This is a genomic window from Bacillus sp. AFS037270 (genome assembly GCF_002585305.1).
In genome coordinates this window covers 1-57,671 of record NZ_NUNF01000029.1, presented here as the reverse complement: position 1 = coordinate 57,671, position 57,671 = coordinate 1, and the positions used below count along the sequence as shown (strand labels likewise).

Genomic DNA, 57,671 nt, shown 5'->3' with positions numbered 1-57,671 from the left:
TTTCCTTTTTTTATGGTTAAATCCCTTATGAGTAGGAAAAAATCATCATTTGAAAGGAATTAAGCTGTAAAAATTTCTTTTTTTAAGCAAAAAAGATTAATATAAAAGGGAAGGCATTAGCAATTATCAAATTGTCAGGGTCCTTTCAATTTAGATGATTGAACTTTTACTAGCTATTATCGTATAGTATTAGTAGTTAGTCCTAATTAAAGTTGTACAAGGAGTGTTACTCAATGTTAAAAGTACAAGAAATTCGCGAATTGATTAAACTGGTTGATCAATCCAGTATCGATGAATTTGTATATGAAATTGACGGATCAAAAATCCAAATGAAGAAAAATAGTCAAACGACCATTGTTTCTCAGCCAGCTTCAGTACCACAGGCAGCTAACGCAGCAGTGCAATCTGTTCCTGCTGCACAGCCAGTACCAACTGCTCATGTCCAAGAAGCAGCACCAGAACCAGTGAAAGCAACAGTAAACGAACCAGCAGCAGTGCAATCCAATTTACACAAAATCACTTCGCCAATGGTTGGAACCTTCTATGCTTCACCAACTCCAGATGCTGACAATTATGTGAAAGCAGGAGACCGGGTATCAAAGGATTCAATCGTTTGTATCGTTGAAGCGATGAAATTATTTAATGAAATTGAGGCAGAAGTAGACGGAGAAATCGTTGAAATACTGGTTAAAAATGGCCAATTAGTTGAATATGGACAACCGTTATTTCTAGTCAAGCCAGAATAAGGAGCGATAACAGGATGATAAAGAAACTGTTAATTGCAAATAGAGGAGAAATTGCCGTCAGGATTATTCGTGCCTGTCGGGAAATGGGGATTGAATCGGTTGCCGTTTTCTCAGAGGCCGACCGTGATGCCCTGCATGTTCAACTCGCAGATGAAGCCTATTGCATAGGACCAACATCATCAAAAGACAGTTATTTAAACGTTACAAATATAATTAGTGTTGCAAGATTGACTTCGTGTGATGCCATTCACCCGGGATATGGGTTTCTTGCTGAAAATGCAGACTTTGCAGAGCTCTGTCGAGAATGTAATATTACCTTTGTAGGACCAAGCCCAGAAGCGATTACGAAGATGGGCACGAAGGACATTGCCAGGGAAACCATGCGTGAAGCAGGAGTACCAATTGTTCCAGGTTCTACAGGGATTATTAATGATATTGATGAAGCACTTGAGCTTGTTAAACAAATCGATTACCCTGTCATCATTAAGGCAACAGCAGGCGGGGGCGGTAAAGGGATCCGTGTCGCCAAAAATGAGCAGGAATTAATAAAAGGAATTAATATCACTCAGCAGGAAGCGTTGACGGCCTTCGGGAATTCTGGTGTGTACATAGAAAAGTATATTGAGGATTTCCGTCACGTTGAAATACAAGTACTAGGTGATAAACATGGAAATACGATTCACTTAGGTGAAAGAGATTGTTCTATTCAGCGCCGGCTTCAAAAGCTGTTGGAAGAATCGCCATCACCGGCTTTAGATGGTGAGATTCGTGAAGAAATGGGAACTGCAGCTGTAAAAGCGGCAAAAGCAGTTGATTATTCGGGTGCTGGCACGGTAGAATTTATATATGATTACCGCAATCGCAAGTTTTATTTTATGGAAATGAACACAAGAATTCAGGTCGAGCATCCTGTGACAGAAATGGTCACTGGAACTGATCTGATTAAAGAACAAATCCGAGTTGCAAACGGAGAAAAACTAACCCTTAAACAACAGGATGTTACTTTTACAGGCTGGGCCATTGAGTGCCGGATTAATGCAGAAAATCCAGAAAAGAACTTTCTTCCTTCAGCAGGAAAAATTAAGATGTATTTACCACCAGGCGGGTTAGGAGTTCGTATTGATTCAGCAGCGTATCCAGGATATACCATTCCGCCTTACTACGATTCCATGATTGCAAAGGTCATTGCTTATGGCAGCACCAGAGAAGAAGCGATCTCAAGAATGAAGCGGGCATTAAGCGAGTTTGTTGTGGAAGGTATCCATACAACAATACCGTTCCATTTAAAATTGTTAGAGCATGAGAAATTTGTGGAAGGCAATTTTAATACAAAATTTCTGGAATTGCATGATGTGATGAAGTCTGTCTAATATCTGGAGGTGTTTAAAATGAGCGAATTTAGTGTCTTGGAAATGGATCAAGGAAACAATGGACATGGTAAAATTGAAATAGCCCCTGAGGTTATTGAAGTGATTGCCGGAATCGCTGCATCCGAGGTGGAAGGTGTCTCCGGGATGCGCGGCAATTTTGCAACAGGTGTTGTAGAGCGTCTTGGGAAAAAGAATCACGGTAAAGGTGTTAAGGTAGAGCTTACTGAAACAGGAATTAAAGTGGATGTATATTGCTTAATGAAGTTCGGTACGTCCATCCCAGCAGTTGCAGGTAAGGTTCAGGATAATATTCGGCAAGCCTTGTTGAATATGACTGCCTTAGATGCAGAAGAAGTAAACATTCACGTAGTGGGGATTGCATTTGAAACCCAAAAGAATGAACAGGAAATTGACACTGAACTTTAAGTTTTTTAGAACCAAAGGTATCGAATCCTTTGGTTCTTCTATTTTCACCCTGAGTTTATGAATAACCATTATGGATACAAATTATTACGTATCACTAAAATACTGGCTGCTCTTTTATAAAATAATTAGACATACCGTGCGATTCCATTTTAGTTATGCTATTATCTTTTTATGTGCAAGCTAGGTTTAAGTGCTTAGTGCCAGTTCATAAACAAAATTTAAAAAGAAGAAGTTAATATATGACTAAAGGAGTTAACGGTAGAATGAAAAGAAGAACAGCTAGGGAAAAGGCGTTACAAGCACTTTTTCAAATTGATGTTAGTAACACCGAACCATCATTAGCAATTGAACATGTCTTGGAAGACGAGCCGAGTGATGACTATCTAAAACGGTTAGTTCTAGGTGTCGTCGAACAGAAGGCTGAAATCGATAACCTTATTATCGGAAACCTTGAAAAGTGGACTTTAGACCGATTGGCTATTGTTGATCGAAACTTATTAAGAATGGCTGCATTTGAATTGAAATTTTGTCAGGAAATTCCCGGCAATGTTATATTAGATGAAGCGATAGAAATTGCAAAAATATACGGTGATGACCAATCAAGTAAGTTTATTAATGGTGTTTTATCTAAGATAAAAGATACACTTCATAACAATTAATCGAATAATTTATAGGGACAACGGGAGGAAAAATCATGACAGCACAGATTATTAATGGTAAAGAAATAGCTGCAAAAAAAAGGCTAGAAATTGCTGAAGAGGTTGTTAACCTGAAAAATCGTGGCGTTACACCAGGCTTAGCGGTAATTCTGGTGGGCAATAATCATGCATCTAGGACATATGTGACCAACAAAGAAAAGGCCTGTAAAGAACTAGGCATGAATTCATTATTAATTGAAATGCCAGAAGAAGTCTCCGAAGAGGAACTATTAGCTAAAATTGCTGAATTAAATGAAACGCCGGACATTCACGGTATATTAGTACAGCTGCCGCTGCCGAAGCATATTGATGAAAAGAAAGTAATTGAATCCATCTCTCCGTTAAAGGATGTCGATGGTTTCCATCCAATCAATATTGGTAGAATGATGACCGGGCAGAATGCCTTTTTACCTTGTACACCTTATGGAATTATGGTGTTACTGGAGGAAACTGGTATTTCTATTCCAGGGAAGCATGTAGTCGTAGTGGGTAGAAGTAATATTGTTGGTAAGCCAGTTGGTCAATTATTCTTAAATCAAGATGCCACTGTTACCTATTGTCATTCTAAAACAAAAGATTTGCCGTTACATACAAACCAAGCGGATATTCTTGTCGCTGCAGTAGGAATACCGAACTTTATTAAGGCGGAGCATGTTAAGGATGGCGCCGTTGTTATTGATGTAGGTATCAACCGTAATGAAGCTGGAAAACTTTGTGGCGATGTGGCGTTTGAAGAGGTTGCAGAAAAGGCAGGGTTTATTACCCCAGTTCCAAAAGGTGTCGGTCCAATGACCATCACCATGCTTATGTACAATACTGTGAAATCTGCTGCTGAAAGTCTTGTCCGAAATTAAGTAAATGATGTCCTTATCTTATACATTTAGGAGCGATTTGTTTTTTACAGACAAAAAATCTCGCTAAATGTATAATAGATAAGGACAGTTTTATTCTTTCGTCAAAAGGAGCTGCACATGCAGGAACAAAGATATTTATCTGTGAATGCTTTAACAAAATATATCAAGCGGAAATTTGATGCTGATCCCCATTTACGTGAGGTCCATGTAAGAGGCGAAATTTCAAATTTTAAACAGCATTCGAGCGGACATATGTATTTTACATTAAAGGATGAGAAAGCCCGAATTCTTGCCGTGATGTTTGCCGGACAATCTCGATTTATGAAATTTTTACCTGAAAACGGTATGAAAGTGATTGTTAAGGGTGAAGTCAGTGTCTATGAACCAAGCGGCCAATATCAAATATATATTAGAGAAATGCAGCCTGATGGCATTGGAGAATTATTTCTAGCATATGAACAACTTAAACAAAGATTAGAAGCCGAAGGGTTATTTGCTCCTGAAACCAAAAAAAACATTCCTCTATATCCAAGAACGGTTGGTGTGATTACTTCCCCTACAGGAGCCGCCATACGGGATGTAATTACCACAATTAAAAGACGTTATCCCATTGCTAATATACTTGTGTTTCCTGCTCTGGTTCAAGGAGAGAACGCTGCCCCTTCAATCGTTAAGGCCATCGAAAAAGCCAACAGCATGGAGGAAATTGATGTCTTAATTGTTGGACGGGGAGGAGGTTCTATTGAGGAGTTATGGGCCTTTAATGAAGAAATGACAGCCCGTGCTATTTTTTCATCCAAGATTCCGATTATTTCAGCTGTAGGTCATGAAACAGACTTTACGATTGCTGATTTTGTTGCTGATATGCGGGCTCCTACACCAACCGGTGCAGCAGAATTAGCTGTTCCGCATATTGAAGAGCTGATGGATCGAATTTTGCAGCGGCAAACTCGTCTAATCCGGGTCATGAGCGGAAGGTTTAATTTTGAAAAAGAACGGTTAAATCGTGTTCAAAAATCATATGCATTTCGCTATCCGCACCGGCTTTATGAGCAAAAGCTTGAGCAGGTGGATCGGTTAACAGAACGGCTGGTACGTGGAACCTCTCGATTAACAGGAGTAAAAAATGACCAGTATGAGATTTTGTCAAAACGATTGCAGCGTAGACATCCAAACGAAGGACTGCAGGAGGCTAAAAGACGTTTTGACAGAACACAAAAGGATCTAAATCGAGCAGTATCGCAAATTTATGTAAAAAAACAGACAGAGTTTGATCGGATTGTTTCTACACTTCAGGCATTAAGCCCACTTAAAATAATGGAGCGGGGATATAGTTTAGCCTATACAGAGGATAACCGTCTCGTTAAAAGTGTCAATCAGGTAAAAGCGAATGAGCAAGTTCAAATTCAATTAACAGATGGAAGCCTTTTCTGTAAAGTGGAAACAATAAAGGAGAGAGAAAATAGTGACAAATGATAAAACTTTAACCTTTGAAGAGGCCATGACAAAGCTTGAGGAAATTGTTGAGAAGCTTGAAGAAGGCGATGTTCCATTAGAAGAAGCGATAACTTTCTACAAGGAAGGTATGGAACTTTCAAAACTATGTCATGATAAATTAAAAACTGTGGAGGAACAGCTTACGCAAATTATTACGGAGGACGGACGTACTGAGCGTTTTTCTATTACAGAGGAGGATTAGGCTTGGAAACCAGGGTACTAGACGCATTTAGAAAAGAATATCAACAACTGCTAAATCGGGAACTTCGAGCGCTGGTAGAAAAACTGGATGCCCCTTCTGTAATAAAGGATTCCATGATTTATTCTCTAGAAGCAGGCGGTAAAAGAATTCGCCCCTTATTGTTGTTCGCAACCTTAGATGCTTTTGGAATTGATCCTAAAAAGGGCATTCCGGCTGCAGCTGCAATCGAAATGATTCATACCTATTCTTTAATTCATGACGACCTGCCCAGTATGGATAATGATGATTTGAGAAGAGGGAAACCAACCAATCATAAGGTATTTGGAGATGCGATTGCTATACTCGCTGGGGATGCTTTATTAACCTATAGTTTTGAAGTAATAAACATGCTTTCCGATGATTTTGCTCCACCCACAGTAAAAACGGGGTTGGTAATAGAAATGGCAAAAGCAGCCGGCGCTGAAGGAATGGTGGGTGGACAAGTAGCTGACATGGAAGGGGAGAACAAAGTTCTATCCCTTGAAGAACTTGAGTATATACATATTCACAAAACAGGTAAGCTGCTCAAATTCAGTGTGGTTGCAGGAGCCATCATGGCTCGTGCAAATGAAAGCTTATTACGAAACCTATCGTCTTTTGCTCATCACCTTGGACTTGCTTTCCAAATACAGGATGATATTCTAGATTTGGTAGGCAACCAACAAATAATTGGAAAGCCTGTTGGCAGTGATACCGTTAACCATAAAAGCACCTATCCACAATTATTATCCTTGGAAGGGGCAAGAGCCGCCCTTCAGAAACAGATTATGCTGTCCAAAGAATACTTAAAAAAGACAGATTTAAATACTATTTTTCTTAACGAAATAACGGATTTAGTTGCATCAAGGGATCACTAGCGTGCTTTTAGGCTGAGTATTAGTATGTTCTAATTGTTCTCATTGTAGAGAAGTTGTTAATTGCCGTTATCACTTAGTGTGTTAGCGGCTATTTTTTCAGATGAGATAGAAATACTAGGAATAATATATGTAGAACGAAAAAGAATGAAAGTGAGTGGTCCAGAAATGGATTTATTATCAATCAAGGACCCATCCTTCTTAAAAAGGATGTCGAATCAGGAGCTTGAGGCTCTTAGTCAAGAAATTCGCGAGTTTTTAATTCAAAAATTATCTGTAACCGGAGGGCATATCGGACCAAATTTAGGTGTGGTGGAACTAACGCTCGCTTTGCATAGATGTTTTGATAGTCCAAAGGATAAAATTATTTGGGATGTTGGTCACCAATCCTATGTTCATAAAATTTTAACTGGCAGGGCAAGTGAATTTGACACGTTAAGACAATTTAAGGGATTATGCGGATTTCCGAAACGGGTAGAAAGTGAGCACGATGTTTGGGAGACGGGACACAGCTCCACTTCTCTTTCAGCTGCTATGGGTATGGCGATTGCAAGGGATCTAAAAAAAGAAAATTCCTTTGTAGTCCCTGTAATTGGCGACGGTGCCTTGACGGGAGGAATGGCGCTTGAGGCCCTAAATCATATTGGACATGAGAAAAAAGATATGATTGTAGTCCTCAATGACAATGAAATGTCGATTGCTCCCAATGTCGGCGCACTCCATAATATATTGGGCCAATTACGGACGGCTGGAAAATATCAATGGGTAAAAGATGAACTTGAAGTACTGTTAAAGAAAATCCCCGCTGTTGGCGGAAAACTCGCTGCAACGGCTGAAAGAGTAAAGGATAGCCTGAAGTATTTAGTGGTTTCCGGCATGTTCTTTGAAGAGCTGGGCTTTACTTATTTAGGACCGATTGATGGTCATAATTTTGATACTTTATTTGAAAGCCTTCAATCAGCAAAAAAGACCGACGGACCTGTGATTCTCCATGTTATTACAAAAAAAGGGAAGGGGTTTAGACCGGCTGAAAGTGACAAGATCGGTACTTGGCATGGAACCGGACCATATAAAATGGATACGGGAGATTTTGTCAAACCTACAAAAAAACAACCGCCTGCATGGAGCAGTGTTGTCAGCGAAACCGTCCGTAAGCTCGCCAGAAGTGACGAGCGAATTGTCGCAATTACCCCAGCAATGCCTGTGGGTTCGAAGCTAGAAGGTTTTGCCAGCGAGTTCCCTGACCGAATGTTCGATGTGGGGATTGCCGAGCAGCACGCTGCAACTGTTGCAGCAGGACTAGCCACTCAACATATGAAGCCATTTTTGGCCATTTATTCAACCTTTTTACAACGAGCCTATGACCAAGTGCTGCATGATATTTGTAGGCAAAATTTAAATGTTTTTATTGGAATTGACCGTGCAGGTTTAGTTGGTGCCGATGGTGAAACACATCAAGGAGTATTTGATATAGCTTTTTTAAGGCATCTCCCCAATATGGTTTTAATGATGCCTAAGGACGAAAATGAAGGTCAGCATATGGTTTATACCGCATTAAATTATAATGATGGACCGATTGCGATGAGATTTCCACGGGGTAATGGATTAGGGGTAGAGATGGATGAAGACTTCCAGAACATTCCGATTGGCACTTGGGAGACGATAAAAGAAGGAACAGATGCCGCGATTTTAACCTTTGGTACCACCATTCCAATGGCTATGGAGGCAGCACAAAGTCTTGAAAAAGAAGGATTATCCATTAGGGTTGTTAATGCTAGGTTTATAAAGCCGCTTGATGAAATGATGCTAACGGAACTTCTTGATAAGCATATTCCTATCCTGACCATTGAGGAGGCTGTTTTGCAAGGTGGATTTGGCAGTGCAATCCTTGAATATGCGGGGTCCCATGGATATCACGATGCACTTATAGACAGAATAGGGATTCCAGATCGATTTATTGAACATGGAGATGTGGATTCCTTACTTGAGGAAATCGGTTTAACAACAGAAGAAGCAGTAAAGAGGACTTCTATTTTAGCGCAGGCTAGAAAAAAACAACAAAGGGCATAAATATGAAAAACAAAGAACGTTTAGATGTTTTATTAGTTGAAAGAGGACTTATTGAGACGCGGGAAAAGGCCAAAAGAGCGATTATGGCAGGTTTAGTTTATACAAATGAGGAACGACTAGATAAACCTGGTGAGAAGGTTAAAGTAGATATACCCTTAAATATAAAGGGGAACGTACTTCCATATGTGAGTCGTGGTGGCTTAAAATTGGAAAAGGCATTAAAGGTCTTTGATGTGAATGTCGAAAATAAGATTTTATTGGATATTGGTTCTTCCACTGGTGGGTTTACAGATTGTGCATTGCAAAATGGTGCAAAGATGTCCTATGCCCTCGATGTTGGTTATAATCAGCTTGCATGGAAACTGCGGCAGGATGAACGTGTAATAGTAATGGAAAGAACCAATTTCCGATATGTCACACCAGCAGATTTAAGTCGTGAAATGCCAAACTTTGCCACTATCGATGTGTCGTTCATTTCATTAACGTTGATTTTACCAGTTTTAAAAACATTATTAATTCCTGGCAGTGATATTATTGCTTTGGTTAAGCCGCAATTTGAGGCTGGACGAGAGCAAGTCGGTAAAAAAGGAATTGTGCGGGATGAAAAAGTACATTTACAGGTTATTGAAAAAATTATTAACTTTTCCATCAAGGAAGGCTATGTTGTTAAAAACTTATCCTACTCCCCTATTACAGGAGGAGACGGAAATATTGAATTTTTACTTCACCTAAGATGGGAAAATGAACAAGAAGTGGGGATTAATCAACTGCAAATTCAGCCTGCTGAAATTGTCGAGCAATCCCATAAGGAATTTCACACAAAACAGGATGAAGGGTAGGCAAATAGCCTATCCTTTTGCATGTGAATGTATTTTTATGAGAAAAAAATGTACATTCCTTTGGAAATGGGCTAACATATTGGTAGATAGGACATAACTGATGTTCTTTTATTACGAGGTGAAAAAATGAATAAAGGTCAACGCCATATTAAAATAAGAGAAATTATTGCCAGCAACGATATTGAGACGCAGGATGAATTAGTAGATGAATTAAAGAGCGCAGGATATAACGTAACGCAGGCAACCGTCTCTAGGGATATTAAAGAATTGCACTTGGTTAAAGTACCATTAACAGATGGCCGCTATAAATACAGCTTGCCAGCAGATCAACGCTTTAACCCTTTACAAAAATTAAAACGATCGCTTATTGATGCATTTGTCAGAATTGATTCCGCGGGTCATTTACTCGTCATGAAATGCCTGCCTGGTAACGCTATGGCAATAGGTGCATTAATTGACAATCTTGACTGGGATGAAATACTGGGAACAATTTGTGGTGATGATACCATGTTAATAATTTGTCGAACACCGGAAGACACCGAGGTCATTACAAACCGGTTCCTTGACATGCTTTAAATGGGGGGAGAGTACCTTGTTAGCAGAATTATCAATAAAAAATTTCGCCATTATTGAGGACTTGTCAATCTCGTTTGAAAAAGGGTTAACCGTTCTAACAGGTGAAACAGGTGCTGGTAAATCCATTATTATCGATGCCATCCATTTATTAGTGGGTGGCAGAGGGTCGGCTGAATTTGTCCGTCATGGTGAAGAAAAAGCCATTATTGAAGGGTTATTCCAAATAGATGATCCTAACCACCCAGTTAAGTCAAAAGCGTTTGAATTTGGGATTGAGATTGAAGAGGGGATGGTCATATTACGGCGTGATATTGCCCGAACTGGGAAAAGTGTTTGCCGAATCAATGGAAAACTCGTGACCATTTCAGTTCTTAGAGAAATAGGTGCAACACTTGTAGATATTCATGGACAGCATGAACATCAAGAGCTTATGGATGAAACAAGACACCTGACATTACTTGATCAATTCGGGGCAGAGGCAATTTATCCTGCTCAGAATGAATATTCACAGGTATTTCGCCGCTTTGAGCAGACATTACATAAACTTAAATCTTTGAGCGAGAATGACCAGCAGACGGCACATCGGCTGGACCTAATTCAATTTCAATTAGATGAAATCCAAAAGGCAGATTTAAAACCAAATGAAGATGAAGAATTGTCTGAGGAAAAAAGAAGATTAGGGAACTTCGAAAGGGTATTTGAAGCCATCCAAACTGGCTATAACGCTCTAAAGGGAGAACAAAAGGGACTAGATTGGATTGGGCTGGTCATGGGCTCACTTGAAGAGGCTGCTGCACTTGATTCAACCTATAAAGATTTATCTGATTCAGTTTCAAATAGTTTTTACCAATTAGAAGATGCCGCACATACATTAAGAAATGAATTAGACGGACTAGAATATGACCCGCAGAGATTAAACGAAATTGAAGGTCGTTTAAACGAAATTAATCAGCTTAAACGGAAATACGGAAAAACCATTACAGAAATATTAGAATATGCTGCCAAGATTGAAGAAGAAATTGAAACATTGCAAAACAAAGAAACGCATATTGGAGAACTCGAAAAGGAATTAACGTCTATCAAAAAAGACTTGGTCCTTGAAGCACAACAATTAACAGAACTCCGCCATAAATGGGCAAATAAGCTGACAAAATTAATTCATAAAGAATTAAAAGAACTGTATATGGAGAAAACTATTTTTGAAATAAGATTTGAATCCGAACAGCATCATTTTGCTAAAAATGGTGTCGATCATATAGAGTTTTATATTTCAACCAATCCTGGCGAACCCTTAAAGCCATTGTCAAAGGTGGCATCGGGTGGAGAATTGTCACGAATTATGCTGGCATTAAAAAGTATTTTCTCTAGACATCAAGGGGTAACATCCATTATTTTTGATGAAGTGGATACCGGTGTCAGCGGTAGAGTCGCCCAATCGATTGCCGAAAAGATATATAAGGTCGCAGCGGGTTCTCAAGTTCTCTGTATTTCGCACTTACCGCAAGTGGCAGCAATGGCAGATACTCACTTGTTTATTGCAAAAATTATAAAGGGCGGACGTACAAAGACATCTGTTACACCATTAAAGACAGAAGAGAAAATAAAAGAAATAGGTCGAATGATTTCTGGTACGGAAATAACCGATTTAACGAAGAAACATGCAGAAGAATTATTGCAATTAGCTGGTAAAAATAAGATAAAATGAAAAGCTATCCAAATTGGGTAGCTTTTTTATGTTGAACGAAGTTATAAATGATTGTCAAGGAGGCAAAATTATAGATGTAGCCATTTTTATAAGTGCAATGAAAAGAAGCGAGGAGAGTGAAGGATTTGAAGTTAGAAATAATTAGAAAGATTATTGGTGGAATTCTCCTTGTTTCATTAATTAGCCTTATTTTTTTTCAGCCCTTACAGCAATACCTTTCAATACCAAAGTCAATAACTGTTTTTGAAGGACAAGATTACACGTTCCAAAAGGCTGCACCGGTAACAGCCACCATAGCTTCTCACAATTCAAATATCACACTTAATCAGGAAAAAAAGTCGGTATCTGTTAAAGCAAATGAACACGGCAAGAACGAAATGCTTCTAGAGTATGCAGGGATCCCGATTAAAAAGGTTGATGTACGTGTCTTAAAAGATTTCCGTGTCTTACCCGGAGGTCAATCAATTGGTGTAAAATTAAATACAGTTGGTGTGTTAGTGGTTGGTCACCATTTAATTAACACAGCAAATGGAAAAAAATCTCCAGGTGAAATTGCAGGAATTAAAGTTGGAGATATCATAACAGAAATCAATGGCAGTAAAATTGAGAAAATGACAGACGTAGCCCCTTTTGTTCAATCGGCAGGACAAGATGGTAAACCCCTCGATTTAGTAATAAGCCGAGAAAGTGGAAAATTCACCACCAAACTAACTCCTTTGAAAGATAAAGGAGAGAACACTTATAAGCTTGGCCTATATATCAGAGATTCTGCTGCTGGTATTGGAACCATGACCTTTGTTCACCCGCAATCTAAAAAATATGGTGCCCTTGGACATGTAATTTCAGACATGGATACAAAAAAACCAATCGTCGTTGAAGATGGTCAAATTGTCCGTTCTACTGTAACATCGATAGAAAAAGGAAGTAATGGAGACCCAGGTGAAAAGCTTGCTCGTTTTTCTTCCGATCATGAAATTGTTGGTAACATTCAAAAGAACAGCCCGTTTGGAATTTTCGGGGAATTAAACCGTGAATTAAAAAATGGTATATTGGATAAACCACTTCCGATTGCCCTATCTGATCAGGTGAAAGAAGGACCTGCAAAAATTTTAACAGTGGTTGATAGTGATCAAGTAGAAGAATTTGATATCGAAATTGTTAGTACAATCCCGCAAAAGTTTCCGGCAACAAAAGGCATGGTTATAAAAGTAACCGATCCAAAGCTGCTTGAAAAGACAGGAGGAATTGTACAAGGAATGAGTGGCAGTCCGATTATTCAAAACGGTAAGCTTGTCGGAGCTGTAACACATGTCTTCGTCAATGATCCTACATCCGGCTATGGAGTCCATATTGAGTGGATGCTAAATGAAGCTGGAATTAATATATATGAAACACCGAAAGAAAAAGCAAGTTGAATTCCAAGCAAAATAGGTGTAATGACCTATTTTGCTTCTTTTTTGTATAAAGATAATTCGACAAAAGACAGTAATAAATTGGAAATGATGCGATTTAAGTCGAAAAAGGAAGTAAAACAAAGAAAAGATAAGATTTTATCACTATTTTAACAAATATTTAAAAAAGGAAAGGAATTTTTGTTGCATTGTCGAATTTCTAATTTAGAATAGAAATAAGAGAATAAAGCGATTTGAATGTTCGATTGAAAATAGAGACTCGATTTGAATGAGGAGGAACAGGATTTGAAAAAGATAAAGGTATTTGTTGTTGATGATAATAGAGAGTTAGTAGGATTATTAGAGGACTATATTTCCTCCCAAGAAGATATGGAAGTTGTCGGTATAGCACATAACGGTCAAGAATGTTTAGATATGCTTGCTTCCGTAGACCCAGATGTTCTTGTGCTGGATATCATTATGCCGCATCTTGACGGATTAGCTGTTCTTGAGCGTTTACGTGATGTAAAAAAAGGAACGATTCCAAATGTTATTATGCTAACTGCATTTGGTCAAGAGGATGTTACCAAAAAGGCGGTTGAACTTGGCGCTTCCTACTTTATCTTAAAACCTTTTGATATGGAAAACCTCGGCAGCCACATTCGTCAAGTTAGCGGTAATACCAATACTTTTACAAGAAAGGCTCCTAGTGTAAGCTATCGGTCTCAGTCTGAACAAAAGCCAAAAAATCTTGACGCAAGCATCACTAGTATTATCCATGAAATAGGAGTTCCAGCACATATTAAGGGATATTTATATTTGCGTGAAGCCATTTCAATGGTTTACAACGATATCGAACTTCTAGGTTCCATCACCAAAGTACTATATCCGGATATCGCTAAAAAGTATAATACAACAGCAAGCCGTGTAGAGCGGGCCATTCGTCATGCAATTGAAGTGGCTTGGAGCCGGGGGAATATTGACTCCATTTCCTCCCTATTCGGTTATACAGTCAGTATGACGAAAGCAAAGCCTACTAATAGTGAATTTATTGCCATGGTAGCAGATAAATTACGCCTTGAACATAAGGCTTCTTGAAAAAATCACTAAAGCAGCTGAGGCCTTCATTCCAGTGAATGAAGGCCTTTGTTATTTTTTTACCCGGATTAATTTTTTTCCTTCTTTTCTAATTCCATGAGTTTTTGTAATAGAATATGTTGAGGTAAATGCATAAGCTATTCTAACGGTATTTTTAATTCTTGGGATAGCTTTAGGGCAGTTTCTGTTGATAATTGTAAAGGTTTCATGTATATTCCTCCATTTAATATTGGGAAGTGAAAATATGACACAAATATTTGCACATCGCGGATATTCCGCTTCATTTGCTGAAAATACCATGGGCGCTTTTATAGAAGCTGAAAAAGCTGGTGCCGATGGATTAGAGCTTGATGTTCAGTTAACGAAGGATGGTGAAATAGTCGTGATCCATGATGAAAAAGTGGATCGAACAACCACCGGAAGCGGGTTTGTTAAGGATTTCTTATATAAAGAAATTAGAAAATTAAATGCGAACAAAAAAGGGTTAAGAAAAGAACTGATCCCATCCTTAACGGAAGTATTGGAATGGCTACAAACCAACAAATTAATCTGTAATATTGAGTTGAAAAATGGACTCATTCCCTATGATGGAATGGAAGAAAAAGTAGTTCAATTGGTTAGAAACTATGGGCTGAGTGATCGGATTATTATATCGTCCTTTAATCATTATAGTATAGTTTACAGCTACAGGATTGCACCAGAGATTGAAACAGCACCACTGTTTATTGAAGGAATTTATATGCCTTGGATTTATTCGCAATCCATACGGGCAAAAGGGATTCATCCTAAACACTCTGCTATGTCTGATAATATACTTATTAATACCATGGATAATGGTATTGCAGTACGCCCCTATACAGTGAACAAAGATATAGATATGAACCGTTTTTTTAATATTAACTGTACAGCTATTATAACAGATGATCCCGTTAAGGCTCTTCGGATTAGAAAACAATATGATAACAAGTTGTAACGAACCGATCTACTAATTGAAAAGGAGAGTGCTGTTCAATAGAACGGCCTCTCCTTTTAAGTTAATCTACGAACGAATCATCATTTCTTAAACTTAGGCTGGACTTTATTGCGCTTACGATCACGGTGAAAAATAAATCCGGCTACAAATCCAAGACCCCCGATAAAAAAAATCAATCCTGTTAAGAATTGCAATAATAAATTTGGGAATGGCGTTTGCAGAATTCCGAATGTCATATCACGCATTAATTTAATTCCTAAAGCCGCTAATGCACCTGGAATGACTAAAATGATGAGAGCGATAATACGTATCATAAATAAATCCTTCCAATTACTAGATAATTTTCTGACTTCTATATCATTATATCTCAACAAAATATTTTTTTATAGTTGAAAATTGTCAAGGTGAGTCTTTTAGTTATAATATTAGTAATGAAGAGAATTGCAGAGATTTTTCTTTGGTGAATGCAAAAAATTTCCTAATACCAAAAGGGGTAAAATAAATGCAGAACATTATGATTGTTGGAGCTGGTAAAGGTGGAACGGCAATCTTAGAAATTTTAAAAGAATCCGAAGTGCTTAACGTTCAAGTCGTTATCGATCGAAATGAAAATGCACCCGGGATTATCCTCGCACGCAAAGAGGGAATTAATACAGGGACAAGCTGGCAGACGTATTTAAATGAGAGTATTGATATCGTTATTGAAGTGACAGGAAATGATGAAGTTTTTCATGAAATTCGAAATGCCAAAAATAAGCAAACGGTATTAATTCCCGGGAGTGTTGCCTTCTTGGTATCAAAGCTTATGGAAGAAAAGGAAGAACTTGTGGCTAAGCTCCAAAATGATTCATATAAGCAGGAACTAATTTTTAACGCTGCCAATGATGGTATGGTGGTTATCGACAATAAAGGACAAGTGATCCTTTTTAATAAAAGAGCCGAAGAAATCATGGGTGTTAACAAAGAGCAGGCAATTGGTAAGGATGTTCTAGAAGTTATCCCGACGAGCAGGCTTTTATTAATTTTGAAAACAAGAAGAGTGGAATCTAATCAGGAAATGGAATTAGGTAATGGACGAAAAATTATAACGACCCGTATTCCGATTATTGAAGAAAATGGAACATTGATGGGGGCATTTGCTGTTTTTAAGGATATAACAGAAGTGGTTAATTTAGCAGAGGAAATCACTAATTTAAAGGAAATCCAAACCATGCTCCAGGCCATTATTCATTCGAGTGATGATGCTATCTCTGTTGTTGATGAGAATGGACGAGGAATCCTTATTAATCCAGCTTACACCAGACTAACTGGCCTTACCAAAGATCAAGTTATTGGAAAGCCCGCAAATGCTGACATTTCTGAAGGTGAAAGTATGCATATGAAGGTATTACAAACAAGAAGGGCTGTACGTGGTGTCCCAATGAGGGTAGGCCCCAATAAAAAAGAGGTAATTGTCAATGTAGCCCCGATTATTGTAGAAGGGAAATTAAAAGGCAGTGTCGGTGTTATCCATGATATGTCAGAGATGAAATCGTTAAGCAGAGAATTGAATCGGGCTAGACAAATCATCCGGACTCTTGAAGCAAAATATACATTCGAGGATATTATCGGCATATCCGAGGAAATGGTAATTGCCATTGAACAGGCAAAGCTGGGGGCAAAAACTCCTGCAACTGTACTGCTCCGAGGGGAATCGGGAACAGGGAAAGAGTTGTTTGCCCATGCCATACATAATGCGAGTGATCGAAAATACAATAAATTTATTCGTGTAAATTGTGCCGCAATTTCTGAATCGTTATTAGAGAGTGAATTATTTGGCTATGAGGAAGGTGCCTTTTCAGGAGCACTAAGGGGAGGAAAACGCGGTCTTTTTGAGGAAGCAAACAACGGCAGTATCTTTCTTGACGAGATAGGGGAATTATCTGCCAATACCCAGGCAAAGCTCTTAAGAGTACTGCAGGAAAGTGAAATTATCCGTGTGGGTGGTACAAAGCCTATCAACATAAACGTCCGAATCATTGCTGCAACAAATGTAAATCTGGAAAAGGGTATTGCTAAAGGTTCGTTTAGGGAAGACTTATATTATCGATTAAACCGCATGCCAATTCAGATTCCACCGCTCAGGAGGCGTAAAGAGGAGATCCCTGTTTTATGCAGCAGACTGATTAATAAAATTAATCGGGATTATGGAAGAAATGTCGAAGGAGTAACGAAAGAAGCACTAGCTCAAATAATGGAATATGACTGGCCGGGAAATGTGAGAGAATTAGAAAATATCCTTGGCAGGGCGATTATTTTTATGAATTATAACGATACCTTAATCGATATTAACCATCTTCCGGAATTAAGAAATAAAACGATAAGAATAGAATCTTCTGGATTGTCATCCGCTGAACCGCTAAATTTAAAAAAGACCTTGCCTGAAATGGTGGAGGAATACGAAGCAAGGATTATCCAGGAAACTCTTTCACGTTTGAACGGAAATAAAACAATGACAGCTAAAACATTAGGTTTATCGGTAAGGAACCTTTATTATAAACTAGATAAATACAATCTTGAAAAAAATAGCACGCAATAATTTTCACAGTCTGAAATTTATTGCAGTGTTCTGATGAAGAAAATAAAACGTTTACATAAATGCGGTATGGCATAAAACTTGCATATTTTAAAGTGGATTTGAGGAAGAGAAGAAAGGGTTGATGATAGCTTGTTGCTAGACTCACTGATAAACCAAGCAACACGCAATGGCTATAATACGGTTGCTGTAGCTGCTGCAGACACGGCAGAAGTCATTGAGGCCGTACTTGATGCGTTAAATCGAAATCTTGCTGAATTTATACTTTATGGTGATCAAGAAAAAATCATTTCACTGATTAAATTGCAAAAGCAGGAGCTATTGAATAATCATAAATTAAAAATTGTTCATTCAGATTCTGTGGTCAGTGCCGCAGAATCCGCGGTTCAAGCTGTTTCCAACAAACAAGCAAATGTATTAATGAAAGGAAATATTCCATCCAATATCTTTTTAAAGGCGGTTTTAAATAAGGAATATGGACTCAGAACCGGGAATGTTTTATCACATACAGCTTTCTTTGAAGTCCCTGGTTTTAGTCAACTACTCTTAATTACAGATGCAGCTATGAACATTGCTCCTAACTTAGAACAAAAAGTACAAATTATAAAAAATACGGTTGCACTTGCCAAATCAGTCGGGATCGAAATGCCGAAAGTAGCGGTAATTGCTGCTGTTGAAGCAGTTAATCCCGATATGCAGGCAACCCTTGATGCCGCTGCATTAACAGTGATGAATAGACGGGGGCAAATTTCCGGTTGCATTGTTGATGGGCCGCTTGGCCTTGACAATGCCATTTCTGAATTAGCTGCTGAACACAAAGGGATTATCAGCGACGTAGCAGGTAATGCAGATATTTTATTAGTACCCACTATCGAGGTTGGGAATGTGTTATATAAATCATTAATTTATTTTGCTAAGGCAAAGGTAGGCGCTGTCCTTGCGGGAGCAAGCGCTCCAATTGTGCTTACATCAAGAGCTGATTCAGCAGAAAGCAAGTTGTATTCACTAGCGTTAGCGTTATGTTGTGTAAATAAATAGATTTTTACCCATTTGAGGAGGAAATTTCATGGAAATCTTCAAGTATTTAGAGAAATATGATTATGAGCAATTAGTTTTTTGTCAAGATAAGCAATCAGGTCTAAAAGCTATTATTGCTATTCATGATACAACACTTGGTCCGGCATTGGGTGGTACCCGCATGTGGACATATGCCTCCGAGGAAGCAGCGATTGAAGATGCTCTTCGTCTAGCCAAGGGGATGACCTATAAAAATGCAGCTGCAGGCTTAAATCTCGGAGGTGGAAAAACCGTTATCATTGGCGATCCTCGCAAAGATAAAAGTGAGGAATTATTCAGAGCTTTCGGCCGTTACGTCCAAGGTTTAAATGGCCGGTACATTACAGCGGAAGATGTGGGTACAACTGTGGCGGATATGGATTTAATCCACGAGGAGACAGATTTTGTTACAGGTATTTCTCCGGCATTTGGATCATCTGGTAATCCATCACCGGTCACTGCTTTTGGTGTATATCGCGGCATGAAAGCAGCGGCAAAGGAAGCTTTTGGTACGGATTCACTTGAAGGAAGAGTGGTTGCAGTGCAGGGAGTTGGCAATGTAGCTTATACACTTTGCGAATATCTGCATAAAGAAGGGGCGCAGCTTATTGTAACGGACATTAACAAAGAAGCAGTTAATCGTGCGGTTCAAGCATTTGGTGCTCGTGCAGTTGATCCGGATGATATTTATGGAGCTGAGTGTGACATTTATGCTCCTTGTGCCTTAGGGGCAACGATTAATGATGACACAATCCCTCAATTAAAGGCTAAAGTAATTGCGGGTTCTGCTAATAATCAATTAAAGGACGCTCGTCATGGTGATATCATTCATGAAATGGGTATTGTCTATGCCCCGGATTATGTAATAAACGCTGGCGGCGTTATCAATGTGGCGGATGAGCTTTATGGATATAATCAAGAACGTGCAATGAAAAAGGTTGAACAGCTTTATACAACGATTGAAAAGGTCATTGAAATTTCTAAGCGGGATGGCATCCCAACTTATGTTGCTGCTGATAGAATGGCCGAAGAAAGAATCGCACGAATTCGTAATTCTAGAAGCCAATTTTTACAAAATGGCCATCATATCTTAAGTCATCGGATTTCAAGATAATACAAGGACCATACTAGGAACATGATGTTAAGGCAAAGCGCTGAATTGGATTCAGCGCATTTGCCTTTAGATAGATGTTTTAAAGTGGAGGTTACGACGTTGCCAGATTATAAAGATCGGATACTTACCATTAACCCAGGATCAACATCCACTAAAATTGGTGTTTTTGATAACGAAGTTTCTATTTTTGAAAAATCAATCCGTCATGATGTAGAAACCATTAATACTTTTTCAAATATTATTGACCAATATCAATTTAGAAAAACTGTAATTTTGGAAACACTGGATAATGAAGGAATTAATATATCAAAATTATCAGCTGTTTGCGGACGTGGCGGCTTACTTCGTCCTATTGAAGGCGGAACATACGAGGTCAATGATTTAATGTTAAAGGATTTAAGATCTGGCTATGCCGGGCAGCATGCATCTAATTTAGGTGGGATTATAGCCTATGAAATTGCTTCAGGTTTAAATATCCCTGCCTTCATTGTCGATCCAGTTGTTGTTGATGAACTCGCCCCAATTGCTAGGATCTCCGGTTTTTCCTTAATTGAAAGAAAAAGTATCTTTCACGCCTTAAATCAAAAGGCAGTTGCTAGGAGAGTAGCAAAGGAACTGGGAAAGGAATACAGTGAATTAAATTTGATTGTTGCCCATATGGGCGGTGGCATTACCGTCGGTGTCCATCAACAAGGAAGAGTTGTTGATGTAAACAATGGTTTACACGGTGATGGACCTTTTAGTCCTGAACGGGCTGGGACGGTGCCTGCAGGGGATTTAATTGCCCTTTGTTTTTCAGGCGAATATTATCGGGAAGAAATGATGAAGAAACTTGTAGGGCATGGTGGACTTGTTGGATACCTTGGAACAAACGATGCAGTAACGGTAGAAAAGAGAATTGCTGCAGGCGACAAAGTGGCAGAGCTAATCTATGAGGCAATGGCCTATCAGGTAGCAAAGGAGATAGGGGCTTGCAGTGCGGTTGTTTCTGGCAAGGTAGATGCGATTATTTTAACAGGCGGACTCAGCTTTGCAAATGGATTTGTGAAATCAATTAGCGATCGGGTCAATTGGATTGCTGATGTAATTGTTCAACCAGGGGAAAATGAACTTCAAGCCTTGGCAGAAGGGGCACTTCGGGTTTTAAGCGGTGAAGAAGAAGTGAAGGTATATCCAGGGAATTTTTCTACTGCAAAAATTTAACGAGTATGGGGAGGAAACATAATTGGCACAAGAATATGATTTGGTCATTCTTGGAGGTGGAACAGGCGGCTATGTGGCAGCTATTCGCGCTTCTCAGCTTGGCTTAAAAACGGCCATTGTTGAAAAAGGAAAATTGGGAGGTACCTGCCTCCATAAGGGCTGCATCCCAAGCAAGGCCTTATTAAGAAGTGCAGAGGTATTTGCGACAACAAAACGCGGTGAGGATTTTGGTGTTATCACGAGCGATGTTTCATTAGATTTTGGAAAAGTTCAAGCTAGAAAAAATAAGATTATTGACCAGTTACATAAGGGCGTCCAACATCTAATGAAACAGGGGAAGATTGATGTCTATGAAGGGATTGGCCGAATCCTTGGACCATCGATTTTTTCACCGATGCCAGGTACTATTTCAGTTGAAATGAACAACGGAACGGAAAACGAAATGCTGATTCCAAAAAATGTGATTGTTGCCACTGGTTCAAGACCAAGAACGCTTCCAGGCTTGGAAATCGATGGTCAGTTGGTAATATCATCTGATGAAGCATTACAGCTTGAAGTCTTGCCAAAATCAATCATTATTGTTGGAGGCGGTGTTATCGGAATAGAATGGGCTTCCATGCTTTCTGATTTTGGAATAAATGTAACAGTTATTGAGTTTGCTGACCGCATCATTCCAACAGAGGATAAAGATATTTCTAAAGAAATGCAGCGGGTCATGAAAAAGAGGGGGATAAACCTTGTTACCAGTGCTAAGGTGCTGCCTGAAACAATTGTTAAAGATCAAGAGGTTAGTATTTCAGCAGAGGTTAAAGGCGTTCTTAAACAGTTTAAGGCTGAAAAACTCTTAGTCTCAGTTGGTCGCCAAGCAAATTTAGAGGGAATAGGACTTGAAAATACCGATATCCAAGCTGAAAATGGCTTTATCGTGACCAATGAATTTTATCAAACGAAAGAGTCCCATATTTATGCGATAGGTGACGTTATAGGCGGTTTACAACTTGCACATGTTGCCTCGCACGAGGGAATTATTGCAGTTGAGCATATAGCAGGAGAAAAACCATTGCCAATGAATTATAACTTAGTATCTAGGTGCATCTATAGTAACCCGGAGGTCTCCAGTGTAGGAATAACTGAGGAGCAGGCAAAAGAAAAAGGCCATAAATTGAAAATAGGTAAGTTTTCCTTCCGGGCAATCGGGAAAGCTCTTGTTTTCGGTGATTCAGATGGCTTTGTAAAAATTGTTGCAGATTCCGAGACTGATGATATTCTAGGGGTGCATATGATTGGTCCACATGTAACTGACATGATCACAGAGGCGGGGCTGGCCATGGTATTAGATGCAACACCGTGGGAAATTGCCCATACCATTCATCCACATCCAACTTTGACAGAAGCCATTGGGGAAGCAGCTTTGGCAGTGGATGGGAAGGCCATTCATTCATAATAAATGTAAAGTATTAGTGTTGATAATTTGTTAGTGTCTATCGAACAATCGGGAGGTAAGAAATAAATGGCAGAGAAGCGTCATGTAGTTTTAGGATTAAGCGACCAAAAGGTATTGGAAATGTATGAGACGATGCTTTTGGCCCGACGCATTGATGAGCGGATGTGGTTATTGAACCGTGCTGGAAAAATTCCATTTGTTATTTCATGTCAAGGCCAAGAAGCAGCACAGGTGGGAGCGGCTTTTGCTCTGGACCGGGAGAAGGATTATGTACTTCCCTATTACCGAGACATGGGGGTTGTGTTAACCTTCGGGATGACACCAACAGAATTGATGCTTTCCGGTTTTGCTAAAGCGGAGGATCCGAACTCAGGGAGCCGGCAAATGCCTGGGCATTTTGGGCAAAAGAAAAATAGAATCGTAACAGGTTCGTCACCTGTTACCACACAAGTTCCCCACGCTGTAGGAATTGCTCTTGCGGGAAAAATGGAGAAAAAAGATCTAGTAACATTTGTTACTTTTGGAGAAGGTTCTTCTAACCAAGGGGATTTCCATGAGGGAGCAAACTTTGCAGGTGTGCATAAACTTCCGGTTATATTCATGTGCGAAAATAATAAATATGCTATTTCAGTCCCAATTGAAAAACAATTAGCATGTGAAAAGGTGTCAGATCGTGCGATTGGATATGGGATGCCAGGTGTAACCGTTGATGGTAATGATCCTCTGGAAGTGTATAAGGCTGTAAAAGAGGCTGCTGACCGGGGCCGCCGTGGCGAAGGTCCAACCCTTGTTGAAACAGTTTCTTACCGGCTTACTCCACATTCTTCGGATGATGACGATCGTTCGTACCGCGCACCGGATGAAGTGGCAAAAGCAAAAACAAAGGATCCGTTAATGACGTTTGGAGCCTATTTGAAGGAAACAAATGTCTTAAATGATGACCTGGAAAAAGAAATGAATGATCGTGTGATGAAACTGGTGAATGAGGCGACAGAATATGCAGAAAATGCTCCTTATTCTGCACCAGAAGATGCATTGAAATATGTTTATGCGGAAACGGAAGAGTAAGGGGGACGTAAAATGGCGATTATTTCATATATTGATTCAATCACAATGGCGATGCGTGAAGAAATGGAACGCGATTCCAAGGTGTTTATCCTTGGTGAAGATGTAGGGGTGAAAGGCGGAGTATTTAAAGCAACCCAGGGCTTATACGAACAATTTGGCGAGGAACGGGTCATTGATACACCACTTGCAGAGTCAGCTATCGCAGGAGTAGGAATCGGGGCAGCGATGTACGGGATGCGCCCAATTGCAGAAATGCAATTTGCTGATTTTATTATGCCTGCTGTAAACCAAATTATTTCTGAAGCTGCAAAAATTCGCTATCGTTCTAATAATGATTGGAACTGTCCAATTGTTATACGTGCCCCTTACGGCGGAGGAGTACATGGAGCACTCTATCATTCTCAATCAGTCGAAGCGGTTTTTGCTAATCAGCCAGGTTTGAAAATCGTAATGCCTTCCACACCATACGATGCGAAAGGACTATTAAAAGCCGCTATTCGCGACAATGACCCGGTTCTCTTTTTCGAGCACAAACGGGCATATCGTTTAATCAAGGGTGAAGTCCCAGCAAATGATTATACGCTGCCAATCGGCAAAGCGGATATAAAACGCGAAGGCGAAGATATTACAGTTATTACTTATGGTCTATGTGTTCATTTTGCCCTTCAAGCGGCAGAAAAATTAGCCCAGGATGGAATTTCTGTTCATATCCTTGATTTACGAACTGTCTATCCGCTTGATAAAGAGGCGATTATTGAGGCAGCTTCTAAAACCGGCAAGGTCCTGCTAATAACAGAGGACAATAAGGAAGGAAGCATAATAAGTGAAGTTTCAGCCATTATAGCGGAACATTGCTTATTTGAATTAGATGCTCCTATTATGCGGCTCGCAGGACCAGATGTCCCGGCCATGCCTTATTCCCCTACGATGGAGAAATTCTTTATGGTTAATCCGGACAAAGTCGAAAAGGCAATGCGCGAGCTTGCAGAATATTAAGGAGGTATGGAACTAGTGGCAACTGAACAAATTAAAATGCCTCAATTAGGGGAAAGTGTAACCGAAGGTACTATTAGCAAGTGGTTAGTAACTGTAGGTGATAGGGTAAATAAATACGACCCGCTGGCCGAGGTCATGACCGATAAAGTAAATGCAGAAGTCCCGTCCTCCTTTACTGGTGTGATTAAAGAACTGATTGCTGAAGAAGGAGAGACACTAGCCGTAGGGGAGATTATTTGTACAATTGAAGTGGAGGATAGCAGTACGCAGGACCCTTCTCTGGCGGTAAAGCCAAATACGGAAGAAACAAGTAGGACAGAATCTGCACCTGCAGCGGGTCAAGAAAATAAAGCACGCTATTCACCTGCTGTTTTAAAAATTTCTCAAGAACATGGCATTGATTTAACGAAAGTGTCTGGTACCGGTGCGGGAGGAAGGATTACTAGAAAGGATCTATTGAAATTAATTGAATCTGGTAATATTCCAACTGCCGACCAGAAGGTTGATACCATAAATGGATCAGGACAAAGGCCAGAGGTCAAACAAGATGCAGCACAAGCTTTCACTAGTCAGCCCGCAGCGCTTTCGTCCCCGGCGGCTCAACAGGCAGCAGTTCCTATGACAACTGGAGACATAGAAATCCCTTTAACTGGAGTGCGTAAAGCGATCGCAGCTAATATGCTTCGCAGCAAACATGAGGCACCACATGCCTGGACCATGATTGAAGTGGATGCAACTAATCTTGTGGAATATCGTAATGGTTTAAAAGACGAATTTAAGAAGAAAGAGGGTTTCAATTTAACTTTCTTCGCCTTTTTTGTGAAAGCTGTTGCCCAAGCCTTGAAAGAATTCCCACAAATTAATTCGATGTGGGCAGGGGATAAAATTATTCAAAAGAAAGACATCAATATTTCTATTGCTGTAGCCACTGAGGATGCTCTTTACGTTCCAGTCATTAAAAATGCAGATGAAAAGACCATAAAGGGAATTGCCCGAGAAATCTCAGAACTTGCAGTTAAAGTGAGAACAGGCAAACTAAAATCAGAGGATATGCAAGGCGGTACATTCACGGTAAACAACACGGGTTCCTTTGGTTCCGTTCAATCAATGGGAATCATTAACTACCCACAAGCAGCAATACTTCAAGTGGAGTCAATCGTTAAACGGCCTGTTGTTATAAACAACAACATGATTGCTGTCCGTGATATGGTGAATCTATGTATGTCACTGGACCACAGGGTATTGGATGGACTAGTTTGCGGCCGTTTCTTACAACGAGTGAAAGAAATTCTTGAAAATACATCAAAAGCAACCACAACTATTTATTAGCAATTAATTACCGCTGCCTGTACGGGCAGCGGTTTTTATTATTAAAGTTATTAAAGACAAGATGAAGAAATTGATTAACCTACTTTTTACAGTGGTTTTCATTGCTTGAAATCTATTTGTACCATAAAATAGAAATAAGTAGAATTAATTGAATTTTACTGCAATTCGGAAGAAAGGGGAGATGGAGTTGGAAAATATAAAAAATCAATCTTTTTTACAGAAAACAATTGATGACTGGCAGGCTAAAGCAGAAGCCTCTCTAAAAGGGAAAAAGATTGAATCCTTACATCGGCATACATATGAAAACATTTTTTTGAAACCGCTTTATATCCGAAAAGATGAGCATCCAGTTCCTAATTATTCAGGAGGCTCTGATTACCGACGAGGGATTTATCCGCTTGGATATTTGACAAATACGTGGAAGGTAGCACAGCAGTTATCTTACCAAACACCTGGAGAATTGAAAGAGAAACTTCATGAAGCCCAAGAAAATGGGCAAACTGCTATTTCCTTTAGGGTATCGGAAGAATTAATGGAAACAAATGACAGTCTTACGAGTGTGTTGGCAGGCCTCTATCATCAATATCCATTAGCGCTTAATACAAAAGGATGGCATTCAGCGATTCTAAATGTATTAGCAAAAATGGCAGAGGACGAAAATATGACTGATAAAATTACAGGTTATTTGGGTTCAGACCCGATTGCCCTATTTGCCGAGGAAGGGGCTGTTTCACGGGAGTTTATCGAGGAATGGAAGAAAGCTATAAATAAGTTTAGTCAAAGGTTTCCACACCTTAACACCATACTCATTGATATAACCCCTTATCATAATGGCGGAGCAAATGCCGTTCAAGAGCTGGGAATTGCCATTGCGGAAGGGGTACATTATCTTGATATCCTTCAGGATGGTGAAATGGACCTTAATTTAATTTTTAAAAAAATTGTCTTCCAATTCTCTATTGGAAGTAACTTCTTCATGGAAATTGCTAAACTTCGGGCAGCGCGGATACTTTGGAATCGTATAACTGAACTTTACAGTGCCAAAGATGAAGCTCGGGGGATGGTCATTTCTGCCGAAACCTCTACGTTTACAAAATCCTTACATGACCCCTATGTCAATCTTCTGCGGGCTGGCAATGAAACATTTGCGGCCGTCATCGGAGGGGTTCAATATTTACACGTTACTCCTTTTGATAGTCTTACAGTTACCACACCATTTTCAGAAAGAATCGCCAGAAATATCCAACTGCTCTTGAAACAAGAGGCACATCTAGAAAAAGTCATTGACCCAGCTGGCGGCTCTTGGTATGTGGAAGAGTTAACGAGTCAGCTCGCTGAAAAAGCTTGGGAATTCTTCCGGCAAATTGAGGGCCAGGGCGGTATATTAAATGTTTTAAAATCAAATTGGCTCCAGCAGGAAATAGAAGCAACTTATCTAAAAAGGAATTTAGATATTCAAACTAGGCAGCAAAGCATGATTGGAACAAATGTTTATGCCGATATAAATGAACCTGAACCAAATCCCAAGCCGAGGAAAATGAACAGTTTTTTTACAAATGGAACCTATTCATTGAGCAAAATAGAATCCATACCAGCACGGAGACTTACGGAGCCTTTTGAAAAGCTGCGAAGAAAGGCAAAGCAGCTCGAAGGAAAAATAGGCATCATTCCATCAGTAGGGATGATTTGCCTTGGCGAAATAAAGCAGCATAAACCAAGGCTCGATTTTATGAAAGGTTATGTGGCGGCAGGTGGTTTAAAAGCAGTGGATAGCAACCCAATCTTAACTTTAGAAAATGCAAAACAATTTGTCTTAGAAACACCTACTTCCTATTTCTGCTTTTGTGGAACAAATGAACAGTACGAGCTAGCCGGTAGAGACATTCTAACAGCTTTAAAATCTGAATTTCCAGAACGTATATTTTACTTAGCTGGGCTCCCTGAAATAGAAAAACAGTCCCAGTGGAAGAGTTTGGGTATTAAGCAGTTCATTCATGCAGGTACTAATTGCTATGAAACTCTATCAGATATCCTTACTGATATGGAGGTGAACACGGTTGAAGAAACAAAAGCCTAATTTTCAAATTATTCCATTGTTTGCTGACCAAAAATTCATGACAAAAAGAGAGTGGGAAGAGAAAGTTAATCATGAAATTTCTTCTTCCATTGAAGATTTGCTGTTTGAAACGAATGAGCAAATATACCTTAAGCCTATTTATACAAAAGAGGATCGTGTGGGTTTAGAACATATTGATGACCTTCCTGGACTGCCTCCTTATACGAGGGGACCGTATCCGACCATGTATGTGAATCGGCCCTGGACGGTGAGGCAGTATGCAGGCTTTTCAACTGCTGAAGAAAGTAATGCCTTTTACCGACGAAATCTAGCTATGGGGCAAAAGGGATTATCAGTAGCCTTTGATTTGGCTACCCACCGCGGTTATGACTCCGATCATCCTCGTGTAGTTGGGGATGTTGGGAAAGCTGGTGTTGCCATAGACTCCATACTTGATATGAAGACACTTTTTGCAGGAATACCCTTGGATCAAATGTCTGTATCGATGACAATGAACGGGGCTGTCTTGCCGATTTTAGCTTTCTTTATCGTAACGGCAGAGGAACAGGGAGTCAGCCAAGAAAAGCTTTCGGGAACCATCCAAAACGATATATTAAAAGAATATATGGTTCGTAATACGTATATTTACCCACCTGAAATGTCGATGAAGATCATTGCGGATATCTTCGAATACACGTCCAAATACATGCCAAAGTTTAATAGTATTAGTATTTCCGGCTACCATATGCAAGAAGCGGGAGCTCCGGCGGATTTAGAATTAGCTTATACACTTGCAGATGGCTTAGAGTATGTCCGAACAGGTCTTAAAGCAGGCATCGATATCGATTCATTTGCACCAAGACTGTCCTTTTTCTGGGCAATTGGGATGAATTACTTCATGGAAGTCGCCAAAATGCGGGCTGCGAGATTCATTTGGGCCAAAATGATGAAGTCTTTCCAGCCAAAGAATGAAAAATCATTAGCATTACGGACTCATTCACAAACGTCAGGATGGAGTTTAACCGAACAGGATCCATTTAATAATGTTACGCGAACACTTATTGAAGCACATGCTGCGGCAATGGGGCATACCCAATCACTGCATACGAACGCCTTAGATGAGGCAATAGCCTTACCAACAGATTTCTCAGCCCGGATTGCTCGAAACACTCAATTGTTTTTACAAGAAGAAACAGGGATTACCCATGTAATCGATCCTTGGGGAGGATCTTATTATGTAGAAAAACTGACAGATGATTTAGTAAAAAGGGCCTGGACCCACATTGAAGAAATTGAAGGACTTGGGGGTATGGCTAAGGCCATAGAAACAGGTCTTCCCAAAATGAGAATCGAAGAAGCAGCAGCTAGAAGACAAGCGCAAATCGATTCTGGTAAAGAAACCATTATAGGGGTTAATCGCTACAGACCTGAAAAGGAAGAAGCGATCGATATATTAGATATCGATAATACTGCCGTCCGTTTAAAGCAAATGGAGAAATTAACTGCTTTAAAAGCGGCTCGAGATAATCAAAAAGTGGAAGCGGCACTTAATGAATTAACAAAAGCTGCTGAAACAGGGAATCAAAATCTATTAGAACTTGCTGTTAAGGCAGCCAGAGTAAGAGCAACACTTGGTGAAATATCTGATGCTATTGAGCGTGTGGCAACAAGGCATAAAGCCGTCATTCGTTCGATTAGCGGTGTGTATAGTACAGCCTTTAGCAATGAGGAAGAGATCATTGAAGTGAAGAAAATGACAGATGATTTTCTTGAGAATGAAGGGAGACGGCCAAGAATCCTTATTGCGAAAATGGGTCAGGATGGTCATGATCGGGGGGCAAAGGTCATCGCCACTGCTTTCGCGGATTTAGGCTTTGATGTAGACATAAGTCCGCTGTTTCAAACGCCAGAAGAGACTGCTATTCAAGCCGTTGAAAATGATGTTCATGTAGTGGGCATGAGCTCGCTTGCAGCAGGTCATAAAACACTGCTGCCTCAACTAGTGGATGAACTGAAAAAAATGGGCCGAGAGGATATTCTGGTTGTCGTCGGCGGTGTCATCCCTTCCCAAGATTATCAATTTTTATATGACCATGGTGCAGCGGCCATTTTCGGACCGGGAACCATCATTCCTGTTGCTGCTCAAAAAGTGATTAGGGAGATTTATATAAAACTCGGTTATGAGGAAGTGTCGCAATAAATGGGAAAGGATCATAAACCGGAATGGAGTGACCCTAATAATCCTGACAGCTGTCTAAGCATCGTGCGACGAGGCAAGGAGCTTGAAAGTCAAACTGTCTCTTTTGAAAAAAATGTACGCTTTCAAAAACGAAATTCCACAGAACCGTCCATTGATGTTCTTTATGATGGGGTGCTGAAGGGTGACCGAAGCCTGCTTGCTCGAGCGATTACACTTGTAGAAAGTAATGCTGATCAGCATTTTCAAAAAGCTCAGCAGCTGTTGAAGATGCTCCTGCCCAAAACTGGTAAATCAATTCGTATCGGTATAACCGGTGTTCCAGGTGCAGGAAAGAGTACCTTTATTGAGGCTTTTGGTATACATTTGTGCAACCTAGGGTATCGGGTTGCTGTATTGGCTATTGATCCAAGTTCAAGTATCTCTGGCGGCAGTATTCTGGGCGACAAGACTAGAATGGAACAGTTATCAAGAAATGAGAACGCCTTTATTCGCCCGTCGCCAACAGGAGGGAAACTGGGCGGTGTACACAGAAAAACAAGAGAAGCAATGTTAATTTGTGAGTCGGCCGGATTCGATATTATTATAGTTGAAACGGTTGGTGTGGGACAAAGCGAAGTAATTATCAGAGATATGGTTGATCTTTTCATTTTGCTTGTTTTGACAGGAGCGGGCGATGAGCTTCAAGGAATGAAGAAGGGGATTATGGAACTAGCTGATATCATCCTTGTTCATAAGGCTGATGGAGCGAATAAACAGATAGCTGAACAAACCAGACAGGAATACAACCGAATTCTCCACTTCCTTCAGCCAGCTACAAAAGGTTGGAATACAAAGGCCTATACTTGCTCTTCGATAACTCTTGAGGGAATTAACGAAATCTGGGGTGTTATTCAATCCTTTGCAAAAACCGGAAAATCTTCAGGAGTTTTTGAGGAAAGAAGAAGAATACAAGCCAGGGAATGGTTTTATTCAATGATAACGGATCAGCTCCAATTTCTCTTTTACCATCATAAAGAGGTTAAAAGTGCTCTTCCTAAGCTTGAAAATGAAGTGATTTCTGGGGAAATGACTGTAGCTGCAGCTGTAGAGACATTATTTAAAAACTTTTTTTCAGAAACAAAAAGTTAACTTTACTAGTGAAAAAAATTCTGGCCACGGGCATTGGTGAGTGCAAATCGTGGAGACGCTTTGGCCCAATAGATTTCATTTCATTTGTAGAAAACACATTTTAACTGTTATTATATAGTTATATACGGAATATAAGGAGTGTGTTTTGATGAGTATGAATTTTAACTTTTTCATGAATGATGTAGTTAATCAGGCACGTCAAGAAATTGCCGCTGCTGGGTATAAAGAACTTAAAACACCTGCAGAAGTAGAGGATGCCTTTGCTCAAAAAGGAACCACATTAGTGATGATTAATTCAGTGTGCGGATGTGCAGGCGGCATTGCACGCCCAGCAGCAGCACATGCGCTTCATAATGATAAACGCCCTGACCATCTGGTTACAGTATTTGCTGGGCAGGATAAGGAGGCAACCGAAACAGCTAGAAGCTATTTCACAGGTTATCCACCTTCCTCCCCATCTTTTGCTTTGTTAAAAGACGGTAAGATACTGACCATGATTGAAAGACATCAAATTGAGGGCTTTGATCCTGCAACAGTAGTGGCAAAGCTTCAAAGTGAATTTGATCAGTATTGTGAAGAAGTATAAGGAGTAAATAAATTAAGGTCAAATCGTGAAATGATTTGATCTTTTTTTATTGTCTAAATACATTTTTTAGTGTATATTTATTAATTATTTTGTAACTTTAATCATAAACTCAGAGGTGTTTTGACATGAAGGAATTATTGAAAAATAAATTAGAAGCTATACAAAACAGATTATGGGAGATTAATGATATATTGTATTATCAACCAGAGCTGGGTGATGAAGAATTTGAATCTATGAAACTTTTAGTGGAATTCCTTGAGCAACATCAATTTTCAGTCGAAAAAGGTATCGTTGGCCGTCCTACTGCCTTTAAAGCAGTTTATGATAGTAAGAAAGAGGGACCTACTATTGCCTATTTGTCTGAATATGATGCCTTGCCGGAGGTTGGACATGGGTGCGGTCATAATATGATTGGAACTATGAGTGCTGGCGCAGGAGTTCTCTTAAGTAAAGTCGTCGAAGAAATTGGCGGCCGTGTGATCGTATTAGGTACACCTGCAGAAGAAACAAATGGCGCTAAAGTACCGATGGCTGAGCAAGGAGTATTTGACGACATTGATGCAGCGATGATTTTGCACCCTGCAGATGAATCCTATGAGAGTGGTGATTCGTTAGCGATGGACGCTATTCAATTTGACTTCCGTGGCAGAACGAGTCATGCCGCAGCATCGCCAGAAAAGGGAATTAATGCATTGGATGCTGTTATTCAATTATTTAACGGGATCAATGCTCTGCGTCAACACGTTACTTCAGATGTTAGAATCCATGGGATTATTAAAGAAGGCGGTGTAGCTGCCAACATTGTTCCAGACAAAGCAATAGCTCAATTTTATGTCCGAGCAAAGGACCGAAACTACCTAAACGAGGTTGTTCAAAAGGTAATTAGTGTTGCGAAAGGTGCATCGTCAATGACAGGTGCAGATGTTCACATTGAAAACTATGAGCTGAGTTACGACAATATGGTTACGAACCAAACCTTATCCCAATTATTTACAAACAATCTATTAACAACGGGTGTTAAGCAAGTGAAGAAAGCGAAGGAATCTTATGGTTCCATTGATATGGGAAATGTTAGTCACGTCGTTCCAGCCATTCATCCCTATATTGGTCTTGATTCGCCTGGACTGATTGCGCATACGAGGGAATTTGCCGACTTAACAATCACTGACAACTCTCACAAAATTCTAGCTAGAGGTGCTTTGGCCCTTGCGCTTACGGGATATGATTTAATCACAAATAAAGAAGTATTTGAAAAAATGAAAAATGAATTTCGTCAGGCGTAGATAATGGAAAACTGACCTCTGAAGTACCTCTCCTTTGAGAGGTGCTTTTTTAGTGGATAAAATAATATTGGCATACCAAATTTTTAGAATATTTTTATATTAGAAAAACATCTTTTCAAAATAAGTAGGTTGTGTTATTATTCATTTTGTTGAATAAAAATCCAATATTAAATAACCAAATACTTATATAACACAGGGGGTTCCACCATGAAAAGAACTATTTTATTTTTAACATTAATTCTTACTTTAGTTGTTATGTCTGCTTGCGGTCAGAGTAATAAGGACGGGGCAACTGGGAAAAAAACAGCTGACAAGAAAGTATTAACAATGGCAACATCAGCAGATTTTGCTCCATTTGAATCAAGAGATCCATCAGGAAAGGTTGTAGGATTTGATATTGACCTTGCTAATGCTATTGCAGATGAATTAGGCTATAAACTAGAAATCAAGGATATGAAGTTTGATGGTCTAATCGGTGCATTACAAGCGAAGCGAGTAGATATGGTACTTGCTGGTATGTCGGCAACTGAAAAGCGCAAAAAAAATGTTGATTTTTCAACTGCTTATAACCATTCTGGTGAAATGTTCTTAACGAAAAAAGGTTCTACAATTAAAACAATTGATGATCTAAAAGGAAAAACCGTTGCAGTACAGCTAGGAACTATTCAGGAAGAAGGAGCTAAAACACTTCAGAAAAAAGTGGATTTTACGCTTAAGCCTTTAGATAATTCAACAACGTTGATTCAAGAACTAGTAACGGATCGTGTTCAAGTAGCGTACTTAGATAAATCAGTCGCAACAGGATACATGAAGGAACAGGGATTAGCTGGTTTTGATGATCCAACATCTAGTTCTCCAGGGATGGCTGTAGCTTTTCCAAAAGGCAGCAACTTAGTTGGTGATGTAAATAAAGCACTTCAAAAACTTGAAGAGAACGGAAAACTTCAAGAATTGAAGGATAAATGGTTAAAGGATCAAAAATAATTAGTAAAGACCAAATTCATTAGTTCGTTTTGATGAAGGTAAAGAAAATATTGAAGTGAGGTGTAAGGCATGAATTTGGATTTTAGCCAAATTGTGCCTTATATTCCTTTTATTTTAGAAGGAATATGGGTTACATTAAAATTTGTTATTATTTCCATTATTTTAGGTTTTATCCTTGGTACTATTCTAGCGTTATTTAAAATTTCACGTATAAAGGCTTTAAATTGGTTTGGTGACGCTTATACATCTATTTTTCGTGGTACACCATTAATTTTGCAATTAATGCTAATCTATTTTGCGATTCCGCAATTAACAGGTTATGACATATCACCATTTTTATCTTCAATTTTAGCATTTGGTTTGAATTCATCAGCCTATGTTTCAGAAATCATTAGGGCAGGAATTCAAGCAGTTGATAAAGGTCAAACTGAAGCGGCCCAAGCGCTGGGAGTTCCTTATCGTCTTATGATGAAGGACCTTATATTGCCTCAAGCATTAAAAAATATTTTACCAGCTCTTATGAACGAATTTATTACCCTAACGAAAGAATCGGCACTTGTATCGACGATTGGATATTTAGATTTGATGCGCCGTGCGCAAGTGGTGGGAGCTGATACTTATCGAAATTTTGAACCACTTATATTTGTTGGATTAATCTATTGGATTTTAGTAATGGTGCTTACACTGGCTGGTAAATGGGTTGAAAGGAGGATGAAATTCAGTGATTAAAGTTGAAAACCTCTATAAACAATTCGGGGAAAATGAAGTCCTAAAAAATATTTCTACTAGTATAGATAGCGGCGAAGTAGTTTCTATCATTGGACCTTCAGGTTCGGGCAAGTCAACTTTTCTTCGTTGTTTAAATTTGTTAGAGACACCGACGAAAGGAAAAGTGTGGATAAATAATCAAGAGATTACCGATAAAAAAACGAATATTATGAAAGTTCGAGAACAAATCGGAATGGTTTTTCAGCACTTTTATTTATTCCCGCATCTGACTGTTTTAGAGAACTTAACATACGCCCCAATGAAAGTTAAAGGGGAATCCCGTGATACAGCTGAAGCAAAAGCTCGGGAATTGCTTGCTAGAGTGGGTCTTACTGAAAAAGAAGCTGCTTATCCAAATAACCTGTCAGGTGGTCAGAAGCAGCGTGTAGCGATCGCACGTGCTCTTGCAATGGAACCAAAGTTAATGTTATTTGATGAGCCTACATCAGCGCTTGACCCAGAAATGGTAAAGGAAGTATTAACCGTTATGAAGGACCTAGCCCAATCAGGAATGACGATGGCTATCGTCACACATGAAATGGGGTTTGCTCGTGAGGTTTCAGACCGTATAATCTTCCTTGATGAAGGAAAATTATTAGAAGAAGGCTCACCGAATGAATTTTTTAATGATCCTCGTACAAGCAGAGCGAAGGACTTTTTAGAGAAAGTATTGTAAAAAGTTAACCTTACATCGGTCTTTTAAAAGCAATTTTTCTTGAAAAACATGTTTTAATAGGGATATGCTAAAGATGGTCTTTATGATCATCTTTTTATTTTTCTAATCTAGGAGATAATTTATGAAATTTCGCATCGGTTATCGGACTATTAAAACTGCAGTAGGAACAGCTTTTTCAATCTTAATTGCACATCAGCTGGGATTAAACAACTTCGCATCGGCAGGTATTTTAACAATTTTATGTATCCAAGTAACAAAAAGAAGGTCACTTCGTACTGCGTGGGATCGTTTTTTAGCATGCATATTAGCAATGCCTTTTTCAGCACTTTTTTTCGAGGGAATTGCTTATCATCCGATTGTTATTGGGGTAATGCTGCTCTTCTTTATTCCGATAATCGTTATGTTGAAAGCGCCTGACGGAGTAGTAACCAGCAGTGTCATTATTTTACACATTTTTATGGCTCACCATATATCATGGGCACTATTTTTTAATGAACTAGGAGTTATAACGGTTGGTATAGGTGTTGCACTACTCATTAACCTTTACATGCCGAGTGCTGATAAAAAACTCAGAGAATATCAAGTGAAGATTGAGGGGAATTTTAAAATTATCTTGTGTGAAATGGTAAGTTACTTAAGAATAGGTGAAAGCAGCTGGGATGGAAAAGAAATTACTGAAAGTGCCAAGCTGCTTGATGAGGCAAAAATGATTGCGTTAAGAGATTTTGAAAACCGTATACTCCGTGAAGACAACCTTTATTATCAGTATTTTAAAATGAGAGAAAAGCAATTTGAAATTATTGAACGCGTTTTACCAATTGTTACTTCACTCACAAGTACTGTGGAGCAGGGAATGATGGTGGCAGCTTTTCTTGAGGAATTATCAGAAAATATCCATCCCGGGAACACAGCTTATATTTATATCGAAAAGTTAAGAGTGATGAAAAAACAATTTGAGGAAATGGAACTGCCTAAAACAAGAGAGGAATTTGAAGTTCGGGCAGCACTCTTGCAATTAGTCAATGAAATGAATGAGTATCTTATTATCAAAAGCTCTTTTTATGTAAAAAAAATAAAACTGCATGAAACGAAGAAGGCAGAGGCAAACTAGGGGAAAAAAAGCAGGTGGTTGGATTGATTAAACTATTATCGCCTCTCCTCATGACTTTTTTTCTCTCACCACTTTGGCCATTGGGGCCAAATCCTATGCCTGGTGACACCTTCCTAATTGTAAATAAAACGAAAAATGAACTAGCGCTTATCAATGATAATAAAGTTCAAACGATTGTCAGTGTTGGCACCGGTAAAACGCAAGAATTAACGCCGGAGGGGCTTTTTACGATTACAGTAAAGGCGAAGAATCCATATTATCGTAAGAAAAATATTCTAGGAGGAGATCCCCAAAATCCACTTGGATCTAGATGGATTGGGTTTGATGCAAAAGGAACAGACGGCCGTACGTATGGTATCCATGGAACCAATCGACCAGCTTCTATCGGTAAATATGTCTCCCAAGGTTGTATCCGTACCCAAAATGAGGTGGTATCCTCACTTTTTCCATTAATCCCGCTTGGAACAAAAATATTGGTTACCTCCTCAAATAAATCATTTGAAGTATTAGCAAAAGAAAATGGAGCAATAAAATAAGAGAAGGGACTGTTCAATTTCGAACAGTCCCTTCTTATTTTATTAGGATAAATAACTTGCAATACCTAATAGGAGGGTTGAGGCCAACATGGCAAAAAGCATTAGATAGACAATAATTTTTCTTGTTTTCTTTTTAGACAATTTAAGAACCTCCTTCTTACGTTCATAAGCTTTATTCTTATTTTACTAGGAAAAGCCCAAATGAACAACGGAACTACTAAGCAAAATAGGAAGGATTTATGAAATATGTAACGAATAAAGTAATTGTCTGATTTATTTTAATTTTGGAACAGAGGGGAAAACATGATTAAAAAAGTCGACCATATTGGAATTGCTGTAAAGTCTCTTGAGCAAACGCTGCCATTTTATACGGATGTGCTAAAGCTTTCGTTGTTAGGGATCGAGGAGGTTGACAGCCAAAAAGTCAAAGTGGCTTTTCTAAAAGCAGGTGAAATCAAAATAGAGCTTCTAGAGCCAACCACAGAGGAAAGCCCGATTGCAGCATTTATTGCCAAACGTGGTGAAGGAATTCACCATATAGCTCTTGGTGTAACGTCCATTGAAGAAAGAATAGCTGATATAAAAGAACATGGGATCAGGATGATTGATGACCAGCCGAGACTGGGGGCTAGAGGGGCACAAATTGCTTTTATGCACCCAAAATCAACCGCTGGTGTGCTATTTGAGCTTTGCGAGAAAAGGGGATGAAGGGGTAATGATAGACATTTATGAAAAAATCAATGAATTGTATGATAAACGCAGGGAAGTAGAGCTTGGCGGCGGGGATGAAAGAATTGATAAGCAGCATGAAAAAGGGAAATTGACAGCGCGCGAAAGAATCGACCTGCTAGTAGACAAAGGAAGTTTCATCGAATTAAATCCTTTTATTGAACACCGAACCAACGACTTTGGTTTGGATGAACAAAAAGGTCCAGGCGATGGGGTTGTGACAGGCTTTGGAAAAGTAAATGGCAGGCCGATCTACTTATTCTCACAGGACTTCACTGTTTTCGGCGGTGCATTAGGGGAAATGCATGCCAAAAAAATTGCTGCAGTTATGGATTTAGCAGCTAAAAACGGTACACCCTTTGTTGGTTTAAATGATTCCGGTGGGGCACGCATACAAGAAGGTGTTGTATCACTTGATGGGTATGGACATATTTTTTATCGGAATGCCATATACTCCGGAGTGATTCCACAAATTTCTGTCATCATGGGACCTTGCGCAGGTGGTGCCGTCTATTCACCAGCGATTACTGATTTTGTCTTTATGGTTGAGAAAACAAGTCAAATGTTTATTACAGGTCCAAAGGTAATTGAAACAGTAACGGGAGAAAAGATTTCCCCAGAAGACCTCGGGGGGGCAAATGTTCATAATTCTATTAGTGGAAACGCCCATTTTCAAGCCGCTACAGAAGCAGAGGTCTTGGAAAATGTACGCAGAGTCTTGAGCTATCTTCCACAGAATAATGGAGAAAAGCCGCCGGTGCTAGAAGTGGAGGAAGAGAACGATTACCGTCCTGATTTAATGGATGTTGTGCCATTTGATGCCCTCCGCCCTTATGATGTTAGAAAGGTGATAGAGCAAGTAGTTGATGGCGGCTCTTTTATGGAGATTCATCAGAACTTTGCAAAAAATATTGTTGTTGGATTTGCACGTATTAAAGGTGAAACCGTCGGACTTGTCTGCAATCAGCCAAAAGTAATGGCGGGGGGCCTGGATATTGATTCATCCGATAAAGCGGCAAGGTTTATTAGGACCTGTGATTCTTTTAATATCCCCATAATTACATTCGAGGATGTAACCGGTTTCTTTCCCGGGGTAAAACAGGAACACGGCGGAATCATTCGCCATGGGGCCAAAATTTTATTCGCCTACTCCGAAGCAACTGTACCAAAATTGACAGTTATTTTAAGAAAAGCCTATGGCGGTGCATATGTGGCGTTAAATAGTAAATCAATTGGTGCAGACCTAGTATTTGCTTGGCCAAATGCCGAAATCGCCGTAATGGGTCCACAAGGGGCAGCTAATATTATATTCGCAAAAGAAATTAGCAGTAGTAAAAATCCTGAGCTAACAAGGCAGCAAAAAATTGAAGAGTACCGTCAAAAATTTGCGAACCCCTATGTCGCCGCAAGCAGAGGTATGGTCGATGATGTGATTGATCCCCGGGATACCAGAATAAAGATTATTCAAGCATTGGAAATGCTAAAAACAAAACAAGAGTCCCGGCCAGCCAAAAAGCATGGTAATATCCCGCTCTAAATTAACACTTATCTCTTTCATTTGATGATATAACAAATAAAGAGGTATACTGATATAAGAATAGCGGAAGCTCCTTGACCAGGGGCTCTAGCTAGATTTAGTGAGTACATAATTGGAGGGGCACAAATGGTTAATCAGGAACGTCTTTTGAATGAATTTTTGGAACTTGTCCAAATTGATTCAGAAACAAAATTTGAGACTGAAATTGCGAAAGTGTTAAAGAAAAAGTTTACTGAATTAGGTCTCGATGTTTTTGAGGATGATACAACGGCTATTACGGGGCATGGAGCAGGTAACTTGATTTGTACACTGCCTGCTGTGAAAGAAGGAGTAGACCCTATTTATTTCTCCTGTCATATGGATACAGTTACGCCTGCAAAAGGAGTTAAACCTTCCATAAAGGACGGCTATGTTGTTACAGATGGTACGACGATTCTTGGTGCTGATGATAAAACGGGTATAGCTGTGATGCTTGAAACGATCCGTCTGCTAAAAGAACAAAATATTCTACATGGTTTAATTCAATTTGTCATCTCTGTCGGTGAAGAGTCGGGCTTACATGGTGCAAAAGCGATGGATCCATCATTAATTAAAGCAAAATATGGCTATGCCCTTGACAGCGATGGCTTGGTCGGAAACGTAGTTGTAGCAGCGCCTACACAAGCAAAAGTAAAAGCGGTCATCTACGGAAAAACTGCTCATGCCGGTGTAGCTCCTGAAAAAGGAGTTTCTGCGATTACGATTGCCGCGAAATCGATTGCGAGGATGCCATTAGGAAGAATCGACCATGAAACCACTGCCAATATTGGCCGTTTTGAAGGTGGTCAAGCTACAAATATCGTTGCCGACCGTGTGGATATTTTAGCGGAAGCTCGTTCGCTTATCCCTGAAAAGATGCAGGCCCAAGTCAACAAAATGAAGGAAGCATTTGAAACCGTTGCAGAGGAAATGGGCGGCAGGGCAGAAGTCGATGTCGAAGTCATGTATCCAGGTTTCAAATTTGGCGAAGGTGACCAAGTGGTGGAAATCGCACGCAAGGCGGCAGCAAAGATTGGCCGCAGCTGTGAACTTCAACATAGCGGCGGGGGTAGTGATGCCAATGTATTTAATGGCTTTAATATTCCAACCGTAAACCTGGCTGTTGGTTATGAGGAAATTCACACCACAAATGAGCGTATGCCGGTTGAAGAATTATATAAGCTTGCTGAAATGACTATTGCCATTATCGACGAAGTGACGAATCAATAATCAAGCTAACTGAAGGAGAGCCAACCGGCCTCCTTTTTTGGTATTATAGAATTAGAACAAATGTTTTAAGGGTGTGTTCGTCATGAAGGAAATGTATCCGAAAAACGGACGAGTTATTTTACATGTAGATATGAATAGCTTTTACGCTTCTGTTGAAATGGCTTATGATCCTGAACTTAAGGGAAAACCGCTTGCCATTGCGGGAAACGTTGAGGAGCGAAGAGGAATTATTGTCACCTGCAGCTACGAAGCGAGGAAGTTTGGTGTAAAAACAACCATGCCGCTTTGGGAAGCGAAAAAGCTTTGCCCGCAGCTAGTAGTGATGAAACCGAATTTCGAACGATACCGGGCTGCATCGACCGCCATGTTTGAAATACTTAGACAATATACGGAGCTTGTCGAACCTGTCTCGATTGATGAAGGTTACATGGATATTACCGAAAGCTTTTCATTAGGAAGTCCCATTGAAATTGCTGAAAGTATCCAAAAAAGAATCTTAAAGCAACTGGATTTACCGTGCAGTATCGGGATTGCCCCGAATAAATTTTTAGCAAAAACCGCTTCTGATATGAAAAAACCGCTGGGAATAACTATCATGCGGAAACGTGATATTCCTACAGTACTGTGGCCCTTGAATACGAATGAAATGCATGGGGTTGGTAAAAAGACTGCTGAAAAATTACAAACAATTGGAATCCATACGATTGGCGACCTAGCTAAAGGAAATGAAATCCAACTAAAAACACTGCTCGGAATTAATGGGTTACGGATAAAAGAAAGGGCGAATGGAATTGACTTTCGACTTGTTGATCCTGAATCAGTATCAGAATTTAAAAGTATCGGAAATTCCACGACACTGCCTAGAGATATTAGCAATCAACAAGAACTGTTCCAGGTGCTTGAGGGATTGGCGGAGACCGTTTCGACGAGATTAAGGCGTAAAACAGTTATGGCATCCGCTTTGGCAATTACGATCCGTTATAAAGACCGGAAGACAATTAGCAAAAGTATGAAACTCCTTAACCCGATTAATCATCAGAATGATATTTCCACGTTTGCGAAGCAGCTGTTTTTAAAGGCTTGGAATGGCGACCCTGTCCGTTTGTTAGGAATAACTGGGAATGACCTGGTGGAACAGGATCATGCCTATAAACAGTTGGATTTATTTTCTTTTGAAAAAGATGCCAAAAAAGAGCCGCTCTTAAAAACCCTTTCCAGCCTGCGTGAAAAATACGGAAAAAATATTATTGAAAGAGCCGGTTCCCATAATAATGAACAAGCTGAAAATGTTGGAACGGGGACCAGCTTTAACAAGGATTTTTTACGTTCGTTTCCCGAAAAAAAGAAGGACGAACACTAAAAAGCTCCACTTTGCTCATAACAAAGGGAGCTTTTTCCGTTTAGGAAATTATAAAATTTTCGCTTGTGGATAACTGTTAATAAAAGACTGTCGACGTCCAGCTTCAGCGCCTAGCCCCTCGGGTGGTCTACAGCCGCTCAAGGAATGAAGGCAAAGAACGCCTTCTTTCCCTGAGTGTCTTATGCTTGTCGGGGGCTGTTCCAGGCGCTTGCGCTTTTGTTCTATCCTGCATTATTTACAAATATCAACCTCTAAATCAGTAACAGGCCACCAGAAGAAGCCGTCTTTTTCGAGTAGTTCATCTGCTGCCTTAGGACCCATCGTACCGGATTCATAATTAGGAAATTCTGCTTTCGTTTTTTCCCAAACAGCTGAAATCTTATCTACAAAAGCCCAAGAGTATGCTACTTCATCCCAATGTGTGAAATTGGTAGCATCCCCTCTCATACAATCGTATAAGAGTTTCTCATATCCTTCCGGAGTATTCATCGCATGAATGCCCGTATTGGCAAAGCTTAATTTTACTTCTTGGGCATCAAGATGTCCACCCGCTTTTTTAGCATTTAGATGCAGCGTGATACCTTCTTCCGGCTGAATGTGGATAACTAGGAGATTCGGATTCAACATTTTTTCAGGTTGATAATATAAATTCATCGGGATGTCTTTAAATTGTACGACAATTTTCGTTGATTTAGCAGCCATCCTTTTACCCGTACGGATATAAAATGGTACACCCGCCCAACGGAAGTTATCAATCATAATCTTTCCAGCCACAAAGGTTTCGGTATTGGATTCTTTATCAACCATCGCTTCATCGCGGTATTTAGGAACTTTAACATCATCAAGGGTTCCTTCACCATACTGGCCGCGGACAAAATATTGCTTTACTTCTTCACCCTCGACGGTTCTTAAGGATCTAAACACTCTAACCTTTTCAGACCTTACTTCGTCGGTGGTAAGACTGATTGGCGGTTCCATTGCAAGCAATGCCACCATTTGCATCATATGATTTTGCAGCATATCTCGAAGAGCACCACTTGTTTCATAATAACGTCCGCGCTCTTCGACCCCAAGTGTTTCACTTGAAGTAATTTGAATATTCGAAATATACCGGTTATTCCAAAGCGGTTCAAAAATAGCGTTGGCAAAACGAATTACCTCTATGTTCCGTACCATTTCTTTTCCTAAATAATGGTCAATTCGGTAGACCTCTTTTTCGGAAAAGGCACTTCTAATTTGTTTATTTAACGTCTTGGCTGATTCTAAGTCATGTCCAAATGGTTTTTCGATCACAAGGCGCTTATAACCTTTTACATCTGTCAGCCCATCTGATTTTAAATGCAAGGCAATTGGACCAAAAAATTCCGGAGCCATCGCCAAGTAAAAGATTCGATTCCCCTCAAGGTCATAATTCTCATCAACTTGGTCTGCAAACTTTTTTAATGATACATATGAATTTGAATCTGCAACATCATGTGATTGGTAGTAAAAATGGGAAGCAAACTCATCCAGGTTTTCTTTGTTTCCTAATGCCGAAATCACCGATTCCCTAACGGATTGCTGAAATTCGTCATTGGAAAGTGATCTTCTAGCAACACCGATCACGGCAAATTTGTCTAGCTTATTCCGTGAAAACAATCGGTAAAGTGAAGGAAATAATTTTCGTTTGGCCAAATCTCCAGTTGCTCCAAATATCATTATTAATGATGTCATGTTTTGCTCCACGTTTTGTAACCTCTTTTCTCATAGCCTAGTTATGTATTTTTTTGCTTTTATTTAATTTATCTGTTTTTTTTAGGTTTCGCAAATATATTGAATTGCATGTAACAAAATATTTTCTTTCGGATAATGAAGTTTGTCCTAAGTAAGCATAAAAAAAGAGTTTGTGATATAGTTATTCATAATGAAAAATGGAGAAGAGAGGAGCTTTTTATTTGGATTTATTTTTCTTAGGAACAGGCGCTGGGATGCCGGCAAAACTACGAAATGTTACGTCCATAGCCCTCAAATTACTTGAAGAGCGGGGGGCGGTCTGGCTATTTGATGTTGGCGAAGCAACACAGCATCAAATATTACATACCTCCATTAAACCACGGCGGATTGAAAAAATATTTATTACCCATCTTCACGGCGATCATATCTATGGGCTTCCTGGGTTATTATCTAGCCGTTCATTCCAAGGTGGAGATACGGAAGTTACTGTTTATGGACCAAAAGGCATTAAAGAATATATTCAGGTTAGTCTTTCTTTAAGTCAAACGTATTTGAAATACCCATTATCTGTAATTGAAATTTCCGAAGGTATTATTTTCGAGGATGAGCAATTCACAGTGGAAGTACGGCGGTTAGACCACGGAATTCCTTCCTACGGCTATCGGATTGTTGAGAGGGACAGACCAGGTACACTGCTTGCAGACAAATTGAAGGAAGCGGGGGTACAGCCAGGACCCATTTTTAGAAAAATAAAAAATGGTGAATCGGTCACACTCGAAGACGGCAGGGTCATTGAACCGGACAAGTTTCTTGGACCTTCTCAAAAGGGGCGTATCGTCACCATCCTTGGTGACACCCGGTATTGTGAAAATTCGCGGTGGCTGGCTCAGGATGCTGATTTCTTAGTACACGAAGCTACCTTTGCAAAAGGGGAGGAGCAGCTTGCATTTGACTATTTTCATTCGACAACAAGACAGGCAGCCGAGATTGCCAAACAAGCTGACTGCAAACGATTGTGTCTCACCCATATAAGCTCCAGGTATGACCGGCAGGCATGGCTTGAACTTGTTGGCGAAGCACGAGAGGTTTTTTCGGAGACGGACATTGCCGAGGATTTTAAAGAATTTAATATCCCATCTAAGTAATAAAAAGCACTACCGAAAAATTCGGTTAGTGCTTTTCATATTAATAAATCCCCTTTTTATAGGGATTTTCCTACATTTAGTTCCGAGCTTAATGCTTTTCCCATTTTTTTTGATTGCTCTGTAGCAGCCTTTATACAAGAAATAAATGCTTGCTGTACCCCGTATTCCTCTAGAACATGGATTCCCGCTTCAGTTGTTCCGCCAGGGCTTGTCACTTCGCGCCGCAACTGTTCAGGTGATTTAGAGGAATTCTTCACCATTTCAGCAGCACCGATAAGAGTTTGAACGATCAGTTCTTGGGCTATTTGCTTATCGAGGCCAATCTCATCTGCGCTATTTTCCATTGCTTCGATAAGATAATAAATATAGGCCGGACCACTTCCAGACAATCCTGTCACAGCATCGAGCTGCTCTTCCTCAACCAATTTTGCTAAACCAACCGTTTCAAAAAGACTCTTAATGGTTTCTAACTGCTCAGTCGTTACCCGTTCATTTACGGCAATAGCAGTAGCTGATTTTCCAACAGCTGCCGATGTGTTAGGCATCGACCGGGCTATTGAAAGTGGTTTTCTTGCTAGTGTTTCAATTGTACTCATTGATACACCTGCTAAAACCGAAACAATAAGCATGTCCTCTGTTAAATATTCGCGAATTTTGTCAACCGCGCTATCAGCATCCTTTGGCTTCATCGCAAGCATAACGATATCTGCGCCTTCAAAAAGAGTATTCAACTCATACGTACTAGAGATGCCATATCGTTCCTCAAGGAGCTGCAATCTATTTTTATTTCCATGATTTGTCACCCAAATGTGTTTCTTATCAATTAGTTCATTCTCAATTATGCCTGAGATGAGGGCTTCCGCCATGGATCCAGCACCTATAATCGCAATCTTTTTCATTATTACTCCTCCTATTGAAATGAAGTGATTATGCTTGAAGACAGCCTGTTTGTCAAGGTTAATTATAAGAATTTTTCATTTTTTCCAATAAAGGTTCTTTAAAAATGACATTAAGTAAAAAAATGGCTAAAATTTAATTAATAAACTAAATGACACATAATGTTCATTATTTTAAAATACATTTTTTATCCAAGATAAGGAGTTTATTTATATGACAGAATGGAAAGATGGAATTGCGAAGATCACATTGCCAACGCCGTTTCCAGTGGGAGATGTTAATGTCTATTTGATAAAGGGTGAGCGCTTAACACTTGTGGATGCTGGAGTAAAAACAGATGAGTGCTGGAATTCCTTTAAAGAGCAGCTTGCTGAATTAGATTTAAGCCCCAGGGATATTGAGCAAGTTGTTCTTACCCATCATCATCCTGATCATGTTGGGATGCTTGAATTTTTTTCGGAGTCATTAGAGGTATTCGGCCACCCCCTAAATGAACGATGGATCCATCCCACAGAAGAATTTTTTCAATTACAAGAAGAATTTTTTAAAGCAACATACAGAGAGTTTGGTTTACCTGATGAATTTTTACCTTTCCTATCTAAGCTGCGTAATACTTTTAAATATTCGTGTAACCGCTCGTTGACAGGCCATTTAGTCGAGGGAATGAATCCTATCGGACTTAGCAACTGGAAGGTTATAGAAACACCAGGCCATGCCCAAAGTCAAATTGCGCTCTTTCGAGAAAAGGATGGAATCCTGATTGCTGGTGATTTGATTTTAGCTCATATTTCACCTAATCCCTTACTAGAGCCCCCTCTGCCTGGTGAAACAGAAAGGCCGAAACCGCAGCTCCAGCATAATGATTCTATGAAAAAACTGTTATCCTACCCAATTCAATGTGTTTATACAGGTCATGGGGAGGAGGTCACTCAATTAGCCGAGCTAATTGACAAGAGACTCACCCGGCAGCATGAACGTGCAATGACAGTGTATAGCTGGCTAAAGGAAGAACCGCTCACAGTCTTTGAAATCTGTAAACGTCTTTTTCCAACGGTCTATCAGCGTGAATTGATGTTAACGATATCGGAAAGTGTGGCCCAGCTTGACTATTTATCATCTATCGGGGAAATTATTAGTAGTACTAGTAAGCCTGTTTTCTATCAAGCAAGGGTTTAGGTAGTTAGGGCTGTAACTCTGATGGGGTGTTAAAATGGTGAGGGAACAATTGAAAGGTAAAAATATTGTTATTACAGGTGCTTCCGGCGGAATTGGCGCAGAAATTGCCAAGCTTTGTGCTGAGAGTGGCGCTAATCTTGTTCTGTTGGCACGGAGTGTGGAGAAACTCGAGCAGCTTCAAGTAAACTTAGAGGAACACCATCACATACGAGTGGATGTGTTCAAGCTTGATGTATCAGATACAGATCAAGTTAAAGAGGTCTTTGAACAAATCTTTGAACAAATAGGCCACATTGATATTCTGGTTAATAATGCGGGATTTGGGGTATTTCGTGAAGCCCATGAAGCCACGATGGACGAAATGAAAGGGATGTTTAATGTTAATGTCATTGGCTTGATGGCATGCACAAGCATGGTCTTGCCGAAGATGCGTGAACGCCATTTTGGCCATATTATTAATATTGCCTCTCAGGCAGGAAAGCTCGCAACGCCTAAGTCGAGTGTTTATTCCGCTACAAAGCATGCTGTTCTTGGCTATACAAATGCCCTAAGAATGGAGCTTGATGATTATAATGTTCAAGTGACATCGGTAAATCCGGGACCGATAGCGACTAACTTTTTTAATATTGCTGATGAACAAGGCACTTACGTGAAAAATGTGCAGAAGTTCATGCTGGAGCCTGGCTATGTGGCTCAAAAAGTAGTTGATAGCATGCTGACTAAAACAAGGGAAATCAATCTACCGCGTTGGATGAACATGGGAAGCGTTGTTTATGTTCTATTCCCACGGCTGTTTGAGCGAATCGGAAAACGAGTGCTTAATTCTAAATAAAGAGTTGTATTAAGCTGCTTTCTGAAAAAGAAGGCAGCTTTTTTCATGAGATAAGAAAGTATAAATTTTTTTGACTTTGAGAATTGTNNGCTGACCAAGGCGCTTGCGCTTTTCTTATTTCTCTTTTTTAGAAATGGTATAATGGATTAATTCTTAGATAGATAGAACTGTCTTCGGGAAGGAGTCAGGGATTTGAGTATTAAAATAAATCAAAAATTGATTAAAGAATTGTGCGGGACTGTCTCCTTTAAAAGAGGGGAGGCATTTTTTCGCTCTAATAAAGTATTGTTTGAACAATATGGACCTGAGCGGTATAAAGCAACCGTCTCCGGAACAGAGAATTTTTACGTGGTGATTGAAAAGGAAAACGATGAGCATTTTCTTTCTAGATGCAGTTGCCCTAAGCTCGCATCTTTTCAAAAGGATTGTCAGCATATTGCCGCCGTTTTGTTAGCCATTCATGATTTTCAAATGAAAGGAACCAGCCCGGTTAGATCTGCTGAGGTGAACCAAGGGGAATTGGCTAAAGGTATGCTGAATATTTTTCAAAGCAAACAAAGACGACCGAGCGGTCATCAGCTTCATTTTGAAAATAGAGCAGTTCTTGATTTGGAGTTTATTATTAAACCTATCATCGATAATATGGGATATCCTTCACTTGGAATTGAGCTGTTCATTGAACGGACCAAAGTACAGCATATCAGGAGTTTCCTTGAAGGAGTCCAATCAGGTCATTCATACCAGCTTTCTAGCGTGTTTTTGTATGATCCTAGCCTGCATTGTTTTCAATCACAGGCAGATTCGGTTATTCAGCATCTCATTCAGCTAATCCATGATGGGGCAGATTCTTCCGTTTTTAACAACGCAGAACTGCTGCCGATTCCACCGTCTTCTTGGAAGCAGCTGCAAACTCTGTTAACGAGGGCGCCCCTCGTAAAGTTAGAACATGACGGGTTTACTTTTAAGCCTCTACAAATAACAGAAGAATTGCCGCCCTTACAGTTTGAATTTTTGGAGGCTGAAACCACTGGCTATTGGTTAAAGGTAAAAGGGCTATCGCGTATGGTTGTTCTAAACGCCTATGGTTCCGTATTGTCTGCTGGTAAAATAATTAACTTAAATGCTGAGGATTGTCAGCATTTGGAAGAGATTAAACAGATGCTGGATATCTCAGGAACGAACCATATTTTTATTCACCAAGAGCAAATAGCACCCTTTTTCGAAAAGGTAGTTCCAGGTCTGAGAAGATTAGGTCATGTCCAGTTATCAACTGCCCTTACTAGAAAGTTTATGAAAACGCCGTTGACAGCGAAACTTTACCTAGATCGGGTAAAAAATCGTCTGCTGGCCGGGCTGGAGTTTCATTATGAAAATCTAGTGATTAATCCTTTGGAAGATAACACTGTCTTTGCAGGCGTTCGGATTATCAGGGATAAAGAAAAGGAAGAGCGAATTTTAGAAGTAATGGAGGAAAGCTCTTTTGTTAAAACGGACAGCGGTTATTTTTTACACAATGAAGAATTAGAATATGAATTTCTTTACCATGTTGTCCCAAAGCTGCAAAAGCAGGTACAAATTTATGCGACGACTGCAGTAAGAAATCGAATCTTTAGAGTACCCGCCCCCCCGGCTCTCAGGGTAAGCTTGAAAAAAGAACGAACGAATTGGCTGGAATTTAAATTCGAGCTCGATGGCATTTCTCAGCAGCAAATCAAAGAGGTATTAATGGCATTAGAAGAAAAGCGTAAATATTACCGTCTGCCGAGCGGCAGTCTTCTCTCGTTAGAGACAAGAGAGTTTGAAGAAATTCAGCGTTTCTTAAAAGAACTTCCTGTCCAGAGGGATGAGATTGAAAACATCTTTGAGGTTTCCATTATGCAGGGACTCTCGCTGTTTGATTCGGTGGATGACAGTAAGGTGCTAAGGCTGGAGGAATCATTTCAACAGTTTCTTGAAACATTAAGAAATCCCAGCAGTCTAAGCTTTGAGGTGCCGGTGAGTTTGGAGTCTATTCTGCGTGACTATCAAAAACATGGTTATCGATGGATGAAGACCCTTGCCCATTATGGTTTTGGCGGAATTCTTGCGGATGATATGGGGCTTGGGAAAACACTGCAGAGTATTACGTTTATTTTATCGGAGCTTATCTCTATTCGGAATCGAAAACAGCCGGTTCTAATCGTTTGTCCGTCCTCTTTATCCTATAACTGGTTAAATGAAATAATGAAATTTGCTCCGGAACTGCAAGCCATTGTTGTGGACGGAAATCAGCGGGAAAGGTACAGGATTCAGAGTGAGGCCATGGAAATGGATGTAGTCATCACCTCCTATCCACTGCTGCGGCGGGATATTCAATGGTATGAGAAACAATCCTTTCATACCATCTTTTTTGATGAGGCACAGGCCTTTAAAAACCCGATCACGCAAACGGCAAGGAGTGCAAAAAGACTTAGGTCTGACTATCGCTTCGCTCTCACCGGCACACCGGTTGAGAATGCACCAGAAGAATTGTGGTCGATTTTTCATGTTGTCTTTCCTGAATTATTTAAGGGATTAAGAGAATTTAGCCATCTTTCCAAGAAGAAGATCGCTCGTAGAGTGCGCCCCTTTTTGCTGCGGAGGATGAAAGAGGATGTAGCTTCTGAGCTTCCTGAAAAGCTCGAATCCCTAGAAATGGCAGAGCTTCTTCCAGACCAAAAGAAGCTATATGCAGCTTATTTGGCGAAATTAAGGGAGGATACGTTGAAGCATCTTGATAAGGAGACGATTAGGAAAAATCGGATAAAAATTCTCGCTGGTCTAACCCGTTTGCGGCAGATTTGCTGCCATCCAGGCCTGTTTGTTGACGGTTATAAAGGGAGCTCTGCAAAATTGGACATGCTGCTCAGAATTGTGGAGGAGTCCAGGATGTCCGGGCGCAGGGTCCTGATTTTTTCACAGTTTACTAAAATGCTTGGATTAATCGGGCGAAATTTGAGCATGTTGGGACTGCCTTTTTTCTACCTGGATGGTCAAACTCCCTCTCAAGAAAGAGTAGAAATCTGCCGCCGCTTTAATCAAGGTGAACGCGACTTTTTCTTGATTTCATTGAAAGCCGGCGGGACAGGCCTTAATTTGACAGGAGCTGATACCGTTATCCTGTATGATATTTGGTGGAATCCTGCCGTTGAGGACCAAGCAGCCGACCGAGCGCATCGCATTGGTCAAAAAAATGTTGTCCAAGTGATTAAACTTGTTACTCGAGGGACAATTGAAGAGAAGATTAGTGAGCTCCAGGATAAAAAGCGGCACCTGATTGAAGAAATTATTCATTCTTCTGACGAAAAGGAAACTTCTCTTTTAACCGAGGAGGATATCCGTGAGATCCTTTCTTAATATACAAATGATTTGAAGCCCCTTTTTTAAAGAGGCTTCATTTTAATTAGTTAAAAATTCATAAACCACATCATTTACAACCTCATATAAATCCGCTTTAGGCTCTCCCTCTTTCAATTGAAGGATCCTTTTTGTTAACAGCTCCATATCCTGTTCGCTAATCGGGCTGGAATCCGTTTCGTAATATTGCTTAAAACAATTTTTTATCATTTTGACGACTAATTTTTTCTCCATCAACGACACCTCACTTCATTATAACGCTTTTCGCTATTGGAAACCGCTCAAAAAATTTCCATTGAATACGAACGCATATTCGCTTAAAATATGAATAGACTAAAGAACAAATGTTCGATATTTAAATTGTGAGGGAAAAGTCATGATTGATTACAGCGCAATGCCGAAAAATAAAATTTTATGTGTGGACATGAAGAGTTTTTATGCAAGCTGTTCCGCTGTTATGGAAGGTCTTGACCCTTTGAATTGTTATTTAGCCGTTGTGGGTGAGAAAAAGCGGCAAGGGAGTATCGTGCTTGCGGCTTCGCCTCGCTTGAAAAAGGAATTTGGCATTAAGACGGGTTCACGTCTGTTTGAAATACCAGATGACCCCAAGATTAAAATTGTCGAGCCCAAAATGGCCACTTATTTACGGATTTCAACTGAAATTACCCGTGTATTTAACCGCTATGTTCCAAAAGAAGCCATCCACGTTTATAGTGTTGATGAAAGCTTTATTAGAGTGGATGGGGCCGCTCATTTGTGGGGCGATGCCTGTACCATTGCCGAAAAAATAAAAAAGGATATTGAGCGGGAATTCCAGCTGCCATCTGCCATTGGAATTGGACCTAATATGTTATTAGCAAAGCTTTGCCTTGACCTTGATGCTAAGAAAAAAGGGGTGGCGGAATGGACATATGAGGATGTTCAGACAAAACTTTGGAACGTGTCACCACTGCGAGAAATGTGGGGAATCGGCAGACGTGTTGAAAAAACTTTAAATAGCATGGGCATTTTCACCGTTGGCCAATTAGCCCGTTATGATTTAAAAAAGCTGGAAAAGAAATTCGGGATTATGGGAAACCAGCTTTATTATCATGCTTGGGGAGTAGACCTATCTGATTTAGGAGCACCCATTATCGAAGGGCAAATCAGCTTTGGAAAGAGTCAAATTTTGTTAAGAGATTATAAAGAGGAAGAAGAGATTAAGGCCGTCATGTTAGAAATATGTGAAGAGGTCGCCAGAAGAGCACGTACCCATCGAAAAGCGGGAAGAACGATTAGTCTAGGAGTGGGTTATAGTCAAGATGAATTTGGCGGCGGCTTTCATCGTTCCCGAACGATCGGACAGCCAACAAATGTAACAATGGAGCTTTACCGTGTTTGCCTCGAATTATTTAACGAACATTATAGTGGAAAAACGGTAAGGCAAATTTCAATCGCGATTGGAAATATTGTCGACGACCGGGAACTGCAGCTTGATTTGTTTGACATGGGGGCGTCTAAGCGGCGGGAGCTTGGGTATGTGGTTGATTCAATCCGTAGGCGTTTTGGGTCAGGTTCTTTGCTCCGGGCTGTTTCCTATACGGCTGCCGGAACCGCTAAACATCGAGCGACATTGGTTGGGGGACATAAAATGTAATGAAAGAAGGAAATACCTATGATTCGTGACCGTGGAAAAATCAAATGGACGTCCATGATGCTTCCTGAACACGTCAAATTACTTAGGGATTGGGTAAAAGAAGATCGATACGAGCAGAAAAGGGAAATGGATGAGCAGCAGCTAGAGCTTATGAACGAAACCTTGTCCGAAGCAATTGAGTTTAACCAGTTTGTTACGATTACTCATTATCGGAATCAAAACTATGAAATGGTAATTGGTAAAATCCATTATTGGGATGAATTAACGCAAAAGCTTCATGTGGTAGACCGTTTTGAAGAGGTGCACCGGATACGGATCCCCGATATTGCTGATATTCGGTTAACTGATATGTAACATATAAAAAGAGCGGCTTAGCAGAAAGCCGCCCAAATTATCTATTCTTCCTTATTCACTCTAACTTGTGATTCAAACTTTCCTTTGTGAGAGCCGTCGCAGAATGGTTTATTATTAGACAAACCACAGCGGCAGAGAGAAAAGGATGGCTTAGTAGAATAAACATTGCCTTCGCCATCAAGTAATTCCACATCTCCGGTAATTCTCAGTGAACCATTATCATTGACTTTTATTTGAACCTTTGACATGTTAAGCACCCCTTATAAAAATTCGTCTTAACAATGAGAATAAATGGAATTACAAGGAAAAGCAACCAGAATATAATCAGAAATTTTAACTTGGAAGTGCATGGTCCACATATTTTTGCAAAAATTCATCAATCGCACGTTCATAATCAGCGCGATTTTCATTGAAAGACTGGGCATGACGTCCATTTTCCGCAATATAAAGCATTTTTGGGCCCTTTTTTTGCTCAAATAAATCCTTTGACATAGAAGGCAAAATAAAATCATCTTTTTTACTATGGATAAACAATACGGGGTGTTTAATATTTTCGATGACCGCAATCGGAGAAACATGCCGTATCGAATATTTGTCGCGCAGGCGTAAAAATGCATCCCCAATTGGCAGTAAGAGGCCCGGGATGATTTTAAAGTCTTTTTTAATAAGATAGGCAAGCTGATCCTTGAAATCAGAAAATGGACAATCCGCAATGTAAAAATCGGCCCCGTCCTCTAATAGTCCGGCATACAAAAGCATTGTTGCCGCACCCATGGATTCACCGTGAATCCCAAGTTCAAGGCGAGGGCCTATCTCCGTTTTTAGCCAATCAACAACGGTTTTTAAATCGAACTTTTCATAGTGGCCAAAACTCGTTGTTTTTCCACCCGATTCTCCGTGGCGGCGGTGGTCGTATATTAAGGTGTTAAAGCCGCGCTCTAAGAAAAGGTTTGCATATTTAATCGAGTTAATTTTGGTCTCCGTTACACCATGGGAAATAATCACATAACGATTCGTATCGTGCGGTTCAACAAGCAGAGCTTTAATGGTATATCCAAATGGAGAGGAAATGTCGACATCACGCTTTGGAAGTGACTCAAATTCTTCTGGATTATATCTGCCAGCTTCCTTTTCCCGCCTTAAAATTAATTCCTCGTCCTTCTTTTTCATATACATCAGACGGTTTGTAAAATACAAACCGAGAGATACCCAGAAAAACAACAAAACAAAAAAAGCCCGGAATGCCTTTTTCATATTGGCACCTCCCACAGGAATAAAGTTAGTATTAAAATATGTAAAACAACTATACAGTGCCCATAAATTAACAGATTTAATTTTAACATAGAAAAAGCCGCTGACACCAAAACGCGGCTTTAGGTATTAAATTAGGGATTCACTTTTTTATTGTCCAGCTCCTGCGCCTAGGGGCTCTTAGGTCTGAGCCCCTGTTCAAGGCACTTCCGCTTTTCCTATTGTTCAGAATTTTGTCTTTTGGTAGGGTGAAGGGCTTTTTCAAGCTCTTCAGCAGCAATCATCCGTTTGCCGCCTCCTGCTGTGTCCGCATAGTTTTTCCCGCTTTGACTGTTACCTTTCTCACGCTTCTGGCTCATGTTCAGTCCCCCTTCATGGTAGTCTCAATTATTAAGATGGTTGATGAGGTGACTGATTATTCATAGGAGATGAATCTAAACCGTTTGGGAGTGAAGACGGTAATAGCCAGTTTCAATTTTTCTTGATAAATAAGGGATGACAACTTCAATGGCAGCGATTAATTTATCGAGGTCAACACCTGTTGCAATTCCCATTCTTTCAAGCATGTAAACAACGTCCTCGGTAGCAGCGTTTCCTGCAGCACCCGGAGCAAACGGGCAGCCGCCCAGACCGCCAGCAGAGGTGTCAAAACGGTCAATTCCTGCTTGGAGGGCAGCTAAAATATTGGCAAGGGCAAGCTTCCGTGTATCATGAAAATGGGCGGTAATAAGAATTTCAGGGAACTCAGCTTTTAATTGGGAAAACAGAGAAAAAGATTCATTGGGTGCTGCCATACCAATCGTATCGGCTACACTTAATTCATCGACACCGGCATGAACAAATTCACGGCAAAGCTCTAGGGTGTTTTTCTCGCCCATTTTTCCTTCGTATGGGCAATAGAAGGCCGTAGAAATGCAGGCCCGAACAAAATAATTCTTGTCTTTTAATTCACGGATAATCGGCCTTAATTCCGCCATACTGTCACGTGTTGTTTTATTGATATTCTTTAAATTAAAGCTATTGCTTACGCCAACAAACACGGCAACTGCCTGGCATTCGGTCGAATAAACCCGATCCACTCCTCTCCGATTAGGGGCGAGAACGATGTTTCGCGTCTTCTCATCAAGACAATTCGCTGTGATTTCAGCAGCATCTCCCATTTGCGGCACCCATTTCGGTGATACGAACGAAGTCAGCTCCATTTCCTTAAGTCCGGCACTCCTCAAACTAGCAATAAATTGTTTTTTGATGTCAGTTGGGACTATTAACTTCTCATTTTGAAGCCCATCGCGCGGGCCTACTTCGATGATCGTCACTTTTTTAGGTAAATTAAACATCATTTTCCCCCTCCGATCTTCATACTTTCATTGTAGTGGTGTTATTTTCTGAAAAGCAAGAGTTAATGGAATTTTGACAAAATTAGAGGAATTTTTCTCGAAAAGTAGAATTAATAAAGAGTCAAGGGGAAGAAAAAATGTTTGGCTAATATGAAACCTAAATCAAAGGGAGAGAGAATAGGATGAAGAAAATTTGTACTTCCTTCCAGGAGGCGGTTGCTGATATCCAGGATGGGGCAACATTAATGGTCGGTGGATTTGGTTTATGCGGTATCCCAGAAAATTTGATTTTAGCCTTAGCGGAAAAAGGAGTTAAGGATTTAACCGTCATTTCCAATAACTGTGGGATTGATGAATGGGGCTTAGGACTGCTATTAAATAATAAACAAATAAAAAAAATGATAGGCTCCTATGTTGGGGAAAATAAAGAGTTTGAGAGACAGGTTCTAACAGGGGAACTGGAAGTAGAATTAACCCCTCAAGGAACATTGGCAGAAAAAATACGAGCCGGCGGTGCCGGGATTCCAGCCTTTTATACACCTGCAGGGGTTGGAACACCAATTGCTGAGGGGAAAGATACAAAGTTGTTTAATGGCCGTGAATATCTGTTAGAAGAGGCGCTGACAGCTGATTTTAGCCTTGTAAGGGCATGGAAAGGCGATAAGATGGGAAACCTCGTTTACCACAAAACAGCCCGAAACTTTAATCCCATGATTGCAGCAGCTGGAAAAGTAACTATCGCAGAAGTGGAAGCGCTTTACGAAATAGGTGAATTAGATCCTAATTTTATTCATACACCAAGTATTTATGTTCAAACAATTATTGAAGGGAAACAGGAAAAACGGATTGAAAGATTAACCGTACAAAAATAGAGTGGGGGAAGGGAGCAAATAGCTATGGCAAATGATAAAGCCAACGTCAGAGAAAGAATTGCAATTAGAGCAGAAAAGGAAATAGAGAATGGCTTTTATGTCAATCTTGGTATCGGTATGCCAACCCTCGTTGCAAACTATATTACAGACAATAAGCAAGTAGTTTTACAATCAGAAAACGGTCTTCTCGGTATAGGCCCATATCCTTGTGAAGAAGATGTGGACCCTGATTTAATCAATGCTGGGAAAGAGACGGTCACCGCGATTAGCGGGGCAGCTTATTTTGATAGTGCTGAATCGTTTGCAATGATTCGGGGGGGACATGTTAATTTGGCGATTCTCGGCGGGATGGAAGTATCGGAACAAGGGGATTTAGCCAACTGGATGATTCCAGGAAAAATGATTAAAGGGATGGGCGGTGCAATGGACCTTGTCCATGGGGCCCAGAAAATCATCGTCATTATGGAGCACGTCAATAAAAAAGGTGAATCAAAGATATTAAAACAATGCACATTGCCGCTAACCGGAAAAGGGGTTGTGAATCGAATTATCACGGAGCGTGCGGTGATGGATGTTACGGATTCTGGATTAAGACTTGTGGAAGTGGCAAGCGGGTATACAGTTGAGGAGGTTGTTAATTCAACCGAGGCCGCCTTGTTGGTAGATGAAAATGTTAAATTAGAGGCTTATTAATAGTCCAAGCAGGCTGCGAAAACTCAGCCTGTTTTTTTATGAGATAAGTATAAAAGTTTTTAACT

The 57,671-nt window shown here is 40.0% G+C and carries 54 protein-coding genes and 1 pseudogene; 45 read left to right on the top strand and 10 right to left on the bottom strand.

Features of this window, described 5'->3' with window-relative positions; genetic code table 11:
- The first annotated feature begins 233 nt into the window (after positions 1–233).
- The 14 genes from accB to spo0A all read left to right on the top strand — a co-directional run bounded on the left by accB (position 234) and on the right by spo0A (position 14,365).
- Complete coding sequence (gene accB / locus COD92_RS14665; protein ID WP_098530068.1) at positions 234–746, top strand: acetyl-CoA carboxylase biotin carboxyl carrier protein; 513 nt, start codon at positions 234–236, stop codon at positions 744–746.
- Positions 747–760: 14 nt separating this feature from the next.
- Positions 761–2,116, top strand: a complete 1,356-nt coding sequence (accC, locus tag COD92_RS14660) for an acetyl-CoA carboxylase biotin carboxylase subunit (protein WP_098530069.1) — start codon at positions 761–763, stop codon at positions 2,114–2,116.
- Between the two features lie 18 nt (positions 2,117–2,134).
- Entirely contained in the window at positions 2,135–2,542 is a 408-nt protein-coding gene (locus tag COD92_RS14655) for an Asp23/Gls24 family envelope stress response protein (RefSeq protein ID WP_098530070.1), read from the top strand.
- Between the two features lie 263 nt (positions 2,543–2,805).
- Positions 2,806–3,201 (top strand): transcription antitermination factor NusB, encoded by a 396-nt coding sequence (gene nusB, locus COD92_RS14650; RefSeq protein WP_098530071.1) that lies wholly within the window; start codon positions 2,806–2,808, stop codon positions 3,199–3,201.
- A gap of 35 nt (positions 3,202–3,236) precedes the next feature.
- Complete coding sequence (gene folD / locus COD92_RS14645) at positions 3,237–4,094, top strand: bifunctional methylenetetrahydrofolate dehydrogenase/methenyltetrahydrofolate cyclohydrolase FolD (protein ID WP_098530072.1); 858 nt, start codon at positions 3,237–3,239, stop codon at positions 4,092–4,094.
- A 117-nt stretch (positions 4,095–4,211) separates the two neighbouring features.
- Positions 4,212–5,570: an exodeoxyribonuclease VII large subunit gene (gene xseA, locus COD92_RS14640; protein WP_098530073.1), complete on the top strand. Its 1,359-nt coding sequence runs from the start codon at positions 4,212–4,214 to the stop codon at positions 5,568–5,570.
- The gene (locus COD92_RS14635) at positions 5,560–5,793 is read left to right on the top strand and encodes an exodeoxyribonuclease VII small subunit (protein WP_098530074.1); all 234 of its coding nucleotides are present in this window, start codon (positions 5,560–5,562) and stop codon (positions 5,791–5,793) included. Before xseA ends, COD92_RS14635 begins: the two co-directional genes overlap by 11 nt.
- A 2-nt stretch (positions 5,794–5,795) precedes the next feature.
- Complete coding sequence (locus COD92_RS14630) at positions 5,796–6,689, top strand: polyprenyl synthetase family protein (protein ID WP_098530075.1); 894 nt, start codon at positions 5,796–5,798, stop codon at positions 6,687–6,689.
- Between the two features lie 165 nt (positions 6,690–6,854).
- Entirely contained in the window at positions 6,855–8,756 is a 1,902-nt protein-coding gene (gene dxs / locus COD92_RS14625; protein ID WP_098530118.1) for a 1-deoxy-D-xylulose-5-phosphate synthase, read from the top strand.
- Between the two features lie 2 nt (positions 8,757–8,758).
- Positions 8,759–9,595 (top strand): TlyA family RNA methyltransferase, encoded by an 837-nt coding sequence (locus COD92_RS14620; protein WP_098530076.1) that lies wholly within the window; start codon positions 8,759–8,761, stop codon positions 9,593–9,595.
- Between the two features lie 126 nt (positions 9,596–9,721).
- On the top strand, positions 9,722–10,171 hold the full coding sequence (ahrC, locus tag COD92_RS14615; RefSeq protein ID WP_098530077.1) for a transcriptional regulator AhrC/ArgR: 450 nt from the start codon (positions 9,722–9,724) through the stop codon (positions 10,169–10,171).
- Between the two features lie 16 nt (positions 10,172–10,187).
- Positions 10,188–11,876 carry a DNA repair protein RecN gene (recN, locus tag COD92_RS14610; RefSeq protein ID WP_098530078.1) on the top strand — a complete coding sequence of 563 codons (1,689 nt, stop codon included), beginning with the start codon at positions 10,188–10,190 and terminating at the stop codon, positions 11,874–11,876.
- Between the two features lie 116 nt (positions 11,877–11,992).
- Positions 11,993–13,291 carry a SpoIVB peptidase gene (gene spoIVB / locus COD92_RS14605; RefSeq protein ID WP_420491160.1) on the top strand — a complete coding sequence of 433 codons (1,299 nt, stop codon included), beginning with the start codon at positions 11,993–11,995 and terminating at the stop codon, positions 13,289–13,291.
- A 282-nt stretch (positions 13,292–13,573) separates the two neighbouring features.
- The gene (spo0A, locus tag COD92_RS14600; protein ID WP_098530080.1) at positions 13,574–14,365 is read left to right on the top strand and encodes a sporulation transcription factor Spo0A; all 792 of its coding nucleotides are present in this window, start codon (positions 13,574–13,576) and stop codon (positions 14,363–14,365) included.
- A 68-nt stretch (positions 14,366–14,433) separates the two neighbouring features.
- Here spo0A and COD92_RS32835 read toward each other — a convergent pair.
- A pseudogene (locus COD92_RS32835) lies at positions 14,434–14,574 on the bottom strand (YycC family protein).
- Positions 14,575–14,609: 35 nt separating this feature from the next.
- Between COD92_RS32835 and COD92_RS14590 the strand changes: the two are divergent.
- Positions 14,610–15,338 (top strand): glycerophosphodiester phosphodiesterase, encoded by a 729-nt coding sequence (locus COD92_RS14590; protein WP_098530081.1) that lies wholly within the window; start codon positions 14,610–14,612, stop codon positions 15,336–15,338.
- Positions 15,339–15,418: 80 nt separating this feature from the next.
- On the opposite strand, the gene COD92_RS14585 is transcribed toward COD92_RS14590, so the two are convergent.
- Positions 15,419–15,652: a DUF2627 domain-containing protein gene (locus COD92_RS14585; protein ID WP_098530082.1), complete on the bottom strand. Its 234-nt coding sequence runs from the start codon at positions 15,650–15,652 to the stop codon at positions 15,419–15,421.
- Positions 15,653–15,840: 188 nt separating this feature from the next.
- On the opposite strand from COD92_RS14585, the gene COD92_RS14580 reads away from it, so the two are divergent.
- The 18 genes from COD92_RS14580 to COD92_RS14495 all read left to right on the top strand — a co-directional run bounded on the left by COD92_RS14580 (position 15,841) and on the right by COD92_RS14495 (position 37,451).
- Positions 15,841–17,916, top strand: coding sequence for a sigma-54 interaction domain-containing protein (locus COD92_RS14580; RefSeq protein ID WP_098530083.1), 2,076 nt, complete (start codon positions 15,841–15,843; stop codon positions 17,914–17,916).
- A 129-nt stretch (positions 17,917–18,045) separates the two neighbouring features.
- The gene (gene yqiS / locus COD92_RS14575) at positions 18,046–18,951 is read left to right on the top strand and encodes a phosphate butyryltransferase (RefSeq protein ID WP_098530084.1); all 906 of its coding nucleotides are present in this window, start codon (positions 18,046–18,048) and stop codon (positions 18,949–18,951) included.
- 28 nt (positions 18,952–18,979) lie between these two features.
- Positions 18,980–20,083, top strand: a complete 1,104-nt coding sequence (gene bcd / locus COD92_RS14570; protein ID WP_098530085.1) for a branched-chain amino acid dehydrogenase — start codon at positions 18,980–18,982, stop codon at positions 20,081–20,083.
- 99 nt (positions 20,084–20,182) lie between these two features.
- Positions 20,183–21,286 (top strand): butyrate kinase, encoded by a 1,104-nt coding sequence (buk, locus tag COD92_RS14565; RefSeq protein ID WP_098530086.1) that lies wholly within the window; start codon positions 20,183–20,185, stop codon positions 21,284–21,286.
- Positions 21,287–21,308: 22 nt separating this feature from the next.
- Positions 21,309–22,730, top strand: coding sequence for a dihydrolipoyl dehydrogenase (lpdA, locus tag COD92_RS14560; protein ID WP_098530087.1), 1,422 nt, complete (start codon positions 21,309–21,311; stop codon positions 22,728–22,730).
- Positions 22,731–22,796: 66 nt separating this feature from the next.
- Entirely contained in the window at positions 22,797–23,798 is a 1,002-nt protein-coding gene (locus COD92_RS14555; RefSeq protein WP_098530088.1) for a thiamine pyrophosphate-dependent dehydrogenase E1 component subunit alpha, read from the top strand.
- 12 nt (positions 23,799–23,810) lie between these two features.
- On the top strand, positions 23,811–24,794 hold the full coding sequence (locus COD92_RS14550) for an alpha-ketoacid dehydrogenase subunit beta (RefSeq protein ID WP_098530089.1): 984 nt from the start codon (positions 23,811–23,813) through the stop codon (positions 24,792–24,794).
- A gap of 15 nt (positions 24,795–24,809) precedes the next feature.
- Positions 24,810–26,123, top strand: coding sequence for a dihydrolipoamide acetyltransferase family protein (locus COD92_RS14545; protein WP_098530090.1), 1,314 nt, complete (start codon positions 24,810–24,812; stop codon positions 26,121–26,123).
- Positions 26,124–26,304: 181 nt separating this feature from the next.
- Complete coding sequence (locus tag COD92_RS14540) at positions 26,305–28,200, top strand: methylmalonyl-CoA mutase subunit beta (protein ID WP_255286634.1); 1,896 nt, start codon at positions 26,305–26,307, stop codon at positions 28,198–28,200.
- A gap of 37 nt (positions 28,201–28,237) precedes the next feature.
- Positions 28,238–30,379: a methylmalonyl-CoA mutase gene (gene scpA / locus COD92_RS14535; protein ID WP_098530119.1), complete on the top strand. Its 2,142-nt coding sequence runs from the start codon at positions 28,238–28,240 to the stop codon at positions 30,377–30,379.
- A complete protein-coding gene (meaB, locus tag COD92_RS14530; protein WP_098530092.1) occupies positions 30,380–31,507 on the top strand; it encodes a methylmalonyl Co-A mutase-associated GTPase MeaB in 1,128 nt (375 codons plus the stop codon).
- A gap of 148 nt (positions 31,508–31,655) precedes the next feature.
- Positions 31,656–32,093 (top strand): BrxA/BrxB family bacilliredoxin, encoded by a 438-nt coding sequence (locus COD92_RS14525; RefSeq protein WP_098530093.1) that lies wholly within the window; start codon positions 31,656–31,658, stop codon positions 32,091–32,093.
- A gap of 125 nt (positions 32,094–32,218) precedes the next feature.
- The gene (locus COD92_RS14520) at positions 32,219–33,376 is read left to right on the top strand and encodes a M20 family metallopeptidase (protein WP_098530094.1); all 1,158 of its coding nucleotides are present in this window, start codon (positions 32,219–32,221) and stop codon (positions 33,374–33,376) included.
- A gap of 207 nt (positions 33,377–33,583) precedes the next feature.
- Positions 33,584–34,360 (top strand): transporter substrate-binding domain-containing protein, encoded by a 777-nt coding sequence (locus COD92_RS14515; RefSeq protein ID WP_098530095.1) that lies wholly within the window; start codon positions 33,584–33,586, stop codon positions 34,358–34,360.
- A 69-nt stretch (positions 34,361–34,429) separates the two neighbouring features.
- Entirely contained in the window at positions 34,430–35,089 is a 660-nt protein-coding gene (locus COD92_RS14510; RefSeq protein ID WP_098530096.1) for an amino acid ABC transporter permease, read from the top strand.
- Complete coding sequence (locus COD92_RS14505; RefSeq protein ID WP_098530097.1) at positions 35,082–35,804, top strand: amino acid ABC transporter ATP-binding protein; 723 nt, start codon at positions 35,082–35,084, stop codon at positions 35,802–35,804. The genes COD92_RS14510 and COD92_RS14505 overlap by 8 nt, the downstream gene beginning before the upstream one ends.
- A 121-nt stretch (positions 35,805–35,925) precedes the next feature.
- Positions 35,926–36,915: an aromatic acid exporter family protein gene (locus tag COD92_RS14500; protein ID WP_098530098.1), complete on the top strand. Its 990-nt coding sequence runs from the start codon at positions 35,926–35,928 to the stop codon at positions 36,913–36,915.
- A gap of 50 nt (positions 36,916–36,965) precedes the next feature.
- Positions 36,966–37,451 carry a L,D-transpeptidase gene (locus tag COD92_RS14495; RefSeq protein ID WP_098530120.1) on the top strand — a complete coding sequence of 162 codons (486 nt, stop codon included), beginning with the start codon at positions 36,966–36,968 and terminating at the stop codon, positions 37,449–37,451.
- A 42-nt stretch (positions 37,452–37,493) separates the two neighbouring features.
- Here the strand turns inward: COD92_RS14495 and prli42 are convergent, their stop codons facing one another.
- Positions 37,494–37,592 (bottom strand): stressosome-associated protein Prli42, encoded by a 99-nt coding sequence (prli42, locus tag COD92_RS31985; protein ID WP_176541180.1) that lies wholly within the window; start codon positions 37,590–37,592, stop codon positions 37,494–37,496.
- A gap of 162 nt (positions 37,593–37,754) precedes the next feature.
- Between prli42 and mce the strand changes: the two genes are divergently transcribed.
- The 4 genes from mce (at position 37,755) to COD92_RS14475 (ending at position 42,325) form a co-directional block, all read left to right on the top strand.
- Positions 37,755–38,159, top strand: a complete 405-nt coding sequence (mce, locus tag COD92_RS14490; protein ID WP_098530099.1) for a methylmalonyl-CoA epimerase — start codon at positions 37,755–37,757, stop codon at positions 38,157–38,159.
- Positions 38,160–38,166: 7 nt separating this feature from the next.
- Complete coding sequence (locus tag COD92_RS14485) at positions 38,167–39,717, top strand: acyl-CoA carboxylase subunit beta (RefSeq protein WP_098530100.1); 1,551 nt, start codon at positions 38,167–38,169, stop codon at positions 39,715–39,717.
- A gap of 126 nt (positions 39,718–39,843) precedes the next feature.
- Positions 39,844–40,965 carry a tripeptidase T gene (locus tag COD92_RS14480; protein ID WP_098530101.1) on the top strand — a complete coding sequence of 374 codons (1,122 nt, stop codon included), beginning with the start codon at positions 39,844–39,846 and terminating at the stop codon, positions 40,963–40,965.
- An 82-nt stretch (positions 40,966–41,047) separates the two neighbouring features.
- Positions 41,048–42,325 carry a DNA polymerase IV gene (locus tag COD92_RS14475; RefSeq protein WP_098530102.1) on the top strand — a complete coding sequence of 426 codons (1,278 nt, stop codon included), beginning with the start codon at positions 41,048–41,050 and terminating at the stop codon, positions 42,323–42,325.
- A 231-nt stretch (positions 42,326–42,556) separates the two neighbouring features.
- Here COD92_RS14475 and zwf read toward each other — a convergent pair whose 3' ends face one another.
- A complete protein-coding gene (gene zwf, locus COD92_RS14470) occupies positions 42,557–44,038 on the bottom strand; it encodes a glucose-6-phosphate dehydrogenase (RefSeq protein WP_176541181.1) in 1,482 nt (493 codons plus the stop codon).
- Between the two features lie 221 nt (positions 44,039–44,259).
- Here zwf and rnz point away from each other — a divergent pair, with 221 nt between their 5' ends.
- The gene (gene rnz, locus COD92_RS14465) at positions 44,260–45,183 is read left to right on the top strand and encodes a ribonuclease Z (protein ID WP_098530104.1); all 924 of its coding nucleotides are present in this window, start codon (positions 44,260–44,262) and stop codon (positions 45,181–45,183) included.
- A 56-nt stretch (positions 45,184–45,239) separates the two neighbouring features.
- Here the strand turns inward: rnz and proC are convergent, their stop codons facing one another.
- Complete coding sequence (gene proC, locus COD92_RS14460; protein WP_098530105.1) at positions 45,240–46,082, bottom strand: pyrroline-5-carboxylate reductase; 843 nt, start codon at positions 46,080–46,082, stop codon at positions 45,240–45,242.
- Positions 46,083–46,293: 211 nt separating this feature from the next.
- Between proC and COD92_RS14455 the strand changes: the two genes are divergently transcribed.
- From COD92_RS14455 to COD92_RS14445, 3 genes are all read left to right on the top strand, one after another.
- On the top strand, positions 46,294–47,256 hold the full coding sequence (locus tag COD92_RS14455) for an MBL fold metallo-hydrolase (protein WP_098530106.1): 963 nt from the start codon (positions 46,294–46,296) through the stop codon (positions 47,254–47,256).
- A gap of 34 nt (positions 47,257–47,290) precedes the next feature.
- Complete coding sequence (locus COD92_RS14450; RefSeq protein WP_098530107.1) at positions 47,291–48,088, top strand: SDR family NAD(P)-dependent oxidoreductase; 798 nt, start codon at positions 47,291–47,293, stop codon at positions 48,086–48,088.
- A 192-nt stretch (positions 48,089–48,280) separates the two neighbouring features.
- Positions 48,281–51,463, top strand: coding sequence for a DEAD/DEAH box helicase (locus COD92_RS14445; protein WP_098532467.1), 3,183 nt, complete (start codon positions 48,281–48,283; stop codon positions 51,461–51,463).
- A 42-nt stretch (positions 51,464–51,505) separates the two neighbouring features.
- On the opposite strand, the gene COD92_RS14440 is transcribed toward COD92_RS14445, so the two are convergent.
- Positions 51,506–51,697: a YqzH family protein gene (locus COD92_RS14440; protein ID WP_098532466.1), complete on the bottom strand. Its 192-nt coding sequence runs from the start codon at positions 51,695–51,697 to the stop codon at positions 51,506–51,508.
- 142 nt (positions 51,698–51,839) lie between these two features.
- On the opposite strand from COD92_RS14440, the gene COD92_RS14435 reads away from it, so the two are divergent.
- Both COD92_RS14435 and COD92_RS14430 read left to right on the top strand, forming a co-directional pair.
- Positions 51,840–53,099, top strand: coding sequence for a Y-family DNA polymerase (locus tag COD92_RS14435; protein WP_098532465.1), 1,260 nt, complete (start codon positions 51,840–51,842; stop codon positions 53,097–53,099).
- A gap of 18 nt (positions 53,100–53,117) precedes the next feature.
- Entirely contained in the window at positions 53,118–53,453 is a 336-nt protein-coding gene (locus COD92_RS14430; RefSeq protein ID WP_098532464.1) for a YolD-like family protein, read from the top strand.
- A gap of 41 nt (positions 53,454–53,494) precedes the next feature.
- Here COD92_RS14430 and COD92_RS14425 read toward each other — a convergent pair whose 3' ends face one another.
- The 4 genes from COD92_RS14425 to COD92_RS14415 all read right to left on the bottom strand — a co-directional run bounded on the left by COD92_RS14425 (position 53,495) and on the right by COD92_RS14415 (position 56,041).
- The gene (locus COD92_RS14425) at positions 53,495–53,701 is read right to left on the bottom strand and encodes a CDGSH iron-sulfur domain-containing protein (protein WP_098532463.1); all 207 of its coding nucleotides are present in this window, start codon (positions 53,699–53,701) and stop codon (positions 53,495–53,497) included.
- 85 nt (positions 53,702–53,786) lie between these two features.
- A complete protein-coding gene (locus COD92_RS14420) occupies positions 53,787–54,707 on the bottom strand; it encodes an alpha/beta hydrolase (protein WP_098532462.1) in 921 nt (306 codons plus the stop codon).
- A gap of 215 nt (positions 54,708–54,922) precedes the next feature.
- A complete protein-coding gene (locus COD92_RS31980; protein WP_176541399.1) occupies positions 54,923–55,063 on the bottom strand; it encodes a hypothetical protein in 141 nt (46 codons plus the stop codon).
- Between the two features lie 75 nt (positions 55,064–55,138).
- Positions 55,139–56,041: a hydroxymethylglutaryl-CoA lyase gene (locus tag COD92_RS14415; RefSeq protein ID WP_483295676.1), complete on the bottom strand. Its 903-nt coding sequence runs from the start codon at positions 56,039–56,041 to the stop codon at positions 55,139–55,141.
- Between the two features lie 182 nt (positions 56,042–56,223).
- Here COD92_RS14415 and COD92_RS14410 point away from each other — a divergent pair, with 182 nt between their 5' ends.
- Complete coding sequence (locus COD92_RS14410; RefSeq protein WP_098532460.1) at positions 56,224–56,913, top strand: CoA transferase subunit A; 690 nt, start codon at positions 56,224–56,226, stop codon at positions 56,911–56,913.
- Positions 56,914–56,937: 24 nt separating this feature from the next.
- Positions 56,938–57,606 (top strand): CoA transferase subunit B, encoded by a 669-nt coding sequence (locus COD92_RS14405; RefSeq protein WP_098532459.1) that lies wholly within the window; start codon positions 56,938–56,940, stop codon positions 57,604–57,606.
- The last annotated feature ends 65 nt before the right edge of the window (positions 57,607–57,671 follow it).

What these genes read in the sequence shown, in the direction of transcription:
- COD92_RS14510 (WP_098530096.1), top strand. Translation starts at nt 34,430, where the DNA reads ATGAATTTGGATTTTAGCCAAATTGTGCCTTATATTCCTTTTATTTTA.
- COD92_RS14415 (WP_483295676.1), bottom strand. Translation starts at nt 56,041, where the DNA reads ATGTTTAATTTACCTAAAAAAGTGACGATCATCGAAGTAGGCCCGCGC.
- proC (WP_098530105.1), bottom strand. Translation starts at nt 46,082, where the DNA reads ATGAAAAAGATTGCGATTATAGGTGCTGGATCCATGGCGGAAGCCCTC.
- COD92_RS14515 (WP_098530095.1), top strand. Translation starts at nt 33,584, where the DNA reads ATGAAAAGAACTATTTTATTTTTAACATTAATTCTTACTTTAGTTGTT.
- mce (WP_098530099.1), top strand. Translation starts at nt 37,755, where the DNA reads ATGATTAAAAAAGTCGACCATATTGGAATTGCTGTAAAGTCTCTTGAG.
- COD92_RS14450 (WP_098530107.1), top strand. Translation starts at nt 47,291, where the DNA reads ATGGTGAGGGAACAATTGAAAGGTAAAAATATTGTTATTACAGGTGCT.
- ahrC (WP_098530077.1), top strand. Translation starts at nt 9,722, where the DNA reads ATGAATAAAGGTCAACGCCATATTAAAATAAGAGAAATTATTGCCAGC.
- scpA (WP_098530119.1), top strand. Translation starts at nt 28,238, where the DNA reads ATGACAAAAAGAGAGTGGGAAGAGAAAGTTAATCATGAAATTTCTTCT.
- COD92_RS14655 (WP_098530070.1), top strand. Translation starts at nt 2,135, where the DNA reads ATGAGCGAATTTAGTGTCTTGGAAATGGATCAAGGAAACAATGGACAT.
- accB (WP_098530068.1), top strand. Translation starts at nt 234, where the DNA reads ATGTTAAAAGTACAAGAAATTCGCGAATTGATTAAACTGGTTGATCAA.
- COD92_RS14485 (WP_098530100.1), top strand. Translation starts at nt 38,167, where the DNA reads ATGATAGACATTTATGAAAAAATCAATGAATTGTATGATAAACGCAGG.
- COD92_RS14425 (WP_098532463.1), bottom strand. Translation starts at nt 53,701, where the DNA reads ATGTCAAAGGTTCAAATAAAAGTCAATGATAATGGTTCACTGAGAATT.
- COD92_RS14555 (WP_098530088.1), top strand. Translation starts at nt 22,797, where the DNA reads ATGGCAGAGAAGCGTCATGTAGTTTTAGGATTAAGCGACCAAAAGGTA.
- dxs (WP_098530118.1), top strand. Translation starts at nt 6,855, where the DNA reads ATGGATTTATTATCAATCAAGGACCCATCCTTCTTAAAAAGGATGTCG.
- COD92_RS14410 (WP_098532460.1), top strand. Translation starts at nt 56,224, where the DNA reads ATGAAGAAAATTTGTACTTCCTTCCAGGAGGCGGTTGCTGATATCCAG.
- meaB (WP_098530092.1), top strand. Translation starts at nt 30,380, where the DNA reads ATGGGAAAGGATCATAAACCGGAATGGAGTGACCCTAATAATCCTGAC.
- COD92_RS14520 (WP_098530094.1), top strand. Translation starts at nt 32,219, where the DNA reads ATGAAGGAATTATTGAAAAATAAATTAGAAGCTATACAAAACAGATTA.
- COD92_RS14525 (WP_098530093.1), top strand. Translation starts at nt 31,656, where the DNA reads ATGAGTATGAATTTTAACTTTTTCATGAATGATGTAGTTAATCAGGCA.
- COD92_RS14550 (WP_098530089.1), top strand. Translation starts at nt 23,811, where the DNA reads ATGGCGATTATTTCATATATTGATTCAATCACAATGGCGATGCGTGAA.
- COD92_RS31980 (WP_176541399.1), bottom strand. Translation starts at nt 55,063, where the DNA reads ATGAGCCAGAAGCGTGAGAAAGGTAACAGTCAAAGCGGGAAAAACTAT.
- COD92_RS14440 (WP_098532466.1), bottom strand. Translation starts at nt 51,697, where the DNA reads ATGGAGAAAAAATTAGTCGTCAAAATGATAAAAAATTGTTTTAAGCAA.
- COD92_RS14430 (WP_098532464.1), top strand. Translation starts at nt 53,118, where the DNA reads ATGATTCGTGACCGTGGAAAAATCAAATGGACGTCCATGATGCTTCCT.
- COD92_RS14590 (WP_098530081.1), top strand. Translation starts at nt 14,610, where the DNA reads ATGACACAAATATTTGCACATCGCGGATATTCCGCTTCATTTGCTGAA.
- COD92_RS14435 (WP_098532465.1), top strand. Translation starts at nt 51,840, where the DNA reads ATGATTGATTACAGCGCAATGCCGAAAAATAAAATTTTATGTGTGGAC.
- COD92_RS14580 (WP_098530083.1), top strand. Translation starts at nt 15,841, where the DNA reads ATGCAGAACATTATGATTGTTGGAGCTGGTAAAGGTGGAACGGCAATC.
- zwf (WP_176541181.1), bottom strand. Translation starts at nt 44,038, where the DNA reads ATGACATCATTAATAATGATATTTGGAGCAACTGGAGATTTGGCCAAA.
- COD92_RS14620 (WP_098530076.1), top strand. Translation starts at nt 8,759, where the DNA reads ATGAAAAACAAAGAACGTTTAGATGTTTTATTAGTTGAAAGAGGACTT.
- COD92_RS14475 (WP_098530102.1), top strand. Translation starts at nt 41,048, where the DNA reads ATGAAGGAAATGTATCCGAAAAACGGACGAGTTATTTTACATGTAGAT.
- COD92_RS14420 (WP_098532462.1), bottom strand. Translation starts at nt 54,707, where the DNA reads ATGAAAAAGGCATTCCGGGCTTTTTTTGTTTTGTTGTTTTTCTGGGTA.
- nusB (WP_098530071.1), top strand. Translation starts at nt 2,806, where the DNA reads ATGAAAAGAAGAACAGCTAGGGAAAAGGCGTTACAAGCACTTTTTCAA.
- bcd (WP_098530085.1), top strand. Translation starts at nt 18,980, where the DNA reads ATGGAAATCTTCAAGTATTTAGAGAAATATGATTATGAGCAATTAGTT.
- COD92_RS14500 (WP_098530098.1), top strand. Translation starts at nt 35,926, where the DNA reads ATGAAATTTCGCATCGGTTATCGGACTATTAAAACTGCAGTAGGAACA.
- COD92_RS14495 (WP_098530120.1), top strand. Translation starts at nt 36,966, where the DNA reads ATGACTTTTTTTCTCTCACCACTTTGGCCATTGGGGCCAAATCCTATG.
- COD92_RS14455 (WP_098530106.1), top strand. Translation starts at nt 46,294, where the DNA reads ATGACAGAATGGAAAGATGGAATTGCGAAGATCACATTGCCAACGCCG.
- COD92_RS14405 (WP_098532459.1), top strand. Translation starts at nt 56,938, where the DNA reads ATGGCAAATGATAAAGCCAACGTCAGAGAAAGAATTGCAATTAGAGCA.
- COD92_RS14480 (WP_098530101.1), top strand. Translation starts at nt 39,844, where the DNA reads ATGGTTAATCAGGAACGTCTTTTGAATGAATTTTTGGAACTTGTCCAA.
- COD92_RS14585 (WP_098530082.1), bottom strand. Translation starts at nt 15,652, where the DNA reads ATGATACGTATTATCGCTCTCATCATTTTAGTCATTCCAGGTGCATTA.
- folD (WP_098530072.1), top strand. Translation starts at nt 3,237, where the DNA reads ATGACAGCACAGATTATTAATGGTAAAGAAATAGCTGCAAAAAAAAGG.
- accC (WP_098530069.1), top strand. Translation starts at nt 761, where the DNA reads ATGATAAAGAAACTGTTAATTGCAAATAGAGGAGAAATTGCCGTCAGG.
- COD92_RS14540 (WP_255286634.1), top strand. Translation starts at nt 26,305, where the DNA reads ATGGAGTTGGAAAATATAAAAAATCAATCTTTTTTACAGAAAACAATT.
- xseA (WP_098530073.1), top strand. Translation starts at nt 4,212, where the DNA reads ATGCAGGAACAAAGATATTTATCTGTGAATGCTTTAACAAAATATATC.